Source organism: Streptomyces sp. YGL11-2, from assembly GCF_050054615.1.
GTDB lineage: Bacteria > Actinomycetota > Actinomycetes > Streptomycetales > Streptomycetaceae > Streptomyces.
This window is the reverse complement of the sequence record NZ_JBNHIN010000021.1, coordinates 1-45,839: the sequence shown is the minus strand read 5'-3', so window position 1 is coordinate 45,839 and position 45,839 is coordinate 1. Positions and strand designations below refer to the sequence as shown.

General features: G+C 72.3%; 39 protein-coding genes and 1 tRNA gene. 21 read left to right on the top strand and 19 right to left on the bottom strand.

The features are described from left to right. Positions 1-33 precede the first annotated feature (33 nt). A complete protein-coding gene (locus tag ACO1BR_RS23465) occupies positions 34-3,030 on the bottom strand; it encodes an SUKH-4 family immunity protein (protein WP_426797055.1) in 2,997 nt (998 codons plus the stop codon). A 5-nt stretch (positions 3,031-3,035) separates the two neighbouring features. Further along, on the bottom strand, positions 3,036-4,043 hold the full coding sequence (locus tag ACO1BR_RS23460) for an HNH endonuclease (RefSeq protein WP_426797054.1): 1,008 nt from the start codon (positions 4,041-4,043) through the stop codon (positions 3,036-3,038). A gap of 343 nt (positions 4,044-4,386) precedes the next feature. Between ACO1BR_RS23460 and ACO1BR_RS23455 the strand changes: the two genes are divergently transcribed. Next, complete coding sequence (locus ACO1BR_RS23455; protein ID WP_426797053.1) at positions 4,387-4,920, top strand: YwqJ-related putative deaminase; 534 nt, start codon at positions 4,387-4,389, stop codon at positions 4,918-4,920. 8 nt (positions 4,921-4,928) lie between these two features. Continuing rightward, positions 4,929-5,489: an SUKH-3 domain-containing protein gene (locus ACO1BR_RS23450; protein ID WP_426797052.1), complete on the top strand. Its 561-nt coding sequence runs from the start codon at positions 4,929-4,931 to the stop codon at positions 5,487-5,489. Between the two features lie 113 nt (positions 5,490-5,602). Here the strand turns inward: ACO1BR_RS23450 and ACO1BR_RS23445 are convergent, their stop codons facing one another. Continuing rightward, positions 5,603-7,042, bottom strand: coding sequence for a sensor histidine kinase (locus ACO1BR_RS23445; protein WP_426797051.1), 1,440 nt, complete (start codon positions 7,040-7,042; stop codon positions 5,603-5,605). A 374-nt stretch (positions 7,043-7,416) separates the two neighbouring features. Between ACO1BR_RS23445 and ACO1BR_RS23440 the strand changes: the two genes are divergently transcribed. From ACO1BR_RS23440 to ACO1BR_RS23415, 6 genes are all read left to right on the top strand, one after another. After that, positions 7,417-7,488 (top strand) — tRNA-Gln (locus ACO1BR_RS23440). Between the two features lie 132 nt (positions 7,489-7,620). Then, on the top strand, positions 7,621-9,102 hold the full coding sequence (glmU, locus tag ACO1BR_RS23435) for a bifunctional UDP-N-acetylglucosamine diphosphorylase/glucosamine-1-phosphate N-acetyltransferase GlmU (RefSeq protein WP_426797050.1): 1,482 nt from the start codon (positions 7,621-7,623) through the stop codon (positions 9,100-9,102). Between the two features lie 73 nt (positions 9,103-9,175). Continuing rightward, positions 9,176-10,150, top strand: coding sequence for a ribose-phosphate diphosphokinase (locus ACO1BR_RS23430; protein ID WP_159503381.1), 975 nt, complete (start codon positions 9,176-9,178; stop codon positions 10,148-10,150). Positions 10,151-10,369: 219 nt separating this feature from the next. Further along, positions 10,370-10,951, top strand: coding sequence for a 50S ribosomal protein L25/general stress protein Ctc (locus ACO1BR_RS23425; RefSeq protein ID WP_426797049.1), 582 nt, complete (start codon positions 10,370-10,372; stop codon positions 10,949-10,951). A gap of 102 nt (positions 10,952-11,053) precedes the next feature. Continuing rightward, on the top strand, positions 11,054-11,644 hold the full coding sequence (gene pth, locus ACO1BR_RS23420) for an aminoacyl-tRNA hydrolase (RefSeq protein ID WP_426797122.1): 591 nt from the start codon (positions 11,054-11,056) through the stop codon (positions 11,642-11,644). Between the two features lie 81 nt (positions 11,645-11,725). After that, entirely contained in the window at positions 11,726-12,244 is a 519-nt protein-coding gene (locus tag ACO1BR_RS23415; protein WP_426797048.1) for a hypothetical protein, read from the top strand. An 83-nt stretch (positions 12,245-12,327) separates the two neighbouring features. Here the strand turns inward: ACO1BR_RS23415 and ppc are convergent, their stop codons facing one another. Continuing rightward, complete coding sequence (gene ppc, locus ACO1BR_RS23410; protein ID WP_426797047.1) at positions 12,328-15,087, bottom strand: phosphoenolpyruvate carboxylase; 2,760 nt, start codon at positions 15,085-15,087, stop codon at positions 12,328-12,330. Positions 15,088-15,347: 260 nt separating this feature from the next. Here ppc and ACO1BR_RS23405 point away from each other — a divergent pair, with 260 nt between their 5' ends. Next, positions 15,348-16,370, top strand: coding sequence for an acyl-CoA desaturase (locus tag ACO1BR_RS23405; RefSeq protein ID WP_426797046.1), 1,023 nt, complete (start codon positions 15,348-15,350; stop codon positions 16,368-16,370). 13 nt (positions 16,371-16,383) lie between these two features. Further along, the gene (locus ACO1BR_RS23400) at positions 16,384-17,070 is read left to right on the top strand and encodes a TetR family transcriptional regulator (protein ID WP_426797121.1); all 687 of its coding nucleotides are present in this window, start codon (positions 16,384-16,386) and stop codon (positions 17,068-17,070) included. Positions 17,071-17,240: 170 nt separating this feature from the next. Here the strand turns inward: ACO1BR_RS23400 and ACO1BR_RS23395 are convergent, their stop codons facing one another. Continuing rightward, positions 17,241-18,071, bottom strand: coding sequence for a trans-aconitate 2-methyltransferase (locus ACO1BR_RS23395; protein WP_426797045.1), 831 nt, complete (start codon positions 18,069-18,071; stop codon positions 17,241-17,243). Positions 18,072-18,263: 192 nt separating this feature from the next. On the opposite strand from ACO1BR_RS23395, the gene ACO1BR_RS23390 reads away from it, so the two are divergent. From ACO1BR_RS23390 to ACO1BR_RS23380, 3 genes are all read left to right on the top strand, one after another. Next, positions 18,264-18,761, top strand: coding sequence for a MarR family winged helix-turn-helix transcriptional regulator (locus ACO1BR_RS23390; RefSeq protein WP_426797044.1), 498 nt, complete (start codon positions 18,264-18,266; stop codon positions 18,759-18,761). A gap of 69 nt (positions 18,762-18,830) precedes the next feature. Continuing rightward, the gene (locus ACO1BR_RS23385; RefSeq protein ID WP_426797043.1) at positions 18,831-19,625 is read left to right on the top strand and encodes an SDR family NAD(P)-dependent oxidoreductase; all 795 of its coding nucleotides are present in this window, start codon (positions 18,831-18,833) and stop codon (positions 19,623-19,625) included. A gap of 34 nt (positions 19,626-19,659) precedes the next feature. Beyond that, positions 19,660-21,696, top strand: a complete 2,037-nt coding sequence (locus tag ACO1BR_RS23380) for a beta-galactosidase (RefSeq protein ID WP_426797042.1) — start codon at positions 19,660-19,662, stop codon at positions 21,694-21,696. A gap of 25 nt (positions 21,697-21,721) precedes the next feature. On the opposite strand, the gene ACO1BR_RS23375 is transcribed toward ACO1BR_RS23380, so the two are convergent. The 4 genes from ACO1BR_RS23375 to galT form a co-directional block, all read right to left on the bottom strand. After that, a complete protein-coding gene (locus tag ACO1BR_RS23375) occupies positions 21,722-22,534 on the bottom strand; it encodes a LuxR C-terminal-related transcriptional regulator (RefSeq protein WP_426797041.1) in 813 nt (270 codons plus the stop codon). Between the two features lie 246 nt (positions 22,535-22,780). Further along, the gene (gene galK, locus ACO1BR_RS23370) at positions 22,781-23,986 is read right to left on the bottom strand and encodes a galactokinase (RefSeq protein ID WP_426797040.1); all 1,206 of its coding nucleotides are present in this window, start codon (positions 23,984-23,986) and stop codon (positions 22,781-22,783) included. After that, positions 23,983-24,987 (bottom strand): UDP-glucose 4-epimerase GalE, encoded by a 1,005-nt coding sequence (galE, locus tag ACO1BR_RS23365; protein WP_426797039.1) that lies wholly within the window; start codon positions 24,985-24,987, stop codon positions 23,983-23,985. The genes galK and galE overlap by 4 nt, the downstream gene beginning before the upstream one ends. Further along, on the bottom strand, positions 24,984-26,027 hold the full coding sequence (gene galT, locus ACO1BR_RS23360) for a galactose-1-phosphate uridylyltransferase (RefSeq protein ID WP_426797038.1): 1,044 nt from the start codon (positions 26,025-26,027) through the stop codon (positions 24,984-24,986). Before galT ends, galE begins: the two co-directional genes overlap by 4 nt. Positions 26,028-26,285: 258 nt before the next feature. Between galT and ACO1BR_RS23355 the strand changes: the two genes are divergently transcribed. Both ACO1BR_RS23355 and ACO1BR_RS23350 read left to right on the top strand, forming a co-directional pair. Further along, a complete protein-coding gene (locus tag ACO1BR_RS23355; RefSeq protein WP_426797037.1) occupies positions 26,286-27,953 on the top strand; it encodes a sodium:solute symporter family protein in 1,668 nt (555 codons plus the stop codon). 25 nt (positions 27,954-27,978) lie between these two features. Beyond that, positions 27,979-28,287 (top strand): hypothetical protein, encoded by a 309-nt coding sequence (locus tag ACO1BR_RS23350; protein WP_426797036.1) that lies wholly within the window; start codon positions 27,979-27,981, stop codon positions 28,285-28,287. Here the strand turns inward: ACO1BR_RS23350 and ACO1BR_RS23345 are convergent. Both ACO1BR_RS23345 and ACO1BR_RS23340 read right to left on the bottom strand, forming a co-directional pair. After that, positions 28,251-28,943 carry a response regulator transcription factor gene (locus ACO1BR_RS23345; protein WP_426797035.1) on the bottom strand — a complete coding sequence of 231 codons (693 nt, stop codon included), beginning with the start codon at positions 28,941-28,943 and terminating at the stop codon, positions 28,251-28,253. The genes ACO1BR_RS23350 and ACO1BR_RS23345 overlap by 37 nt on opposite strands. Positions 28,944-29,136: 193 nt before the next feature. Beyond that, entirely contained in the window at positions 29,137-30,939 is a 1,803-nt protein-coding gene (locus ACO1BR_RS23340) for an ABC-F family ATP-binding cassette domain-containing protein (protein ID WP_426797034.1), read from the bottom strand. A 188-nt stretch (positions 30,940-31,127) separates the two neighbouring features. On the opposite strand from ACO1BR_RS23340, the gene ACO1BR_RS23335 reads away from it, so the two are divergent. After that, positions 31,128-31,727 carry a Uma2 family endonuclease gene (locus ACO1BR_RS23335; protein ID WP_426797033.1) on the top strand — a complete coding sequence of 200 codons (600 nt, stop codon included), beginning with the start codon at positions 31,128-31,130 and terminating at the stop codon, positions 31,725-31,727. Here ACO1BR_RS23335 and ACO1BR_RS23330 read toward each other — a convergent pair. After that, positions 31,724-31,825, bottom strand: a complete 102-nt coding sequence (locus tag ACO1BR_RS23330; protein WP_426797120.1) for a DUF397 domain-containing protein — start codon at positions 31,823-31,825, stop codon at positions 31,724-31,726. The genes ACO1BR_RS23335 and ACO1BR_RS23330 overlap by 4 nt on opposite strands. A 504-nt stretch (positions 31,826-32,329) precedes the next feature. Between ACO1BR_RS23330 and ACO1BR_RS23325 the strand changes: the two genes are divergently transcribed. Beyond that, a complete protein-coding gene (locus tag ACO1BR_RS23325; protein WP_426797032.1) occupies positions 32,330-33,244 on the top strand; it encodes a helix-turn-helix domain-containing protein in 915 nt (304 codons plus the stop codon). Then, positions 33,241-33,816, top strand: a complete 576-nt coding sequence (locus ACO1BR_RS23320) for a Uma2 family endonuclease (protein ID WP_426797031.1) — start codon at positions 33,241-33,243, stop codon at positions 33,814-33,816. The genes ACO1BR_RS23325 and ACO1BR_RS23320 overlap by 4 nt, the downstream gene beginning before the upstream one ends. Positions 33,817-33,837: 21 nt before the next feature. On the opposite strand, the gene ACO1BR_RS23315 is transcribed toward ACO1BR_RS23320, so the two are convergent. The 7 genes from ACO1BR_RS23315 to rsmI form a co-directional block, all read right to left on the bottom strand. Beyond that, positions 33,838-35,232: a hypothetical protein gene (locus ACO1BR_RS23315; protein ID WP_426797030.1), complete on the bottom strand. Its 1,395-nt coding sequence runs from the start codon at positions 35,230-35,232 to the stop codon at positions 33,838-33,840. A gap of 148 nt (positions 35,233-35,380) precedes the next feature. Then, positions 35,381-36,334: a 4-(cytidine 5'-diphospho)-2-C-methyl-D-erythritol kinase gene (locus tag ACO1BR_RS23310; protein WP_426797029.1), complete on the bottom strand. Its 954-nt coding sequence runs from the start codon at positions 36,332-36,334 to the stop codon at positions 35,381-35,383. Then, entirely contained in the window at positions 36,331-37,239 is a 909-nt protein-coding gene (gene rsmA, locus ACO1BR_RS23305; protein WP_426797028.1) for a 16S rRNA (adenine(1518)-N(6)/adenine(1519)-N(6))-dimethyltransferase RsmA, read from the bottom strand. The genes ACO1BR_RS23310 and rsmA overlap by 4 nt, the downstream gene beginning before the upstream one ends. Further along, positions 37,236-38,399, bottom strand: a complete 1,164-nt coding sequence (locus ACO1BR_RS23300; RefSeq protein WP_426797027.1) for a ubiquitin-like domain-containing protein — start codon at positions 38,397-38,399, stop codon at positions 37,236-37,238. Before ACO1BR_RS23300 ends, rsmA begins: the two co-directional genes overlap by 4 nt. Positions 38,400-38,510: 111 nt before the next feature. Then, positions 38,511-39,413 (bottom strand): TatD family hydrolase, encoded by a 903-nt coding sequence (locus tag ACO1BR_RS23295; protein ID WP_426797026.1) that lies wholly within the window; start codon positions 39,411-39,413, stop codon positions 38,511-38,513. A 33-nt stretch (positions 39,414-39,446) separates the two neighbouring features. Next, a complete protein-coding gene (locus tag ACO1BR_RS23290; protein WP_426797025.1) occupies positions 39,447-39,932 on the bottom strand; it encodes a hypothetical protein in 486 nt (161 codons plus the stop codon). Between the two features lie 241 nt (positions 39,933-40,173). After that, positions 40,174-41,082, bottom strand: a complete 909-nt coding sequence (gene rsmI, locus ACO1BR_RS23285; protein WP_426797024.1) for a 16S rRNA (cytidine(1402)-2'-O)-methyltransferase — start codon at positions 41,080-41,082, stop codon at positions 40,174-40,176. Between the two features lie 89 nt (positions 41,083-41,171). On the opposite strand from rsmI, the gene ACO1BR_RS23280 reads away from it, so the two are divergent. From ACO1BR_RS23280 to ACO1BR_RS23270, 3 genes are all read left to right on the top strand, one after another. After that, entirely contained in the window at positions 41,172-42,914 is a 1,743-nt protein-coding gene (locus tag ACO1BR_RS23280) for a dolichyl-phosphate-mannose--protein mannosyltransferase (RefSeq protein ID WP_426797023.1), read from the top strand. A gap of 157 nt (positions 42,915-43,071) precedes the next feature. Then, a complete protein-coding gene (locus ACO1BR_RS23275) occupies positions 43,072-44,727 on the top strand; it encodes a penicillin-binding transpeptidase domain-containing protein (RefSeq protein ID WP_426797022.1) in 1,656 nt (551 codons plus the stop codon). Between the two features lie 181 nt (positions 44,728-44,908). Continuing rightward, positions 44,909-45,757, top strand: a complete 849-nt coding sequence (locus tag ACO1BR_RS23270) for an EamA family transporter (protein WP_426797021.1) — start codon at positions 44,909-44,911, stop codon at positions 45,755-45,757. The last annotated feature ends 82 nt before the right edge of the window (positions 45,758-45,839 follow it).

Genomic DNA, 45,839 nt, shown 5'->3' with positions numbered 1-45,839 from the left:
GTCAGCCGACCCGGCGCGGCCCCAGGTCCTGTCCTACAACAGGCCGTCCCACATCTGCTCCAGCAGCACCGACCACCAGGTCTCCGGCGACCCCAGTGCCGGCGGGTCCAGCGCCACCAGCTGCGCCTGGAAGTCGACCGTCCAGCGGCCCGCCTGCTCCGGCGTCAGCCCGTAGCGCAGCCGCCACATCCGCCCCAGCATCGCCAGGCAGCGCACGAACTCCGGCAGCCCGGTGTTCACGAACTGCGGCGCCATCGGCTGCCCGCCGGGCCCGGCCTCCAGTGGGACCGCGACGATGTTCGCGGTCCCGTACTGGACGCACAGCTGACGGCCGAAGTCGTTGCCCATGACCAGGTACGAGCCCGCGTCCGGCGCTGGCTGCACACCGCGTTCCGCCGCCAGCTCCGCCAGCGTCGGCACCGGGCGGCCCGGCTGCGCCTGCGCCCAGAAGAACGGCCCGAAGTCGACCGGCAGCCCGGCCCACACCAGCATCTGCGCCACGACGTCCGGTACGCCCTGCCGGGAGACCGCCCGCTGGTCGAAGCGGAATATCCCCTGCGGGCCGAACGCCTGCTCCAGCTCCTGCCCGATCGCCGGCGGCGGCACCGGCATCGCCGGCTGCACCTGCGACGGGTGCGGCAGCGGCGCCCGGACCGGCGCCGGCCGCGCCGGGCCGTCCGCGACCTGGTGCAACTCGCCCTGGTGCTCCACGAGATGGCGCACGCCCTGCTGCCGCGAGGCGTGGTCCCGGCCGTACGCGGCGGTGTGGCTGATCCGCACCTGCGGCCAGGTCTCCCGGATCATCCGGGCGCAGTAGCCACCGGGCAGGTCGCAGCACTCCAGCTCGGTGTGCAGCTCCACCACCTGCTGCGGCGGGACGTTCATCGCGCGCAGCTCGTGCAGCAGCTGCCACTCCGGGTGCGGCGTCCCGGGAGCCGAGCGGCGCACGATCTTCTGCTCGGAGCCGTCCGGCGCGCGGTAGCTCAGCACGGCCATGTATCCGGGGCCGACGGTCGGCTGACCGCCGGGGGCCTGCGGATAGCCGTACGCGCCGGGCGCACCGGGGCCGGGACCACCGGGACCGGGCGCGCCGGGGCCGGGCACACCGGGCGGGCCCGGCTGGGGGTACGGCCCAGCGGCGGCCGGGGCGGGACCGGGCAGGTCCGGAGGGGCCACCGGAGCGCCCGGCGGGGGCACGCCGGGACCGGCGGACGGCGGCATACCGGGAGCACCGGGGCCACCCGGACCGCCCCGACCACCGGGACCCGGCAGTGCGGCGCCGCTCGCGAGCATCGTCGCCGCGGCGTGCACGCCACCGCCGACGGCGCCCGGCGGAGCCGGCGGCGGAGGCGGACCGCCCTGGCCGCCGGCGCCCCGGCCGCCCGCGGACGCACCGGGCTTGCCGGGCGCCCCCGGGGGCTTGGGCGCGCCGAGCGCACCGGGAGGCGCGGGCGGCGGCGGCGCGCCGGGACCGCCGGCGCCCGGACCGTTCGCCGGACCGGCGCCGGGCATGCCGGCCTGCAGCGCCGCACCGTCGGCCAGCATCGTCGCGGCGGCATGCACCCCGCCGCCGGGACCGCCCGCACCGGGACCGGCCGTACCGGAGGCGCCCGGCCCACCGGCCGCACCGCCGTGCGAAGGCCCGTCCACCGCACTCAAGTCCAGGTCCGCGGCGTCCAGTTGGGACACCAGCTGCGTGGGTACGTACCCGCCGGCCGGCGCACCGGGCGCACCGGGGCCGGAGGGTGCCGGGCCGTCACCGGGGCGCGCGTCCGACTTCTGCGTCGCCTCGGCCGCGACCGCCTCCGGGTCCGGTCCACCGGTCCGGCCCGCCCCGGGAAGACCGGGTGCGCCGGGAGGCGGCGGCGGGCCCCCGGCGTTACCGGGCGGTGACGCGCCGTCGGCCGGCATCGTCGCCACGGCATGCACCCCGCCCGAGTACGGAGGCACCGGGGGCGGCAGGGGCCCCGACGGCGGCGGCACCACACCGGGCGGCGGCGGCACATCGGCGACCGGCGACCCGGACGGCGGCGGCAGGTCCGGCAGCCCCGGCGGGGGCAGGGACGGGCCGGTCGGCGGGGGCGGGGGCATCATCCCGGGCGGCGCGGGCGGCATCGGCGGCGGTGCCGACGGCATCGGCGGAGCCGCGGGCAGCCCACCGGGGCCGCCCGGACCCGGCTGCCCGCCGTCCGGGGAACCCAGCACGGGAGCCACCTGCGTACGCGGCAACTGGCTGCCGCCGTGCAGCAGTTCGGTCTTCGCGTCGGGCCGCGCCCGCGGCGCCGAAGGGGTGTCGTCCGCCGCGTCGAAACCGGCGAGCGGCGGCGCGAACACGGTCTGCGGCAGCCCCACCGACCGGTCCTCGCCGTCGTCGTCGGAGGTGGTGTCCGCTGCGGCCCACGGCGTCTCCCCGCCGGAGGCCGCACTCGGCACCGCGGGGGAAGGAGGTGGAGTGGAAGTCGGAGTTGGGGAAGGGGGCGCCGCGGCGTCGTTCACGTTCACCTCGGCCCAGGCGTCCGCGGCGGCCGGGCCGGCAGGGGGGCCGGAAGCGGAATCCGGCCCCGAACCGGGACCCGCGTCGGGGCCGGACGCCTGCCCGGCCGGCGAACCCGCGCCGTCGCCCGTGCCCGTGCCGCCGGTGCCCTTGCGACCGCCGATCCCGATCGCGTCCGCCGCCTCCTGCAGCCACTCGGGCGGCGTCAGCAGGAACGACGTGGCCTCCAGATCGATCCGCTGCGGCGGTGCCTCCGGCGCGTGCCCGCCGTCGACCGGCGTGCCGTACTGCTCCTCGTACCGGCGGATCACCTCGCCCACCGTCAGCCCCGGCCACAGCGTCGTCTCCCCGCTGTCCCGGGCGATCACCAGCCGGCTGCGGCCACCGTCGGCCCCCGGACCGGCCTCGCGGTCCTCCGCCCAGGCGACAAAGCCCAGGTCGAACTCCCGTACCCGCACCTCGCGCTGGAGCGGCGCCGGCACATCGCCGTTCACCCACTCCTCCGCGCGCTCCTGCGCCTGCGCGAACGTCACCACCGCGATCAGCCCCCCACCGGCACGGCGTACGCGAAGCCGCCGTCCACCATCAGGTTCGCCACCGTCTCCAGCTCCGGCGGATTGCCCGCCAGCCGTTCCAGGAACTCGTCGAAATCCGCACCGCACGGCAGCAGCAGCCGCGCCACCCGCTCCTGCACCGCCAGACCGTCCTGGTCGCGGGCGTCGTCGTACGGGCAGAACCACACCGAGCCCAGTCCCTCGCCGCGCACCTTCACCGCGACCACACCGCCCTGCGCGAACGCCACTCCCAGATAGTCCTTGGTGAAGTGGTCCCGCAGGCACTTGTTGACATAGATCAGGTCGTTCAGGGCCGCGTCGTCCCGCACCGTGAAGAACGGCTGGTCGACCAGCAGCCCCAGCTCCGCGTCCAGCGCCGCGCCCACCGGCGCGCACCCGCCCGCCGCCTTCAGGAACGACCGGTAGGCGCCCGGCAGGCGGTAGCCCAGCGCCTCCTCGGCCTGTGCCAGCTGCTCCTCGGTCACCGACAGCTCGCGCCGCGGCAGGCCGAAGTGCACCGGCCGGGTCTCCTGCAACGGCCGGGTGCCCCGCTTGTCGTGCGCCACCGCGGCCGTCGCCAGCCCCGCGTGGTGCCGCAGCAGCGCCTTCACCTCAACCGGGATCAGCTCCATGCGCCGGGTGCCCGCCACGTGATGCCAGGTCCAGCCGTGCGGCGTCGCCACCGCGGGCACGTCTATCCACAGCTCGTGGCCCTGCGCGTGCAGCGCCGCGTTCGCCGACACGTAGTCCGTCAGCCGCAGCTCGTCGACGCCGAAGCCCTCCGGCGGCTCGGCGATCTCCGCCGCAGCGCGGGCGTACGGCGAGAAGTCCGGGAAACCGTTCCCGTCCATCCGCACCCCGGCCGGATGGCGCGCGGCACGCACCGGATCCGGGAAATGCACGACCTGCCCGGCGTAGGCCGAGTTCGGTGGCGCGGGACGTCCTCCGGCCTGGAGGCCGGGATGCGCCCCCAGCCCTTGCCGACCTGTCGTCATCGCGGTTGCCCCCTGGCTGAAGCTGGCTTTGGGGCACAGCCTATGCGGTGCCGCAACGCCCGCCCGTCGCCCGTCCCCACCCCTCAACGGCGCCGCCGCGCGGCGACTCCCCCAACCGCCCCCGCCCACCCACGTCAGCCCCGTGACACACCGCCGTCACCCAGGCCCCCACGGCCCCCGGCACCACCCCGCGGAACCCCGCCCACCAGCCCCGTTACCGAGCATCCGACGAACCGTCACAGCCCAGTGACATCCCTGACAGCGCGCCCGACTACCGCAACGCCCAGCACATTTGGCAGTCTGACTCCGCAACCGGGGGGATTGCAGGGAGGGAAGCACCACCATGAGCACCACGGCACACCAGACATCGACCACCGGCGACCCCCGTGCCACCGGCGACCCCCGCATCGGCTGGAGCGGCACCGCCGACACCGACCGCGCCCCGGTCCTCCGCCACCGCCGCGACGGCATCCTCCCCACCATCGGCGCCGCCCTGTCCGTACGCGGACAAACTCTCACCTGTACGGCCAGCAAGGCGGAACAGCCCCCCACCCTGCACCCCCTCGTACAGGACTTCCTCGACACCCTCGCCACCGACCGGCGCGACCGCTTCACCGGGCGCTGTCCCGAGGCCGTCCTGCTCTCCCGCCACCTCACCGCCGTCGAGGCCAACCGCGGCAAACGCGCCTCCCGCAAGCCCCTCACCAACGGCGAGGCTCGCCGCGCCCTGAAACACTCCAAGATCACCGCACGTCACATCCGCGAGGACGGCGACCCCGAGCACGGCAGCTACGCACCGCCCTGCCGCTCCTGCGACGCCCTCCTCGCCCACTTCGGCGTCATGCCCATCGGGGCGACGACGCCCCAAGGGAGCTGACCGCCACCATGCCGCCCACCCCCGCGCCGCGCACCCCCGCCCACGAGCGCACCGGCTCCACGCGCTTCCCCGCCGCCGTGGACGTCGCGCTCCAGGACGCCGGCTGGCAGCCCGGCCGCTGGGACATAAAGCAGGCCGAGCACTGGGCCGACACGCTCCGCGCCCACACCTCGCCCGCCGGCCACCGCCACACCGTCTTCGCCGCCGCCGTCGAAGCCTGGGCCGAGTTCGGCGGCCTGCACATCACCGGCCCGGGCCCCGGCCGCCACATCGCGCCCACCCCGTTCGCCATCGACCCGCTGCACGGGCTCCACCTCGCCCGCACCCTCGGCGACCTCGGCCGCGCCCTCGGCACCGGCGTGGCCCCCCTCGGCCGGGAAGAACTCCCCGACACCAAGACCACCCGCGGCACCACCCACCCCCAGGCCACCCTCGCCATCGACACCGAGGGCCGCGTCTACAGCCTCGACCACACCGGCGACTGGTACCTGGGCCCGGACCTCGACCAGGCCCTGAGCACCCTCGTCCTGGGCACCCGCCCGAGCCGGCTGACGGTCGCGGCGGACTGAGCGAACCGAGCCGACGAGCCGCCGCAGCGCAGTGACGCGGCGGCCGGCACCGGGACACCGGGCCGGGAGCGAAGGCGCCCCGCTCAGCCGGTCACGTCGCCGTCCGCCTCACCTCAACCGGCCGGGGCCGCGGCCCCGGCGCCCGCACCGGCCACCGGCACCACCGCCGACACCCGGAAGCCCCCCGCGTCCGTGGGACCCGAGACGAAGACGCCGCCCAGCGCCGTCACCCGCTCCCGCATCCCCACCAGGCCGTTGCCCCCGCTCGGCAGCCCGGCGTCCGTCGCCCCGCGCTCCGACGGACCGTTCTCCACCTGCACCGCCACCTCGCCGGCCCGGTGCGCCAGCCGCACCCGAGCCCGCGCGCCCGGCGCGTGCTTGTGCACATTCGTCAGCGCTTCCTGCACCACCCGGTAGACGGTCTGCTCGACCCGCGCCGCATACCGGCGCCCGGCACCGCCGCCCGCGGCACCGGCACCGTGCTCCGCGGCCCCGGCCGCGCTCTCCACCGACAGCTCCACCGCCATCCCGGCCGCCCGGGACTGCCCCACCAGATCCCCCAGCTCGGCCAGGCAGGGCCCGTCCCCCTCCGGCTCGCCCGGCGCCGCGGCGGCCGCACCGGCGCCGGCCACCGGCGCCGGCCGCACTGCCTGCGACGCCACCGCCACCAGCCGCTCCGGCTCGTCCGACCCCGCGGCGCCCCGCACCGCCGCCCCCTCGGCCGTCCGCAGCACGCCCAGCATCTCCCGCAGCTCGGTCAGCGCCTGCCGCCCCATGTCCCCGACCAGCGCCGCGTTCTTCGCCGCCTTCTGAGGGTCCTTGAGTGCCACCGCCTGCAGCGCCGCCGCGTGCACCACCATCAGGCTCACCCGGTGCGCGACCACGTCGTGCATCTCCCGCGCGATCCGGGTGCGCTCCTCGTTACGGGCCCACTCGGCCCGCTCCTCGGCGCGGTCCGCCAGCAGCGACAGCTCGCGCTCCAGACCGTCCGCCCGCTCCCGCAGACTCTCCACCAGCCGCCGCCGGGCGCCGACGTACAGCCCCCACAGCACCGGCGGCGCCGTCAGGACCAGCCCCACCGCCAGCGCCATCGCCGGCACGACCCACGCCGGCGAATGGAAGTCGTGCTGCGGCGTCAGGTCCTGCCGCATGCCGAGGAACGTCGTCACCACGGTCCCCACCACCGTCATCCCGGCCAGCAGCCCGGTGATCCGGCGCGGCACGTCCGAGGCGGCGAGGGTGTAGAGCCCCACCGTGCTCAGCAGCCCGCCCATCTGGGCGGGCATCACGGCTATCGAGACCAGCACCACCACGACCGGCCACCGCCGGCGCAGCAGCAGCACCGGCCCGGCCGCCAGGCCGAGGAGTATCCCGAGGGCCTCGGGCACCCCCACCGTGTGCGCGAACGGAATCCCCTCCGCCATGCACTCCGCCGTGGACGCCACCGCCAGCAGCACGTCCAGCACGGCGCTGCGCCGCCGCGCCCACCACCAGGGACCGCCCCCCGGCCCCCCTCGCGCAGCCACGCTCTCCCTTGCCCCCGTTGCGGTCATACCGACCAGCGTACGGGCGCCGCTCGCCGTTCCCCGGTTCCGTGCACGGGCACGGGTCTGGCCCATTACCGACCGTTACGACCAGATATCCCGTGAACTGCTGAATCGTTGGCATTTCCACGGCCCGCCGCCTTCACGGGAGCACCGGGAGAGGAGAACGCCGGGAAACGCCGGGATGGTCGAGAAAGGGAGGAATGGCCGGGGAGGATCGAGAGGAGCCGGGAAGATCCAGAAATGGGGCGCAACGGGCGCCTCGCCAGGCGCGTTCCGCACGGCGGCGGCGCATACCGTCGCGTCGGAGGCTGGTGGTACGGCATAGTGGTGGGTGCCAAGTGACCGACCTGACGCATCGTCCGGTTTGAATCGCTTTTCTATCCCCTGTGGTGTAATTGGCAGCACTGAGGCTTTTGGTGCCTTATGTCCGGGTTCGAGTCCTGGCGGGGGAGCACACGTCGACAACGGCACGGTTCGGGTCCTGACCGCTCGGTCAGGACCCGCCCTCGTTTCCTCTGCAAAACGCCCCGGTATCCTTCGGGTGACCACCACCCGAAGTAGCCAAGAAGCCGAAGGGCATCCCCGTGAGCGCCAACCGCCCGGCCGCCGTCGTCGTTCTCGCAGCGGGTGAGGGAACCCGCATGAAGTCGACGACCCCCAAGGTCCTGCACGCGATCTGCGGACGCTCCCTCGTCGGACACGTCGTCGCCGCATCCCGTGAACTGGACCCCGAGCATCTCGTCGTGGTCGTCGGCCACGCCCGCGAGCAGGTGCGCCAGCACCTCGCCGAGGTAGACCCCGCCGTCCGCACCGCCGTCCAGCACGAGCAGAACGGCACCGGGCACGCCGTGCGCACGGCGCTGGACGAGCTGCGCGGCAGCGGTGCCGCCCTCGACGGCACGGTCGTCGTCGTGTGCGGCGACACCCCGCTGCTGACCGGCGAGACGCTGAAGAAGCTGAGCGACACACACACGGCGGACGGCAACGCCGTCACCGTGCTGACCGCCGAGGTCCCGGATTCCACGGGCTACGGGCGGATCGTGCGGGACGAGGTCTCCGGTGCGGTGACCGCGATCGTCGAGCACAAGGACGCGAGCGCCGCGCAGCGGGCGATCCGGGAGATCAACTCCGGGGTGTTCGCCTTCGACGCGCGACTGCTGGTCGACGCGCTGGGCAAGGTGCGTACGGACAACAGTCAGGGCGAGGAGTACCTCACCGACGTGCTGGGGATCCTGCGCGAGGCCGGGCACCGGGTCGGCGCCGCGGTGGCGGCCGACCACCGGGAGATCCTGGGGATCAACAACCGGGTGCAGCTGGCGGAGGCCCGCCGGCTGCTGAACGCGCGGCTGCTGGAGCGGGCGATGCTGGCCGGCGTGACGGTGGTCGATCCGGCCACGACGTGGGTGGATGTGACGGTGTCGTTCGAGCAGGACGCGACGGTTCAGCCCGGGACGCAGCTCCTGGGTGCCACGCACGTCGGCACGGGTGCCGAGGTCGGTCCGCAGTCGCGGCTGACGGACACCCGGGTCGGCGCGGGCGCGTCGGTCGCGTTCACGGTGGCGGACGGCGCGGAGGTCGGGCCCGGGGCGTCGGTGGGTCCGTACGCGTATCTGCGGCCGGGGACGGTGCTGGCCTCGAAGGCGAAGGCCGGGACGTTCGTCGAGATGAAGAACTCGCGGATCGGTGAGGGCACGAAGGTGCCACACCTGTCGTACGTGGGGGATGCGACGATCGGCGAGTACACCAACATCGGTGCGGCGAGCGTGTTCGTGAACTACGACGGTGAGGCGAAGCACCACACGACCGTCGGTTCGCACTGCAAGACGGGCTCGGACAACATGTTCGTGGCGCCCGTCACGATCGGGGACGGCGCGTACACCGCCGCCGGTTCGGTCATTACCAAGGATGTGCCCCCGGGTTCGCTGGCGGTCGCGCGCGGCCAGCAGCGCAACATCGAGGGCTGGGTCGCCCGCAAGCGACCCGGGAGCGCCGCCGCGCAGGCCGCTTCGGCCGCTCGCCCCGAGTCCGGCCAGGACTCGGATTCCCAGCCCGAGGGCGAGCGGTGACTGTGCCGACGGGTACGCCGTGCGGGGCGTACCGTGATGAGCGCATGCAAACTGTGATGCAAGGAGATTTGCTGTGACCGGGATCAAGACGACCGGCGAGAAGAAGCTGATGCTCTTCTCCGGCCGCGCCCACCCCGAGCTTGCCGAGGAGGTCGCGCACCAGCTGGGTGTGGGCCTGGTCCCGACGAAGGCTTTCGACTTCGCGAACGGCGAGATCTACGTCCGCTATCAGGAGTCGGCGCGCGGTGCGGACTGCTTTCTGATCCAGAGCCACACGGCTCCGATCAACAAGTGGATCATGGAACAGCTGATCATGATCGATGCGCTGAAGCGGGCCTCGGCCCGGAGCATCACCGTGGTCTGTCCGTTCTACGGGTACGCGCGCCAGGACAAGAAGCACCGCGGCCGCGAGCCGATCTCGGCGCGGCTGATCGCGGATCTGATGAAGACCGCGGGTGCCGACCGCGTGGTGACGGTCGATCTGCACACGGACCAGATCATGGGCTTCTTCGACGGCCCGGTGGACCACCTCTTCGCGCTGCCGGTCCTGGCGGACTACGTCGGCGCGAAGGTGGACCGCTCGAAGCTGACGGTGGTGTCGCCGGACGCGGGCCGGGTGCGGGTCGCGGACCGCTGGTGCGACCGGCTGGGCGCGCCGCTGGCGATCGTGCACAAGCGGCGCGACAAGGACGTGGCGAACCAGGTCACCGTCCACGAGGTCGTCGGCGATGTGCAGGACCGGGTGTGTGTGCTGGTCGACGACATGATCGACACCGGCGGCACGATCTGCGCGGCGGCCGACGCGCTGTTCGCGAACGGTGCGGCGGATGTGATCGTGACGGCGACGCACGGTGTGCTGTCGGGTCCGGCGGCGGACCGGCTGAAGAACTCGAAGGTGAGCGAGTTCGTGTTCACGAACACGCTGCCGACGCCTTCGGAGCTGGAGCTGGACAAGATCACGGTGCTGTCGATGGCGCCGACGATCGCGCGGGCACTCCGCGAGGTGTTCGAGGACGGCTCGGTGACGAGCCTCTTCGAGGAGCAGTGAGCCGGATCCGGTAGTCCGGTGCGGGCGGTGGCCCGCACCAGGGGCGACGGAGATCCATTTTGGGGCGGCCTGCCCGCCGGGTAGACTCATCGAGTTGCTCGGCGAGGGAGGCCGCCCTTTTGTGCGGTGGCTGTCCGTTATCGACGCGCTCTTCGTAGCAGGTCTGTCGTGGGCCGGGTGACGCCCCGCAGATGTTTCTGAGATACGAGGAGTGCTGTCATGGCTGAGATCAAGCTCACCGCTGAGGCCCGTAACGACTTCGGCAAGGGCGCCGCCCGCCGCCTGCGTCGCGAGGCCAAGGTTCCGGCGGTCATCTACGGTCACGGTGCCGAGCCCAAGCACATCGCGATCGACAGCCACGCGCTGATGATGGCCCTGAAGACCCCGAACGCGCTGATCCGCCTGGAGGGCGAGGGCGGTGGCGAGCTGGTCATCCCCAAGGCCGTGCAGCGCGAGGCGATCCGCCGCTTCCTGGTCCACGTGGACTTCCTGGCCGTCAAGAAGGGCGAGAAGGTCGCCGTCGAGCTCCCGATCCAGACCGAGGGCGAGCTGGCGCCGGGCGGCAACCTGGTGGAGCACCTGCTGAACACCCTGCCGGTCGAGGCCGAGGCGACCCACATCCCCGAGGCCGTGACCGTGTCGATCGCGGGCCTGGACGCCGGTCACACCGTCCTCGCCAAGGACATCGCGCTGCCCGCCGGTGCGTCGCTGACGGTCGAGGGTGACACCCCGGTGCTGCAGGTCGTCGCCGCGCAGGCCGAGGCCCCGGCCGAGGCCGAGGCGGAGGGCGAGGAAGCCTGATCGCCCGTTCCGGAATATCCGGAATACTCTTTCAACCGCCGTCCCGTGCTCTGGCGCGGGGCGGCGGTTGACTGCTTTCAAGGAGACGCGGAAATGGCGGAGATGGCGGGCGCAGACAGCCCTTGGCTCGTTGTGGGGCTGGGAAATCCGGGGCCGGAGTACGCGGCCAATCGCCACAATGTGGGTTTCATGGTGGCGGATCTGCTCGCGGAGCGGATGGGCGGGCGTTTCAAGGCGCACAAGGCGCGGGCGCAGGTCGTCGAGGGGCGTATCGGTCCGCCGGGGCCGTCGAGCCGCCGGGTGGTGGTCGCCAAGCCGATGTCGTTCATGAACCTCTCGGGCGGGCCGACCACGGCGCTGCGGGACTTCTACAAGGTCCCGGTGGCCAACATCATTGCGGTGCATGACGAGTTGGACATCGATCACGGCACCCTGCGGCTGAAGCTGGGCGGCGGGGACAACGGGCACAACGGCCTGAAGTCGATCACGAAGTCGCTGGGTTCGGATTACCACCGGGTGCGGTTCGGGATCGGCCGTCCGCCGGGCCGGATGCCGGTGGCGGATTTCGTGCTGAAGGATTTCTCGTCGGCGGAGCGCAAGGAACTGGACTACTTCGTGGACCGGGCGGCCGACGCGGTGGAGGCGCTGATCCTGGAGGGTCTGGAACGGGCGCAGAGCACGTACAACTCGTGAATGGGGCAGTGCGGGGCAGGGCCTGACGAAAGGCCGGGCGGAGGTTGACCGGGCGCGGCGGGATGGCCAAGGATCGCCGCCATGCCCCCACGCAGTAGGCGGACCGGTTCGGTCAGACGCAGTCGTTCCCGGCGGTTCGGCGAGGGTGCCTTCGGGGTGCTCCTCGTCGCCCGGACCGCGGTGATGGCGCTGCTTGCGCTGCTCCTGCTGGTCGCGGGGGTGTGGACGTCGTGGGGGACGGCGCGGTACGCGATGCTCGCCAAGGGGCGGGAGCGCGGCACGATGACGGTGGCGGCGTGTGCCGCGGACCGCTGCACGGGGCCGTTCGTCCCGGCCGACGCGGGCGGGCGGCGGCAGCAGGTGTCGGTCGCGCAGACGGCGGTGAAGAAGGGCGAGCGGGTCGCGGTGGCGCTGCGGCCGGACTCCACCCGTGCGGTGCGGACCGGGCTGGGCGGTGTGCTGCATGCCTGGGTGCCGTTCGGCGGGGCGCTGCTGCTGGCGGCGCTCATCGTGGCCGGCGGACTCCGGCTGCGCCGTACGGCGTGGGTGATGGGGCTGCTGGGGGCGGCGCTGCTGGGGGCGACCTTCGCGACGATGTAGACGCGGCGGATCCGGACGTACGACGGCGGCCCGCCCCTCTGGTGCGAGGGGCGGGCCGCCGTCGTGTGCGGAGCGGTGCCGGGTCAGCCGGTGTTGCGGAGGCCGGCGGCGACGCCGTTGACGGTCAGCAGCAGCGCGCGGGCGAGAACCGGGTCGGCCTCCTCGCCGTTGGCGGCGGCCCGGCGCTGGCGGTCCAGGAGGGAGACCTGGAGGTAGGAGATCGGGTCCAGGTAGGCGTCGCGGATGTGGAAGGTCTGCTTCAGGGCCGGGTTGGAGTCGAGGAGTTCGCGTTCCCCGGTGACCCGCAGGACTTCCTGGACGGTCAGTTCGTGCTCGGCCCTGATGTCGTCGAAGACGTGCTTGAGCGCGTCGGGGACGAGGGTGTCGACGTAGTGCTGCGCGATCCGCAGGTCGGTCTTGGCGAGCGTCATCTCCACGTTGGAGAGGAAGTTGCGGAAGAAGTGCCAGTGCTCGTGCATCTCGTCCAGGACGCTGCCGAGCCCGGCCTCGCGGGCGGCCTTGAGGCCGGTGCCGACGCCGAACCAGCCCGGGACGATCTGGCGGGACTGGGTCCAGCCGAAGACCCAGGGGATGGCGCGGAGTCCGTCGAGGCCGGCGCCGGAGTCCGGGCGGCGCGACGGGCGCGATCCCAGGTGCAGCTCGGCGAGCTGGTCCACCGGGGTGGAGGCGAAGAAGTACGCGGGCAGGTCGGGGTCCTCGACGAGGCGGCGGTAGGACCCGTGGGCGGCCTCGGAGACGGTCTCCATGGCGGCGTCCCAGCGGGCCAGCGCCTCGTCGGACTGGCGGGGGGCGGTGTGCAGGGCGGATGCCTGGAGCGTGGCCGCGACGGTCAGTTCGAGGTTCTCCCGGGCCAGTGAGGGGACCAGGTACTTGTCGGAGATGACCTCGCCCTGCTCGGTGACCTTGATCTCGCCTTCGAGGGTGCCGTAGGGCTGGGCGAGGATGGCGTCGTGCGAGGGGCCGCCGCCGCGGCCGACGGTGCCGCCGCGGCCGTGGAAGAGGCGCAGCCGTACGCCGTGCCGGTGGGCGACGTCGCGCAGCAGGCGCTGGGCGCGGTGGATCTCCCACTGGGAGGTGGTGATACCGCCGAACTTGGAGGAGTCCGAATAGCCGAGCATGACCTCCTGGACGTCGCCGCGCAGGGCGACCAGCCGCCGGTAGGAGGGGTCGGCGAGCATCTCGTCCAGCAGCTGGTCGGCGATCCTGAGCTCGTCGGTGGTCTCCAGCAGCGGCACGATGCCGATCTTGGCCCAGCCGGCGTGCAGGTCGATCAGGCCGGCCTCGCGGGCCAGTACGGCGGCGGCGAAGACGTCGTCGGAGCCCTGGCACATGGAGATGATGTACGACTCGATGACCTCGGGGCCGAAGGTGTCCTTGGCCTTGAGGATGGTGCGGAAGACGCCGAGGGTCTTGGCGCCGGCCTCGTCGAGCGGAGCGGGCGTGGGGGCCAGCGGGCGGCGGGAGCGCAGTTCCTTGGCGAGGAGCTTGCGGCGGTAGTCGCGCGGCATGTCCACGTAACGCCAGGACTCCTCGCCGAGGCGGTCGAAGAGCTGGCCGAGGGTGTGGTGGTGGGCGTCGGCGTGCTCGCGGATGTCCATGGTGGCGAGCTGGAGGCCGAAGGCGGCGATGGTGCGCAGGGTGCGCTCCAGGCGGCCGTCGGCGATCAGGCCGCCGCGGTGCTCGCGCAGCGAGGTCTGGATGATCGCCAGGTCGTCGAGGAGTTCGGCGGTGCCCAGGTAGTCGCGGCCGGGCACGTGCGGGGTGTCGCCGGCGAGCCGGTCGCGGGTGTTGATCAGCTTCTGCCGGACGCAGGTGGCCTTGAGGCGGTAGGGCTCCTCGCTGTTGAGCCGCTTGTAGCGGGGGCTGATCTCCGGGAGGAGGTCGAGGTCCCGCCGGAGGGATTCCAGCAGCTCGTCGGTGGCGCCGCAGTTGCGGATGGAGTTGGAGAGCGCGCCGCGCAGCTCGTCGACGTGCTCCAGTGCGTCGGTGATGCCGTGCTCGTGCTGGAGGATCAGGACGTCCCAGGTCACCTGGGGGGTGACGTTGGGGTTGCCGTCGCGGTCGCCGCCGATCCAGGTGCCGAAGGTGAGCGGGCGGGTGCCGGCCGGCAGCTGGGCGCCGGCCCGCTCCAGCTCGGCGGCGAGGTCTTCGAGGACGTCGCCGACCGCGCCGCGGCCCAGCTCGTCGAGGTAGTAGATGGCGTTGCGGGCCTCGTCGGTGGGCTCCGGGCGGGCCACCCGCAGCTCGTCGGTCTGCCAGATGAGGTCGATGCTCTCGGCGAGGCGGAGGTCGGCGCGGCGGCGCTCGGTGGGGTCCGTGCGGTCCAGCAGCTCGGCGACCCTGCGGAGCTTGGTGAGGACGGAGCGGCGGGCGGCCTCGGTGGGGTGGGCGGTGAAGACCGGGCGGACGCCGAGGTGGCGGGCGGTGGCCCGCAGGTGCTCGGGGTCGGCGTCCTTGAGCATGTCGGCGGTGCGGGCGAGGATGCCGCCCTCGGCGGCCCGCTTGGCGCGCAGCTCGCGACCGCGGTGCACCTGCTCGGTGACGTTGGCCAGGTGGAAGTACGTGGAGAAGGCGCGCACGAGCTTGGCGGCGGTGGCCAGGTCGGTGTCGCCGAGGAGCCGGGCGGCGGCTTCGCCGTCGGAGCGGGTCAGCGCGCGGACCCGCTCGACGAGGTCCAGCAGCTCCTGTCCCTCCTGCCGTACGAGGGTCTCGCCGAGGAGGTCGCCGAGGCGGCGGATGTCGGCGCGCAGCGCGACGTTGTCGCTGGTGGCGTCGGGGTTTTCGGACACGTTCTCGGCGGTGGTGTTGTCGGCACTGCTCACAGGTGCGGCTCCTTGCAGTGATGGTGCAGTCATTGAGCACGTCTGGGCTTGTGGCGGACCGCGCTGTCCGACGCCCCCAGGATAGGTCTCCCCACCAGCGGCGAATCACACCGTCCGCAGGGTGGGCACCCGCCGTGGCGGGCGGGGGTCGGGGCCTGTCACAGTCTTGCCCGCGGCGGTGTCGCTGCCATACTTACGAAACCGTAGGTTACGGTCCCGTAGGCCGTATCCGAGCCCCCGAGCCCCCGACGAGGGACACCATGACCGCTGGTACTGAAGCCGTCGAAGAGTCACCGCTACCGCTCGACGCGCCCGCCGGTTCTTCCGCTCCGTCCACCCTGCCGTCCGCGACGCTGGGCGGCGAGCAGCGCCGCTCGCTGGAACAGATCAGCCTGCTGTTGTTCATCACCGTGCCGTTCGTGGCGCTGGTCGTCGCGGTGCCGCTGGCCTGGGGCTGGGGGGTGAGCTGGCTCGATCTCGGGCTGATGACGGCGATGTACTACATCGGCTGCCACGGCATCACGATCGGCTTCCACCGCTATTTCACGCACGGCGCCTTCAAGGCCCGGCGTCCGCTGCGGATCGCGCTGGCGGTCATGGGGTCGATGGCGGTGGAGGGCCCGCTGGTCCGCTGGGTGGCGGACCACCGCAAGCACCACAAGTTCTCCGACGCGGAGGGCGACCCGCACTCCCCCTGGCGCTTCGGCGAGAGCGTGCCCGCGCTGATGAAGGGCCTGTGGTGGGCGCACATCGGCTGGATGTTCGACGAGGAGCAGACCCCGCAGCACAAGTACGCCCCCGACCTGATCAAGGACCCGGCGATCCGGACCGTCTCCCGCCAGTTCATCCTGTGGACGACGGTGTCGCTGCTGGTCCCGCCGCTGGTCGGCGGGCTGGCCACCTGGTCCTGGCAGGGCGCGCTGACCGCGTTCTTCTGGGGCTCCCTGGTGCGGGTGGCGCTGCTGCACCACGTCACCTGGTCGATCAACTCGATCTGCCACGCGGTCGGCAAGCGCCCGTTCAAGTCCCGCGACCGCTCCGGCAACGTGTGGTGGCTGGCGGTGCTGTCCTGCGGCGAGTCCTGGCACAACCTCCACCACGCGGACCCGACCTGCGCCCGGCACGGGGTCATGAAGGGCCAGCTGGACTCCAGCGCCCGGCTGATCCGCTGGTTCGAGCGGGCCGGCTGGGCGTACGACGTCCGCTGGCCGAACGCGGCGCGGATCGACGCCCGACGCCAGGAGAACGCCCGAGGCGGGGAGAAGGCCGCGCAGGCGGCATGATTGACGAGTGGCGATCGACAGCAGCAGCGCGAACAACGGCAAGGGAAAGTCCTCCGCGTCCTCGACGCCCGGGGGCCGGCGCGCGCGCCGGGTACGGATGACCGGTGCGGAACGCCGGGAGCAGTTGCTGGACATCGGCCGCACGCTGTTCGCCGAGCGTGGCTACGAGGGCACGTCCGTCGAGGAGATCGCCGCCAAGGCCGGCGTGTCCAAGCCCGTGGTCTACGAGCACTTCGGCGGCAAGGAGGGGCTGTACGCGGTGGTCGTGGACCGCGAGATGCGGCAGCTGCTGGACATGGTGACCGGTGCGCTGACCGCCGGCCATCCGCGCGAGCTGCTGGAACAGGCCGCGTTCGCGCTCCTCGACTACATCGAGACGTTCACGGACGGCTTCCGCATCCTCGTCCGCGACTCGCCGGTCGCCCAGTCGACCGGCACCTTCGCGTCCCTGATCAGCGATATCGCCACCCAGGTCGAGGACATCCTCGGGCTGGAGTTCAAGGCACGCGGCTTCGATCCGAAGCTGGCCCCGCTGTACGCGCAGGCCCTGGTCGGCATGGTGGCGCTGACCGGTCAGTGGTGGGTCGACACCCGCAAGCCGAAGAAGGCGGAGGTGGCGGCGCACCTGGTGAACCTGGCGTGGCACGGGCTGGGCAATCTGGAGGCCAAGCCGCGGCTGATAGGGCACCGCAAGAACTAGGGCCGCTCCGCTGGGTCGGGCTCGGAAAGACCCCGGCACCGACGACCGGTGCCCGGCGCCGGCGCGGGCGGTGCCGCGCCGGCCTCGAACCAGCAGCCTTCTCCATGCCTCCCCAGGCAGGCGGCGAGCTGGATGTGGCCGAGGCCGGTGCTCATGGCGGTCGGGCGGAGTCAGGCGATGGGGGTCGGGGGCTTCTGGGCCACGACGAAGATGCGTCGGAAGGGGAACACCGTGCCGTGCCGGCCGGTGGGGTACGCCTCGCGCAGCGCGTCGCGGTATTCGATGAGGAAGGCTTCGCGCGCCTCCGGGTCGTTTTCGAGGACGGTGAGGACGGGGCGCAGGGCGGTGCCCTTGACCCAGTCGAGGACCGGGTCGTCGCCTTGGAGGAGCTGGACGTAGGTGGTTTCCCAGACGTCGGTGGCGCAGCCGAGGTCGGTGAGGCGCTCCAGGTAGTCGGCGGGTTCGAGGATATGGACGAAGCGGCGACCGTGGGTGTCCAGGCGGTCGCGCCATTGCGGGGAGTCGCACAGTTCGCCGAGGAGGGCGTGGCTGGGCGAGGTGAAATTCCCGGGTACCTGGAACGCGAAGGTGCCGCCCGGGGTGAGGGCGTCGACCCAGCGGGCGAAGGAGTCCGGGTGGTTGGGGACCCATTGCAACGCGGCGTTGGAAACGATCAGGTCGTAAGGCTCTTCGGGAATCCAGTCGGCGGCGTCGGCAGGCGCGAAGTCCAGGTGGCCGCCGCCGGGGGTCGGCCCGGCGTGGTTCTCGGCTTCCTTCAGCATCTCGGGGGAGTTGTCGAAGCCGGTGATGTGCGCGTCGAGCCAGCGGTCGGCGAGCTGGACCGTCACGTTGCCCGGACCGCAGCCCAGGTCGGCGATGCGGGCGGGACGGCCCGGCCGCGGCAGTTGTGGTATCCGGGCGAGAAGGTCGCGGAAAGGCCGGGTGCGGTGCCCGGAGTGATGCAGGTACTGCTGCGGATCCCAGGTTGGTGCGTCGTGCATGTTCGAAAACCCCTCTGCTGATACAGGGTCGGCACGGTTCGACTCCGGAAGTCGTCGCGCCGCGTTCTAGCCATCTCGGATGGAATCCGAGCCCGCGGCGACGATTCCCAGTAGTCCGGGAAAATATATCTAGACGTCGAGATACTTTACGTCAAGAGACTTCACGTCGACAGACCCTTTACACTGATCGTCATGGAGGACGAGGTCGACCGACTGGTGGCAGCATGGCGCCGCGAGCGCCCGGACCTCGACGTGGAACCGCTTGAGGTCCTCAGCCGCGTCTCCCGGCTGGCCAGACATCTGGACCGGGCCCGCCGCCTCGCGTTCTCCGAGGTGGGACTGGAGCCCTGGGAGTTCGACGTGCTCACCGCGCTGCGGCGGGCCGGCGCCCCCTACCAACTCTCCCCCGGCGCCCTGCTGACGCAGACGCTGGTCACCTCCGGCACGATGACCAACCGCATCGACCGGCTGGCCAAGAAAGAGCTTGTCGAGCGGCTGCCCGACCCCAGCGACCGGCGCGGCGTGCTGGTCCGGCTGACCGCCCAGGGCCGCGACAAGGCCGACCAGTCCCTGGCCGGACTGCTCGCCCAGGAGCGCGCGATTCTCGCCGAGCTCTCGCGAGCGCAGCGGCAGGAACTGGCCGGTCTGCTGCGGCGGTTGACCGGCCCCTTCGACAACATCCCCGGCTAGGGCCACACCCCTCCCGCACGCCCCCGTGTCCTCTTGCCCGGCCGCCCCCGGGTGGGCTTGGATCGCGGCATGAGCCAGCACGAAACGCGCCCGGTGCCCGGTGGCCCGTACGGCAGGCGGTTCGCGGGCCGGACGGTCGTGGTGACCGGGGCGGCCGGCGGGATCGGGGCGGCGACGGCGGACCGGCTGGCGGCCGAGGGCGCCGGGGTGCTGCTGCTGGACATCGACGACGCGCGCGGCGAGCACACCGCGCGGCGGATCCGGGCGGCCGGCGGGCGGGCCTCGTACGAGCACTGCGACGTGGCCGACGAGAGCGACTGGCGGCGGGCCGTGGAGGCGGCGCGGCGGCGGTACGGCCCGGTGGACGGGCTGGTCAGCAACGCGTATCTGCGGTACGTCGCGGCGGCCGACGAGACGCCGGCGGCGGACTGGGAGCGGCAGCTGGCGGTGAACCTGACCGGCTCCTTCCTCGGCGTGCGGGCCGCGCTGGCGGATCTGCGGGCGCGCGGCGGGTCGGTGGTGCTGACGTCGTCGGTGCACGCGCTGGTCGGGCTGCCGGGGCGGCCCGCGTACGCCGCGTCCAAGGCCGGGCTGACCGGGCTGGGGCGGCAGCTGGCGGTGGAGTACGGGCCCGAGGTGCGGGTCAACAGCGTGCTGCCGGGCCCGGTGCTGACCGCGGCCTGGGACGGCATCGGGGAGGCGGACCGGCAGGCCAGCGCGGCGCAGACGGCGGCGCGGCGGCTGGGGCGGCCCGAGGAGGTCGCGGCGGCGATCGCGTTCCTGCTGTCCGACGAGGCGTCGTTCGTGACGGGGGCGAGCCTGGTCGTCGACGGCGGGTGGAGCGTGTACAAGAACTCTTCGTGAGGGCGGGAACCTCGACTGCGACCCTGGGGGTCCGATGGGCATCCGATTCGGCGGCGACTACAACCCCGAGCAGTGGCCCGAGGAGGTGTGGGCCGAGGACCTGGCGCTGATGAAGGCGGCCCACGTCACCACGGTCACGGCCGGGATCTTCTCCTGGGCGAAGGTCGAACCCCGGCCCGGGGAATGGGACTTCGGCTGGTTCGACCGGGTGCTGGACGGGCTGGCGGGAGCCGGGATCGAGGTGTGCCTGGCGACGATGACGGCCTCGCCGCCGCCCTGGCTGACCCGCGCGCACCCGGAGATCCTGCCGGAGGGGCCGGACGGGCAGCGCCGCTGGCCCGGGGCCCGGCAGCACTTCTGCCCGTCCAGCCCGGTCTACCGGTCGTACGCGGTACGGCTGGTGGAGCAGCTCGCCGCCCGGTACGCGGAGCATCCGGCGCTCGCCATGTGGCATGTGGGCAACGAGTACGGGTGCCACACCCGGCAGTGCTTCTGCGAGGTGTCGGCGGAGGACTTCCGGGTCTGGCTGCGGACCCGCTACGGGAGCGTGGACGCGCTCAACGACGCCTGGTCGACGGCCTTCTGGTCGCAGGCGTACGGGGACTTCGACGAGGTGCTACCGCCGCGGGCCGCGCCCACCTTCCCCAACCCGGCGCAGCAGCTGGACTATCTGCGCTTCGGCGACCACGCGCTGCGGGCCTGCTATCTGGCCGAGAAGGCGGTGCTGGCGCGGCTGGCGCCGGAGGTGCCGGTCACCACCAACCTGATGCCGCAGCACAAGCCGGTCGACGCGTTCGGCTGGGCGCCGCACCTGGACGCGATGGCGCTGGACTTCTACCAGGACCCGTACGCGGCGGACGATCACGTACGGGCCGGGTACGTCTTCGACCTGATGCGCTCCGCGCGCGGCGGGCAGCCCTGGCTGCTGCTGGAGCAGGCGCCCGGCGCGGTCAACTGGCGGCCGAGGAACGGGCCCAAGCCGCCCGGCGCGATGCGGCTGTGGAGCTGGCAGGCGGTGGCGCAGGGGGCGGACGCGGTGCTGTTCTTCCAGTGGCGGCAGTCGCTGGGCGGGGCGGAGAAGTTCCACTCGGCGATGCTGCCGCACGGCGGGACGGACACCCGTACGTGGCGTGAAGTCACCGATCTCGGGCGGGAGTTCGCGTCGGTTCCGGGCATCGCGGGGACCCGGTCGCGGGCGTCGGTCGCGCTGCTGGCGGACTGGCACAGCTGGTGGGCGCTGGAGCTGGACTCCCGGCCGTCGACCGCGCTGGACCACTCCCGGATCGCGCTGGAGCACTACCGGCCGCTCTTCGAGGCGGGGGTGGCCTGCGACGTGGTGCCGCCGCAGCGGGAGCTGTCCGGCTACCGGCTGGTCGTGGTGCCGAACCTGTATCTGGTGACGGCCCGGGACGCGGAGCGGCTGGCGGCCTATGTACGGGACGGCGGGCGGCTGGTGGTGTCGTTCTTCTCGGGGATCGTCGACACGCACGACCGGGTGCACCCGGGGGGCTATCCGGCGCCGCTGCGCGAGCTGCTGGGGCTGCGGGTCGCGGAGTTCTGGCCGCTGGCCGAGGGCCGTTCGGTGACCGTCGGGGCCGTCGGGGCCGTCGGGGCCGTCGGGGCCGTCGGGGAACGGGCGTACGCGGGGCGGGCGGACCTGTGGTCGGAGGAGATCGACCTGGAGGGGGCAAAGGCTCTCGTCCGCTTCACGGACGGCGAGTTGGCGGGGCGGCCCGCGGTGACCTGGCACGACTACGGGCGGGGCACCGTCTGGTACCTCGGCACCCGCCTCGAACCGGCGCTGCTGCGGACCCTGTTGGACGACGTCCGCGAGGCCGCGGGGGTGACGCCCGTACTGCCGGGGCTCCCGGCGGGGGTGCAGGCGGCCGTACGGGAGGGTGCCGGCGGGCGGTACCTGTTCCTGCTCAACCACGGGGCGAGGGCGGTGGAGGTGAGGCTGCCGGGGCCCATGCGGGACGCGCTGGCGCCCCGGGCGGCGGCCGTGGAGCAGGTGGCGCTGGCCGCCCGGGGCGTGGCCGTACTGACCGATCCGGCGGCGGAGCCGGACTGACCCGTACTGGAGCGCCGGCCGCCCGTCAGGGCACCGTGACCGGGCCCGCCCCGGCCGGCTCCAGCTCGACCGGGCCGACGCCGGCCCGGCGGGCCAGCGCCACCGCCGCGAGGGTGGAGTGCACCCCGAGCTTGCCGAGCACGTTCTGCATGTGCGTACGGACCGTGTGCGGGGAGAGGAACAGCCGCTCGGCGACCGCCTTGCGGCCCAGCCCCGCCACCATGCAGCGCAGCACCTCGCGCTCGCGCGGGGTCAGCGACTCCACCAGCCGCTCGCTCTCCGTACGGTGCCGGCGGGCGGCCGTCAACTCCCGCAGGACGCCGGTCAGCAGGGCGGGCGGCAGATGCGTCTCGTCGCGCAGCACGCCGCGGATGACGGCGAGCAGCCGGGAGAGCGAGCAGTCCTTGGCGACCCAGCCGGAGGCGCCGGCCAGGAGGGCCGAGGCGGCCCGGCGCGGGTCGTCCCGGTCGGCGAGCACCACCGTCCGCAGGTACGGGTGGCTGGAGCGCAGCCCGGAGACCAGCGCGATGCCGTCCATCGGGCAGCCGCGGGGCGCGGCCTCGCGGACCGCCCCGTCCCGCGCCGCGGCGTCGCGGGACGCGCCGTCGCGGGCGGACGGCTGCGGCGGCACCGCGAGCAGCGGCGCGGCCAGATCGGCGTCCGCCAGCAGCACGTCGAAGCGGCGGCCGTCGGCGGCCGCCCGGTCCAGATTGCGCAGCGCCGCCGGGGCGCTGCCCGCCGCCGCGACGTCCACGTCCACTTCCGCGGCCAGCGCGGCGGCCAGGGATTCGGCGAAGATGCGGTGGTCGTCGACCACCAGAACCCGGATTCGTTGCACAGAGACCCCCTGTCTCGGTGAACGGACCATAGCGGGCACGGCGCCCGGATTGAAGATCGCCTCAACGGCACGGCCGCCGCCGCGCCGACCTGGCCACCCCACCCCGGACGCCGTGCCCGAAACGGTCTCGCCCCCTGAAACGGCACCGGCCCCCACCGGCACCGGATCAAGCCTACGGTCGGGGCGCGGCCCGGGAAGGCGAATGGCCGAAGTGGCCCGGCGATTGGCCGGAGCGCCGGGGGCGTCTCAGGCGCGCGCGGCGGTCCCGGTGGACTGGTCCGCCAGACGGCGTGCACCGGCGCTCGGAACGGCCGGGAAGATCCGCGGAGCGGCGAACCCGGCCGCCGCGAACGCCGCGGTGACCGCGTCGGCGACCGGCTCCGCGGCGCGCTCCTCGACGAGCACCACCGCCGAGCCGCCGAAGCCGCCGCCGGTTATCCGGGCACCCAGCGCACCCGCCGCGTCGGCGGCGCCGACGGCGAGGTCGAGTTCGGCGCAGGAGACCGCGAAGTCGTCGCGGAGCGAGGCGTGTCCGGCGGTGAGCAGCGGGCCGATGCCGCGGATGTCACCGGCGTCGAGGCGGGCGACGACCTGTTCCACACGGTGGTTCTCGGTGACGACATGGCGGACGAGGGAGCGGACCGCGGGATCGTCAAGTCGGTCGAGGGCCACGGGCAGATGCGCGTACGGAACATCGCGCAGGGCGCGCACACCGAGCGCCCGCGCACCGCGTTCACAGCCGGCGCGCCGCTGGGCGTACGCGCCGTCTCCGAGCTCGTGCCGGACGCGGGTGTCGACCACCAGGAGCCGCAGCCCCTCCCCCGCCAAATCGAACGGTACGTGACGGTAGTTGAGGTCCCTGGTGTCCAGGAAGAGGGCGTGCCCGGCGGTGCAGCAGGCGGCGGCGGTCTGGTCCATGATCCCGCAGGGCACGCCGACGAACGCGTTCTCCGCCCGCTGGGCGATCCGGGCCAACTCCTGTGGGGCCAGGCCGAGTCCGTAGAGATCGTTGAGGGCGAGGGCGGTGGCGACCTCCAGGGCCGCCGAGGAGGACAGCCCGGCGCCGGTGGGCACCGCGCTCTCGTAGTGCAGGTCCGCGCCGCCCACCGGCAGCCCGGCCTCCCGCAGCGCCCAGACGACGCCCGCCGGGTAGGCGGCCCATCCCGCGGTGGGGGTCGGCGCCTCGCCGCGCAGCGCGTCGGGGTGCAGCTCGGTGATGCCGCCGCCGGCGCCGGCCGAGTGCAGGCGCAGCACGCCGTCGGGGCGGGGCGCGGCGGCGGCGAGGGTGGTGTGCGGGAGGGCCAGCGGCATCACGAAGCCGTCGTTGAAGTCGGTGTACTCACCGATCAGGTTGACCCGGCCGGGCGCCGCCCAGACGCCCTGGGGCTCCGCCCCGTACACCTCGCGGAAGGCCGCCGCCGTCCGGGGAGCGCCGTGCTCCGTGTCGGTCACGCGGACTCCTTCGGCTGGTGTGGCAGGTCCGCGGACTCCTCGCGGGCGATGCGCCGGGCGAACCGCCAGGCGTCGGCGATGATTCCGGCGAGGTCGGCGCGGCTGGGGCGCCAGCCGAGCCGGTCGATGGCGGTCCGTGCGGAGGCCACCAGGACGGCCGGGTCGCCGGCGCGGCGCGGGGCGGTGATCTCGGGGACGGGGTGCCCGGTGACCTTGCGGACGGTCTCGATGACCTCGCGTACGGAGAAGCCGTTGCCGTTGCCGAGGTTGCAGACGAGGTGTTCGCCGGGCCGCGCCGCCGCCACGGCGAGCAGGTGGGCCTCCGCGAGGTCGGCGACGTGGATGTAGTCGCGGACGCAGGTGCCGTCGGGGGTCGGGTAGTCGTCGCCGTAGACGGAGATCGCCTCGCGGCGGCCCTGGGCGACCTGGAGGACGAGCGGGATCAGGTGCGACTCGGGGTCGTGGCGCTCGCCGCAGTCGCCGTAGGCGCCGGCGACGTTGAAGTAGCGCAGCGAGACGGCGGCCAGGCCGTGCGCGGCGGCCTCACCGCTGATCATGTGGTCGACGGCGAGCTTGCTGGCGCCATACGGGGAGGTGGGGGCGGTGGGGTCGGTCTCGGTGATCGGGGTGCCGACCGGCTCGCCGTAGGTCGCGGCGGTGGAGGAGAAGACCAGCCGGCGCACTCCGGCGTCGCGCATCGCGGTGAGCAGGTCCATGGTGCCGCCGACGTTGTTGCGCCAGTACTTCTCCGGGTCGGCCACGGACTCGCCGACCTGCGAGAACGCGGCGAAGTGCAGCACCGCGTCGTACGAGGCGTCCAGCCACCGGCCGGCGTCGCGGATGTCGCCCTCGATGAACCCGGCGCCCGCCGGGACCCCCTCCCGGAAGCCGGTGGAGAGGTTGTCGAGGACCGTCACGGTGTGGCCGGCCTCCAGCAGATGCTGGGCCACCACGCTGCCCACGTAGCCGGCACCGCCTGTGACCAGGTACTTCTTGCTCACTCGCTCGCTACCTCTCGCAGTCGATCGGCCGCGGCCTCCGGCGGCACGTCGTTGATGAACACGTTCATGCCGGACTCCGAACCCGCGAGGAACTTCAGCTTGCCGGAAGTCCTGCGGATGGTGAAAAGCTCCAGATGGAGCGCGAACTGGGAGCGGTCCGCGGCGTGTACGGGCGCCTGGTGCCAGGCGGAGATGTACGGCGTCGGGGCCGCCCCCGGCCCGAATATCCGGTCGAACCGCCGCAAGACTTCCAGGTAGAGCTGTGGGAACTCTGTGCGCGCCGCCCCGTCGAGGGCGAGCAGGTCGGGGACCCGCCGCTTGGGGTAGAGGTGCACCTCGTACGGCCAGTGGGCGGCGTACGGGACGAAGGCCGCCCAGTGCTCGCCTTCGAGGACGATCCGGCGGCCGTCGGCGAGTTCGTCGGCGAGGACGTCGTCGAAGAGGTTGCGGCCGGTGGCCCGGCGGTGCGCGGCGAGGGAGGCGAGCATCCGCTCGGTGCGCGGGGTGGTGAAGGGGTAGGCGTAGATCTGGCCGTGCGGGTGGCCGAGCGTGACACCGATCTCGGCGCCGCGGTTCTCGAAGCAGAACACTTGCTGGACGCCGGGGAGTTGGGAGAGTTCCGCGGTGCGGTCGGTCCACGCTTCGAGGACCAGGGCGGCCCGCTCCTCGGTGAGGTCGGCGAACGAGGCGTCGTGGTCGGAGGTGAAGCAGACCACCTCGCAGCGGCCGTGGTCGCCGGCGAGGGACGGGAAGCGGTTCTCGAAGACGGCGACGTCGTAGTCGGCGGCGGGGATCTCGCTGTGCCGGCCATCGCGGGAGGGGCACAGCGGGCACTCGTCGGCCGGCGGGTGGTAAGTGCGGGCCTGGCGGTGCGAGGCGACGGCCACGGAGTCGCCGAGGAGGCGGTCGTGGCGGATCTCAGCGGCGGTGGCGACCGGGTCGAGGGGGCGGTGGTCGGGGGCGTCGCGGACCACGTCGTCGGCTGTGTCGTAGTAGATCAACTCCCGGCCGTCCGCGAGCCGGGTCGCCGTCTTCTTCACCGGTAGCTCCTCACCGCACCCAAACAGAAACAAACACAATGAAGCACAAGCGAACAGGTGCGTCAATGTGCGGCCGATACACGGTCAGCGAAGCGGGAACAAAGCGGCCATTCCCTGTCGAACAACCCGCGATTCTCTCAGATCAATCACGATCCAACATGGGAACCGAACAAAACTATTCAGTTTTCGGTCGACCGCGCGTACGTTTCTGTGCGTTCGAATCGCGCACACCGCTGTGCCCCCCGAAAAGAGTCCCCCATGATCACTCTGGCCGAAGGACTACGACTCCCGACCAACGGGCTCGACTACACGATCCTGGCCATCTACTTCGTCGTCGTCCTCGGCATCGGCTTCGCCGCCCGGCGCAGCGTGAAGACGAGCCTGGACTTCTTCCTCTCCGGGCGGTCGCTGCCCGCCTGGGTCACCGGACTCGCCTTCGTCGCCGCCAACCTGGGCGCCACCGAGATCCTCGGAATGGCGGCGACCGGCGCGCAGTACGGCGTCGCGGTCGTCCACTGGTACTGGATCGGCGCCATCCCGGCCATGGTCTTCCTCGGCCTGGTCATGATGCCCTTCTACTACCGCTCGAAGGTCCGCTCCGTACCGGAGTTCCTGCTCCAGCGCTTCGACAGGTCGGCGCACCTGCTCAGCTCGATACTCTTCGCCTTCGCCGCGGTCCTGATCGCGGGCGTGAACCTCTACGCGCTGTCGATCGTCGTCGAGGCGCTGCTCGGCTGGCCGCAGTGGGTGGCCATCGTCGTCGCCGGGCTGTTCGTCCTCGCGTACATCACCATCGGCGGGCTCTCCTCGGCGATCTACAACGAGGTGCTCCAGTTCTTCGTGATCCTCGCCGCGCTCATCCCGCTGGTCGTCCTCGGCCTCAAGCGGGTCGGCGGCTGGGGCGGTCTGACCCACTCGCTCACCTCCGCGCACGGCCACAACTTCCTGACGGCGTGGGGCGGTACGGGCATCGGCCAGGCCAACCCGCTGGGCGCCAACTGGCTGACGATCATCCTCGGCCTGGGCTTCGTGCTCTCCTTCGGCTACTGGACCACCAACTTCGCCGAGGTGCAGCGCGCACTGTCCGCGAAGAACCTCTCCGCCGCCCGGCGCACCCCCCTCATCGCCGCCTTCCCGAAGATGTTCATCGTCTTCCTGGTGATGATCCCGGGCCTGGTCGCCGCCGTGCTCGTACCGAAGATCGGCGCCCCGGGCGGCCTGCAGTACAACGACGCGATCCCCTACCTCATGCAGGAGCTGCTGCCCAACGGCGTGCTGGGCATCGCCGTCACCGGTCTGCTCGCCGCGTTCATGGCCGGCATGGCGGCCAACGTCTCGTCCTTCAACACCGTCTTCACGTACGACATCTGGTCCAAGTACATGAAGCCGGGCCGGCCCGACGGCTACTACCTGCGGTTCGGCCGGCTGATCACCGCGATCGGCGTGCTGGCCTCGATCGGCACCGCGTTCATCGCCTCGTCGTTCTCCAACATCATGGGCTACCTCCAGACCCTGTTCTCCTTCTTCAACGTGCCGATGTTCGTGGTCTTCATCATCGGCATGTTCTGGAAGCGGGCCTCGATGAAGTCCGGTGTCTGGGGCCTGCTCGCCGGCACCACCGCCGCGATGGTCAACTACTTCTGGATCTACAAGCAGCACGTGATCTCCATACCGACCGACCAGGGCGCCAACTTCGTCTCCGCGATCGTCGGCTTCGTCGCGGGCGCGGCGGTCATGGTCGTCGTCACGCTCTTCACCGAGCCCAAGCCGCAGGCCGAACTCGCCGGGCTGGTGTACGGAACGACGGCACCGGGTCTGGAAGAGCCGGCTGCCGAGGGCGACGACGCCTGGTACCGCAAGCCCGCGCTGCTGGGCTGGGGCGCCATCGCCCTCGCCGCGCTGTGCTACCTGCCCTACTCGCTCTGAACCCGCCCCGACCGGAGACCCTGTCATGTCTGAACTGCAGCACGAAGTGACCGAGTTGGAGCGCAGGTCGGCCACCGCCGCCCGGCTCTTCGACATCCGCCGGATCATCGGCGGCCTGTTCGTCGTCTACGGCGTGATCGTCACCATCGCCGGGCTCATGGCCTCCGACGCGGACCTCCACAAGGCCCAGGGCATCAACATCAACCTCTGGACCGGCGGGGGCATGCTCGCGCTCGGCGTGTTCTTCCTGGTGTGGCTGAAGCTGCGGCCGATAGCGCCACCGCCGGCGGCGGAGCTTCAGGACGAGCGGGGCGAGCGCGGCGAAGGGGACTGAGCCCGCTCCAGCAGACCGGTGCGGGCGGCCAGCGCGGCCGCCTCCAGCCGGGAGCCCACCTCCAGCTTCATCAGCACCCGCTGGACATGCGTCCGCGCGGTGCTGGGCGCGATGTCCATCCCCGCGGCGATCACCCGGGTGTCCTCGCCGTCCGCGACCCGCATCAGCACCTCGACCTCCCGCGGGGTGAGCAGCTGGAGCAGCCGCGCGCCCTCGTCGTCGGGCTGGGCGGAGGGGTGCAGCAGCTCCTCGAAGGCGTGCTGGAGCAGCTGCGGCGCGATGGCCGCCTCGCCCGCCCGCGCCTTGATCATGGCCCGTTCGACGCCCTCGATCCGCTCGTCGTTGCGGACGTAGCCGGAGGCCCCGGCGGCGAACGCGGCGGCGATCCCGCGCGGGCTGGGCACCGGCCCGAGCACCACCACCGCGACCTGCGGGCGCTCCTTCTTGATCCGCACGACCGGGTCGAACGCCCCCGGCTCGGCGGGCGTCGCGGTGCCCAGCAGGCACACCTCGGGCGCCCGGCTCACCACCAGGTCCGCGGCCCCGGCGCTGGGCGCCGCCGCCGCCAGCACCCGGTGCCCGCGCAGCTTGAGGGCCGAGGCGAGCGCCTCGGCGAGCAGCCGGTGATCGTCGACCACCATGAGCCGTACGCCCATCGGGCAAACCCCCTCAACTCCCCGGCCCGGCCATATGTCCCCGGGAAGCTACACGGTCGGCAGGCGAAGCGCGCCCCCCGGAAGGAGGATGACCACCGGAACGCGGGATTCCCGGCCACTCGGGGTCGGCCACCGCCCGCCTCCTACGGGCGGGCACCGGCCCCGGCGGCCGGGAAAGGCGGCCCGGAGGGCCTCAGGCGTCCTCCGCCAGCTCCAGCCAGCGCATCTCCAACTCCTCGCGCTGGCCTGCGAGTTCACGCAGTTCGGCGTCGAGTCCGGCGACCTTCTCGAAGTCGGTGGCGTGCTCGGCGAGCTGTGCGTGGACCGCGGATTCCTTGTCCCCGATCTTGTCCAGTTGCCGCTCGATCCGCTGGAGTTCCTTCTGCGCCGCGCGGTTGACGGCGGCCGGCTTCTTCGAGGCCGCGGCGGCCGGCTGGGCGGGCGCCGGCACCGCCGCCTCGATCACCTTCTGCCGCCGCTCCAGGTACTCGTCCAGACCGCGCGGCAGCATCCGCAGCGCCGCGTCGCCCAGCAGCGCGAACACCCGGTCCGTCGTCCGCTCCACGAAGTACCGGTCGTGGCTGATCACGATCAGCGAGCCGGGCCAGCCGTCGAGCAGGTCCTCCAGCTGCGTCAGCGTCTCGATGTCCAGGTCGTTGGTCGGCTCGTCCAGGAACAGCACGTTCGGCTCGTCCATCAGCAGCCGCAGGATCTGGAGCCGCCGCCGCTCACCACCGGACAGATCACCGACCGGCGTCCACTGCTTCTCCTTGGTGAACCCGAACTTCTCGCACAGCTGCCCCGCGGTCATCTCCCGGCCCTTGCCGAGGTCGACCCGGTCGCGCACCTGCTGGACGGCCTCCAAGACCCGTAGGGCCGGGTCCAGTTCGGCGACCTCCTGCGAGAGGTACGCCAGCTTCACGGTCTTGCCGACGACGACCCTGCCCGCCGCGGGCTGCGCCTCGCCCTCCGTACGGGCCGCCACGGCGAGCGTGCGCAGCAGCGAGGTCTTACCGGCACCGTTGACACCCACCAGGCCGATCCGGTCCCCCGGCCCCAGCTGCCACGTCAGGTGCTTGAGCAGCACCTTCGGCCCGGCCTGAACGGTCACACCCTCCAGCTCGAAGACCGTCTTGCCGAGCCTGGAGCTGGCGAACTTCATCAACTCGGCGCTGTCCCGCGGCGGCGGCACGTCCGCGATCAGCTCGTTGGCCGCCTCGATACGGAACCGCGGCTTACTGGTCCGCGCCGGGGCACCGCGCCGCAGCCAGGCCAGTTCCTTCCGCATCAGGTTCTGCCGCTTGGCCTCCTCGGAGGCGGCGATCCGCTCCCGCTCGGCCCGCGCGAAGACGTAGTCGGAGTAGCCGCCCTCGTACTCGTGGACGGTGCCGCGCTGCACGTCCCACATCCGCGTCGCGACCTGGTCCAGGAACCACCGGTCGTGGGTGACGACCACCAGCGCGGAGCGCCGGCCGCTCAGGTGTCGCGCCAGCCAGGAGATCCCTTCCACGTCGAGGTGGTTGGTCGGCTCGTCGAGCACGATCAGGTCCTGCTCGGCGATCAGCAGCTTGGCGAGCGCGATCCGCCGCCGCTCACCACCGGACAGCGGGCCGATGACGGTGTCCAGGCCCTGATCGAACCCCGGCAGGTGCAGATCCCCGAACAGCCCGGTCAGCACGTCCCGGATCTTGGCGTTGCCCGCCCACTCGTGATCGGCGAGATCACCGATCACCTCGTGCCGGATGGTGGCTTCCGGGTCCAGCGAATCGTGCTGGGTCAGCACACCGAGCCGCAGACCGCCGGCGTGCGTGACCCGGCCCACGTCGGCGGACTCCAGCTTGGCGAGGATCCGGATCAGGGTGGTCTTGCCGTCGCCGTTACGGCCGACGACGCCGATCCGGTCGCCCTCATTGACGCCGAGGGAGACACCGTCGAGCAGCGCACGGGTCCCGTACACCTTGTCGACGGCTTCCAGATTGACGAGGTTGACGGCCATCTCACTCCTGGTCTGTGCATCCCCGGTCGGGGACGGGTCGGCTTCAAGAGTAGTCGGCGTTGGGCGGGTGCCTTCGGGGGAGGACGGGGGCGGCTCACAGGGGACACGCGCGAGGGGCGGTCACCCTTTGTGATGACGTCATGGGGATATCGCCGCTACCGTGAAGGGCAGGCAGCAGGATCTCGTCCATGGGAGGAACCATGATCGCCGAGTCCGTCGAGCACCGCTGGCCGGTGCCGCCCCCGGCTGGCTACACCGTGGACGACCTGTTCACACTGCCTGATCTCCCGCCGCACACAGAGCTGATCGACGGGAGCCTGGTTTTCGTGAGTCCGCAGCGCATCTTCCACACCGATGTGATGCATGTGTTGGTCAACGGGCTGCTGAGTACCGCACCACCCGAGGTGAAGGTCAAGCGGGAGATGACCGTCGTCATCGACAAGCGCAACGGTCCCGAGCCAGACATCTCCGTCGTGCGTGCCGAAGCCGTCACGGGTCGACGCCAGACCCACTTCAAGGCAGCCGACGTCCTGCTCGCCATCGAGGTCGTCTCACCGGACTCCGAAGCCCGCGATCGCGACGCCAAGCCGCGCAAATACGCCGCGGCGGGCATCACTCACTTCTGGCTGGTCGACATGGCGGGCCTGGACGACCACCCGGTCGTCCAGGTCCATGAGCTCGGCGAGGCCACCGGCACGTATGCACTGACCGGCATTTACCACGACCGCGTCAAGCTCAGCGTGCCCTACCCCATCGACATCGACCTGACCGCCATCGACGAGCTTTAAGCACCGCTCTTGACGGCCGCGACGAACGACGACCACCCGGCGGCGGGGAAGACCAGCGCAGGCCCCTGCGGATCCTTGCTGTCCCGGACGGGGACGATGCCGGGGAGGCCGTCGGCGACCTCGATGCAGTTGCCTCCGGAGCCGTTTGAGCAGCGGGATGCCTCGGTAGCTGCCTTCCACTAACTGTTCGAGCGTGAGCCCGGCCTGCTCCCGGAGGTAGCGCACCTCGGCGCCGTAGAAGCACGGGACGCTGGCCGAGGGATCGGCGTCCTTGCGAGGGGGCATAACTCACCACCGCTACTTGCTGGTTGCCCGGTACAACGCGATTCCTCGGCACGCTACGCGCGTGCGCTGCCGCCGCGTGAGCGATTCGCCGCAATGCGCACGGAAGGGTGCTCACCGGGTCGTAGGTTTCCGCGACCCGGTGGGCCGGGTCGCGGTCCGGCACGACGTAAAGGCAAAACCCCGGGGAAAGTACCCCTCCCAACCCCTCCGGCCTCCCCGTCACCCCACCACCCATACGGGTGACATATGCCAACTCGGTTGGGATTGAGGCGGGTTGAGCGGCATATGCTCGCCGCGTCACGTGCACCACCGCACACATGCTTCGGCCCCCGGCCGGGACTGGCATCCCGAACGAGGGCCTGACCACCCAGGAAGAAATCACCTTCCCGATGGCTCTCAAGAACCCTAGCGCGCCCTCGCGCCCCGTGTCCCGCGTTCCCGCGCCGACTCCCTCGTCCGGCGTCATCCACGTCAACTCCCGTCACACCAACCGCTACACGGTGGTCGGCAACCACCTCGCCCAGCACCGCGGGCTGACGCTCGTCGCGATCGGGCTCGCCGTCCACATCCAGTCACTGCCCGCCGGGGCGCGCATCGGCATCAAGTGCCTGACCGCCCGCTTCCCGGAGAGCGAGGCCCGTATCGCCTCCGCACTGCGGGAGTTGGAGCAGGCCGGGTATCTGAAGCGGACGCGGGAGCGGCTGCCGAGCGGGCGGGTCGTGACGCGTACGGTCTCGTACAACCAGCCGGGCGCGACCCCGTGCCCCGCGACCCGCCCCGCCCAACGGGCCCCGAGGCCGAAACGGGAACCGAAGCCGAGGCCGGAGCGCGCGCCGCTGCCCGCCCCACGCCGTCCCGATCCGGCAGGTACGCGGACGGCCCACCGCATCCTCGTCGAGCTGCGGCGCGATGATCCGAGCCTGCTGCTCTCCGAGGCGGACGTGGCGCGCCTCACCCCGGCCGTGGCCGCCTGGCTCGAACGTGAGGCGCCGCCCGAAGCCGTACGCCGTACCCTCGCCGCCGACCTGCCGCCCGGCCTCCGTCACCCGGCGGCCTTCCTCGCCCACCGCCTCACGGCGTCACTGCCCCCGCCCCTCCCGGCCGCCGGCCCCGCCCCCGCACGCCCGGACCCCCTCCAGACCTGCGACGGCTGCGAGCGCGCCTTCCGCGCGCCGAGACCGGGGCTGTGCGGCGACTGCCGATCCGATCCCGTGGAGGTTTCCAGGCCATGAACACCCCGGCAGGAGCCCGGCTCCGTTACCGAGCGATGCGCGACGCTGTCGAGCAGATCCACGACTCCGTTCCCGGCAAGTTGGAAATCACCGGCGCAGGCATCGTGCACGACCTGCTATCGCCCGTAGGGCGACACGAGTTGACGACGGCCCGGGTCAGCCGTCGCCTGGAGAAGGTGATGCCGGACGGTCTCGTAGCCCATACCGGGGCTCCGGACGTGGAGGCCGAGTCCCACGGCATCATGCGGCGCCCCGACCTGATGGTGATCGCCGAGGCGGACATAGAGGGTCAGGGGTCTTTCGACCCCCGTACCCTCATCGCCGCCATCGAGGTCGTCTCCCGGTCCAATCCAGACAACGACTGGGTCGGCAAGACCCGGGACTACCCCCTCCTCGGTATCCCCCACTACGTGATCTTCGATCCCCGCACGGGCTCCGGCGCGGTCTTCTCCGACATCCACCCGACGCCCGAGGGCCCCCGCTACGCCACCCGCAAGGACTTCGTCTACGGCGAGGACGTCACCATCGCCGACTGGACGATCTCGACGGACGGCCTGCCGCGCTACCCGTGACGCCGCGCCCGCACCGGCCCCTCAGTCGACGTACGCCATCGTGATCGGGGCGATGTTGTTCGTCAGGTCCGGGTCCGGGTGCTCCGGATCGGGTTCCACGGAGATCGTGCCCTGCGCGCCCTCGACCCGTTTGTCGATGCGGAACCGCAGGCTGGGGTGGACGTTCAGAGGTGCCGGGCACAGCACCGTCCGGTGCTTCTCGTCGTCGTACTCGCAGAAGGGGTCGTCGCCACTCTCGTTCTTTCGGTGCCCGATCAAGGTGAGGCCCTCGGGCAGGGTCAGGTGCGTGTCACCCTCGAAGTAGCCGTCCTCGTTCATCACGTCCATCGAGATCTCGTCGCCCACCTTGCCCTTGATGGTGAACCCGTTGACCTGCTGGTCGTACCTCCGGGTGGTGAGGAACCCCAGTTCAGCGTGGGCGAGGTCCCTGTCGAACGAAGTGAAACCGCTGCCGTCGGTCGGGCGGAGCCCGATCGGCGCGCCGGTTCCCCGCGGGGCCGAGTCGGGCAGCAGATCGCGGGTCGGCGTGTTGGGGGCGGGATACAGCGTGGAATTGATCCGGCCGTGGTTCCCGGTCTTGTCGACCGTGGCCGTGAACGGCCGGTCGGTCTCGTACGCGGCTCCGACCGGCAGTGGGCCGGGGATCGTGCACAGCGCCTTCTTCGGTGCGTCGGCCTTGTCGTAACGGCAGTTGCTGTACTGCCTGCGCAGCGTCGCCTGTCCCTTCACGTCCACCACGACGTTGAGGTCGCCTTCGACGCCGACGTCTCCCTCGTTGCCGAAGGCGGGCCGCACCTTCAGCTCGGAGCCGGGCTCTATCGGACCGGGCGACGATTCCCGTTCGGCCCGTGCCGTCAAGCGCGGTGCCCCGATGACCAGTTGGGTGGTCTGGTGGATGGTAGGGGCGTTGCTGCTGGTCACGGTGATCTTCAAGGACCCGGCCGGCCCGTTCGCCACATGCTCCCTCGGAATCATGTGGAGGCGAGCCACGTCGGCGTACGCACCCGATGCGATGTCCTTGACCTTCCCCGATTCGCTGTCCTTCGGAGTACAGGTGACGAGGGCGCCGGACCACTTGCATCCGTCGCGCCTGTCCCAGGGGTCGAGCGACGCCCGTACCGCCTTGGCGTCGGACAGATCGACGGTGACCTTGATGTTCTCGGCCTTCGCCGGCTCCCGGCCCGGGGAACGCCTGCTCGCCTCCAGATAGACGTCGTACGGCTCGGGTTGCTGGCCCCAGGGCAGCTGCTCATCCGACTCGTCGAACACCCGAAGGTAGAAGGTGCGCGGCGTGTCCCTGAACGCCAACTTCACCCCCTGGGAAGGCTTGTCGGCCCGCCCGGGCCTCTCCGCGCCGCTGGAGGTCACCACCCCGCCGAGCACCACCAGTAGGGCAGCCGCCCAGACCGTGGTCACGCGTCGTCGCCGGAAGCCCGCTCGTAAACCCGTCATGCAAGATCAGACTCGAACGGCGTGTCGAACGGTTGCCGAGGGGCGGACACGGTACGGCAACGGCACGGACACGGTCCGGATGGTCTGGCGGCGCCGAACGGCCTTTGCGGAGCTAGCCGTTGGTGACGACCGTCGCGCCCGGTGCCGGGCCGGCGGTGGCGCGGGCCGTGCGGCAGGTGCCCGAGGCGCGTAGCGCTGCCGCGACCCGTTCGGCAGCTTCCGCGTCGGAGACCAGGAACGCCGTGGTCGGCCCCGAGCCCGAGACCAGCGCCGCCAGCGCCCCGGCCTCCGTACCGGCCGCAAGGGTGGCCGCCAGCGACGGGCGTAGCGAGAGCGCCGCCGCCTGGAGGTCGTTCTCCAGGGCCGCGGCCAGGGCGGTGGCGTCGCCGGTGCGCAAGGCGTCCAGGAGGGCCGGGGACGGCTCCGGGTCGGGGATGTCGGCGGTGGTCGCGCCGCGGCCCGAGGCGTCGCGGAGGCGGTCGCACTCCTTGTAGACGGCGGGGGTGGACAGGCCGCCGTCGGCGACGGCGAAGACCCAGTGGAAGGTGCCGCCGACGGGCAGCGGCTCCAGCAGTTCGCCGCGACCCCGGCCGAGGGCCGCGCCGCCGACCAGGCTGAAGGGTACGTCGCTGCCCAACTCGGCGCAGAGGGCGAGGAGTTCGCCACGGGACGTCCCCGTGCCCCAGAGGGTGTCGCAGGCCAGGAGGGCGGCGGCGGCGTCCGCGCTGCCACCGGCCATGCCGCCGGCGACCGGGATGTCCTTGGCGATGTGGAGGTGGACGGCGGGGTCCAGGCCGTGGCGGGCCGCCAGCGCGCGGGCGGCGCGGGCCGCGAGGTTGGACTCGTCCAGCGGGACCTGGTCGGCGTCCGGGCCGGTGCAGGTGAGCGTCAGGGTGTCGGCGGGGGTGACGGTGACCTCGTCGTGGAGGCCGACGGCCAGGAAGACGTTGGCCAGGTCGTGGAAGCCGTCGGGGCGGCGTCCGCCGACGGCCAGCTGGACGTTGACCTTGGCGGGGACGCGGACGGTGACGCTCTCGGGAGCGTTATCGGGTGCGTTGCCGGTCATCGGGTGGGCTCCTGGTCGGTGGCGTCCGCGGCCGGAAGCTTGTTCTCGGCGATGGCGATGAACTCCTCGACCGTGAGGGATTCGCCGCGCGCCTGGGGGGAGATGCCGGCGGCCACGAGGGCGGCCTCGGCCGCGGGGGCGGAGCCCGCCCAGCCGGCGAGCGCGGCCCGCAGCGTCTTGCGGCGCTGGGCAAACGCGGCGTCGACGACGGCGAAGACCTCCCGGCGGGAGGCCGTTGTCTTGATCGGTTCGGCGCGGCGGACCAGCGAGACCAGGCCGGAGTCGACGTTGGGGGCGGGCCAGAAGACGTTGCGGCCGATGGAGCCGGCGCGCTTGACCTCGGCGTACCAGTTGGCCTTGACGGACGGGACGCCGTAGACCTTGTTGCCGGGGCGGGCGGCGAGCCGGTCGGCGACCTCGGCCTGGACCATGACCAGGGTGCGTTCGATGGTCGGGAACTGCTCCAGCATGTGCAGCAGTACGGGGACGGCGACGTTGTACGGGAGGTTGGCGACCAGGGCGGTGGGGGCCGGGCCGGGCAGTTCGGTGACCCGCATCGCGTCGCTGTGGACGAGGGCGAAGCGGTCGGCGCGCTCCGGCATCCGGGCCGCGACGGTGGCCGGCAGGGCCGCCGCCAGTACGTCGTCGATCTCCACGGCGGTGACCCGGTCGGCGGCCTCCAGCAGGGCCAGGGTCAGCGAGCCCAGTCCGGGGCCGACCTCGACGACGACGTCGTCGGGCCGGACTTCGGCGGTCCGGACGATCCGGCGGACGGTATTGGCGTCGATGACGAAGTTCTGGCCGCGCTGCTTGGTGGGGCGTACGCCCAGCGCCTCGGCCAGTTCCCGGACATCGGCGGGGCCCAGCAGCGGGCCGGGCTCGTCGGTGGTCTTGCTGTCGCTCACCCGTGCAGCTTACGGCCGCACACCGGCCACGGGCTCGCACCCCGGGTGACGTAGAGCTTCTTGGCCCGGTAGGTCTGCTCGTCGGCGGGGGCGTCCTGGGGGCGGCCGTTGCCGCCGAGCCCGCGCCAGGTGGAGACGTCGAACTGGTAGAGCCCGCCGTAGGTGCCGGACGCGTCGACGGCGTCCGGCCGGCCGCCCGCCTCGCACTGGGCCAGCGCGTGCCAGGAGAGCTGGTCGGCGCCCCGGACGGAGGTGGGCAGCGCCTTGGTGCCGATGTGCACGATCTGCGGGCGGGGGGCGCGCACGACGTCCATGTCCACCGGCTTGGGCTTGAGCTTGACGCCGTTGACGGTGTCGAGCCGGTAGGTGACGCGCCGTACGCCGGGCACGCCCTGCTGGACGACCACCTCGGTGCCGCGCGGCAGGTCGGGGTCCGGCTTCTTGACCGTACGGAAGGTGATGGGCTCCTCGCGGACCTCCTTGGTGCCGGTGATCCGCAGCACGGAGACGGTCTGGCCCTCGCGCGGGAAGCTGTCCGGCGGCACCGAGGTGGTGTCGTGGTCGCGCAGTGCCAGACCGGCCTGTGCCAGGGCCTCGCGGACGGTGGCCGCGTTGGTGCGGACGCGGAACTCGCGGCCGTCGGCGACGAAGACCACCGAGCGTTCGGTGCGCACCGCCAGCTCCAGGCCGTGCCGGCCGATGCGCTGGGAGCGGGCGGCGGAGAGGTAGGCCCCCTCGGCGCGGACGCCGAGCTGGCGCAGCGCCTCGTCGACCGTGTCGGCGGTGGTCCACACCTGGCGGCGCCGGCCGTCGAGGGTGAGCATGAGCGGGCGGCCGTGCCGGACGGCGACCTTGTCGCCGCTGCCCAGGCCGGTGCCGGGGGCGGGCGCGACGATGTCGTGGCCGCCGACGTCCAGGTCCTGGTCGGCGAGCAGTTCGTCGACGTCGTCGGCGAAGGTGTGCAGGGTGCGCGGGGTGCCGTCGACGCTGAGCTTGATCACTTTGTCGTGGGCGACGAAGGCCGTGGTGCCGCCGGCGAGGAAGGCGACGACCAGGGCTCGGGGCACCAGGCGGCGCAGCGTATCGGGCGATTCGCCGGTGCGCCGGCGCCGGCGGCTGCCGCCGCGCGCGGCGCGATGGCTGCTCTGCGAAGGACTCACGACGCTCCACCTGCCACGGGTGTCGTCCGGTAACCGGTCAACGGCGGAATGTAGCGGAGCGGTGGCTACTCTCCCAAGTCGCCCGGTGACGGAACGTGGCCGCTCCGGGGCTCAGTACCCGAAGGCGCGGGCGGAGTTGGCGGCGATCGCCGAGGCCAGGGCGTCCTCGTGCATCGCCTTGACGCCGGCCATCGCACGGACGGTGAGCGGGATCAGATACGGCGCGTTGGCCCGTCCGCGGTACGGCGCGGGGGTGAGGAAGGGTGCGTCGGTCTCGACGAGCAGCAGCTCGGGCGGGGCGACGGCGAGCGCGTCGCGCAGCGGCTGGGCGTTCTTGAACGTGATGTTGCCCGCGAAGGACAGGAAGTAGCCGGCGTCGGCGCAGGTCTTGGCCATCGCGGCGTCGCCGGAGAAGCAGTGGAAGACGACCCGGTCGGGGGCGCCCTCCTCGCGCAGGATGCGCAGCACGTCGTCGTGGGCCTCGCGGTCGTGGATGACCAGGGCCTTGCCGTGCCGCTTGGCGATCTCGATGTGGGCGCGGAAGGACCGCTGCTGCGCGGCGATGCCCTCGGGGCCGGTGCGGAAGTAGTCCAGGCCGGTCTCGCCGACGCCGCGTACCTCGGGGCGGGCGGCCAGCGCGTCGATCTCGGCGAGCGCGGCGTCCAGTGCGGCGTCACCGCCGGCCTCGCGCGCCCCCTGGCGCGACCATCCATCGGGGTCCCCGAGCACGATCCGCGGTGCCTCGTTGGGGTGCAGGGCGACGGCGGCGTGCACGTCCGGGTGCGCGGCGGCGGTGTCCGCGGCCCAGCGCGAGCCGTTCAGATCGCAGCCGACCTGGACGAGCGTGGTCACCCCGACCGCGGCGGCCTTGGCCAGCGCCGCCTCGACGGTGGGGATGGGGGCACCTCCCAGCGTTAGCTGGGGGAGCATGTCCAGGTGCGTGTGCGAGTCCGCGACCGGTACCCGCAGCGGTTCGGGCGGCGGGGGCGGGGTGTCTTTGTCCTGCGGGGCCATGGCCGCGATCCTACGAGGACCGCGGCCCGGTCCTCACTTGCGGTGGTGCTGGAAGGGGTGCAGCAGGTCGGAGAGGTGCCAGTGGTGGTGCTTGCGCGGCTCGGCGGCGGCGCCGGACTCCGCGGGATGGGCGGCCTCGTCGGCCTTGCCGCCCTTCGCGGTCCTGGCGCCCTTGGCGGCGCCGTGCGGGCGCTGGTGCATGCTGGCCATCGCCTCGGAGACCATCGATACCTGTCCGGAGCGCATGATGCGGACGACATGGCCGCCGCAGTTCAGGCACAAGGGCCGGGTCAACGGGGACGGGACGCGTTGCCCGTCCGCGAAGTAGACGACGTGCATCTGGCCCTTGCCGTCCACCTGATGCTCGATCTCGTACGCCTGCTCCCAGCCGTGGCCGCAGCTCATGCACGCGAAGGAGTACGCCTCGCGGGCCGCTGGCTCGGGCCGGGGGTGGGGAGGAAATCCGCTGGTGGACGCACCGGTGGTGCCCGTTGCGGTGGTCTTCGTGATGTCGCTCATGTGCGCTCCTCTTGCCCGCTGGACAAGCCTTCCGGGACCGAACGTCCCGGTTCCCAGTGGACGCCTTTCACGGCGGGAACGCAGCCGACCTGCTACCTATTGGCCCAGATTTGGCAGGTCGTAGGAAAAACGGACCACAGCGGGCCTGATCGCTTTACCTTCGAGGCCAGCCGTTTACCTTCCGTCGAGTCGGATCATGCCTGTGGGCTGCGGTTTTACGCTCTCCCGAGCAGGTCGGCGCTCAGCCGGGCGTGCCCGGCCCCGCTTTCCCGGCCCCGCCCTGCCCCGCTTTCCCGGCCCCGCCCTGCCCGGCGTTCTTCGCCGCCACCACCGCATCGAAGACCTCCCGCTTGGGGATGCCGGCCGCCGCCGCGACCGCCGCGATGGCCTCCTTGCGCCGCTCCCCCGCCTCCTCGCGGATCCGCACCCGGCGCACCAGCTCCGCGGCGTCCAGCTCCTGCGGCCCGCTCTCCGGCGCGCCCTCCACGACGACGGTGATCTCCCCGCGGACGCCCTCGGCCGCCCACAGCGCCAGCTCGCCCAGCGGCCCGCGCTTGACCTCCTCGTACGTCTTGGTCAGCTCCCGGCAGACGGCGGCCCGGCGGTCCGCGCCGAAGACCTCGGCCATCGCCGCGAGGGTGTCGTCCAGGCGGTGCGGCGCCTCGAAGTAGACCAGGGTGCGGCGCTCGCCGGCGACCTCGCGCAGCCGGGACAGCCGCTCGCCCGCCTTGCGGGGCAGGAAGCCCTCGAAGCAGAACCGGTCCACCGGCAGCCCGGACACCGCGAGCGCGGTCAGCACGGCGCTGGGCCCGGGGACGGCGGTGACCTTGATGCCGCGCTCGACGGCGGCGGCGACGAGGCGGTAGCCGGGGTCGGAGACGGACGGCATCCCGGCGTCGGTGACCAGCAGCACCCGCGCGCCGCCGGCCAGCGCGTCGGCCAGCTCGGGGGTGCGGGCGGCCTCGTTGCCCTCGAAGTACGAGACGATCCGGCCCGCGGGCTGGACGTCCAGCGCCTGGGTCAGCCGGCGCAGCCGCCGGGTGTCCTCGGCGGCGATCACATCGGCGGCGGCCAGCTCGGTGGCGAGCCGCGGCGGGGCGTCCGCGATCTCACCGATGGGCGTCCCTGCAAGTACCAGCGTTCCAGTCACCCGCCCATCCTCCCAGGGCCGGGCGGCGCGGCGACGCGGTGGCACCGCCCGGCGGCGCTCCCCGCCGCTCCACAGGCCGCTTCCCTACGATGGGCCGGGTGACGAGTGACACCAGCGCGACGCACACAGCCGCCCTGAGCGCCCCGGAACCGGCCGGCCGGCCCCCCGCGTGGCAGCGGCGGCTGCGCCGCTTCGGGTACGCCGGCCGCCCGCAGGCCGATGCCCGGACGCGGCTGGTGGCCCCGTTCCCGGAGCCGGACCTGCGGCCGTGGGCCTGGCTCGGCGCGGGCCCGGACCTCGCGGCCCGGCTGGCGCGCTGGTCGGGGTGGCTCGGCCCGCTGCTGGTGACGCTGTGCGCGGGCGTGCTGACGTTCTGGAACCTCGGCAGCCCGCGGAAGGTCATATTCGACGAGACGTACTACCCCAAGGACGCCTGGTCGCTGCTCCAGTACGGCTATGAGGGCACCTGGGCCAAGGACGCCAACGACGCGCTGCTGGCCCACCCCCCGCACATCCTGCTCTCTCCCGAGCACTCGTACGTCGTCCACCCGCCGATGGGCAAGTGGCTGATCGCGCTGGGCGAGTGGGCGTTCGGGATGAACCCCTTCGGCTGGCGGTTCATGACCGCGCTGCTCGGCACCCTGTCGGTGCTGCTGGTGTGCCGGATCGGGCGGCGGCTGATGCGGTCGACGGCACTGGGGTGCCTGGCGGGCGCGCTGTTGGCGGTGGACGGGCTGCACTTCGTGATGAGCCGCACCGCGCTGCTGGACCTGATCGTGATGTTCTGGGTGCTGGCCGGCTTCGGCTGCCTGCTGGTGGACCGGGACCGCACCCGGGCCCGGCTGGCGGCGGCGCTGCCGGCCGGCCTCGGAGCCGGGCAGGTGCGGCCGGACGACGCGGTCGGCGACCGGCTGCGGCTGGGGTGGCGGCCCTGGCGGATCGCCGCCGGGCTGTGCCTGGGCCTGTCGGCCGCGACGAAGTGGAACGGCCTCTACTTCCTCGCCGCGTTCGCGCTGATGTCGGTGCTGTGGGACATGGGGGCACGGCGCACGGCGGGGGCCCGGCACCCGTTCCGGGCGATCGTGCGGCGCGACGCGCTGCCCGCCTTCGTCTCCACCGTCGTCGTCGCGCTCGCCACCTACCTCGCGTCCTGGACGGGCTGGATCGTCACCAAGGGCGGCTACTACCGCGACTGGGCCACCACCCCCGAGGGCCGGGGCGGCTCCTGGTCCTGGCTGCCGGACTGGCTGCGCAGCCTGTGGCACTACCAGAGCGAGGTCTACGCCTTCCACACCGGACTGACCACCCCGCACACCTATATGTCCAACCCGTGGAGCTGGCTGGTACTGGGCCGCCCGGTCTCGTACTTCTACGAGGACCCGAAGACCGGCCACGACGGCTGCACCGCCGCCGAGGGCTGCGCCCGCGAGGTGCTGGCGCTGGGCACGCCGCTGCTGTGGTGGGCGGCCTGCTTCGCGCTGCTGTACGTGCTGTGGCGGTGGCTGTTCCGGCGGGACTGGCGGGCCGGGGCGATCGCCTGCGGGGTCGCGGCCGGCTATCTGCCGTGGTTCCTCTACCAGGAGCGGACAATCTTCCTCTTCTATGCGGTGGTCTTCGTCCCGTTCCTGTGCCTGGCGCTGGCGATGATGATCGGCGCGATCATCGGGCCGCCCGGCGCAACCGAACGCCGCCGCACGATCGGCGCAGTCGGCGCGGGTGTCCTGGTTCTGCTGATCGTGTGGAATTTCATCTACTTCTATCCGCTCTATACCGGTCTGCCGATCCCCAAGAGCGCCTGGCACAACCGGATGTGGTTCGACAGCTGGGTGTGAAACGGGCGAGTGTGACGGACGCGTAACGGCCGCGCGACGCCGCGTCACAGGACCGTGCCCTGTTCGAGACTCACCACTTGCCCGTGTCCCTTAGAGTGCGATGGACGTTCTTGTGTGCGTATTCAAGGACTGAAGCTCCTGGGAGGGGATCGGTGGCATGCGCCGCGAGGTGAAGTACGGGCTGATCGGCGGATCGGTGGCTCTGGTGATGGGTGTCGTGGGCGGCTTCACGCTGTTCGGCGGCTCGGACGGGTCGTCGCCGCAGGCGGTCAGGTCGGCGGATGCCAAGTCCGGCGACGGCGGCACCGACGTACCGACCGGCCCGCTGACGGCCAAGGAAGTGAACACGACCGCACAGGCGTTCCTGACCGCCTGGCAGTCCGGTGACGTGGCCAAGGCCGCGGCGCTGACGGACGACCCGGACTCCGCCAAGAGCGCGCTGCAGAACTTCGCCGCACAGGCGAAGTTCACGAAGGTGACGCTGAAGCCGGGCACACCGACCGGCGACAAGGTGCCCTACACGGTCGGCACCCAGATCGACTACAAGTCCGTCAAGACACCGTTCTCCTACGGCTCCGCGATGACCCTCCAGCGCGACAAGAAGACCGGGAAGCCGCAGGTCGCCTGGCAGCCGTCGACGCTCTACCCGGGCCTGGGCAAGGGCGACGAACTGCGCACCGGCGAGGCCGAGGCGCCGCCGATCAAGGCCGTGGACCGCAACGGCACCGAGCTGACCGCCCAGGACCACCCGACGCTGGCCGGGGTGCTGGACAGCCTGCGCACCAAGTACGGCAGCAAGACCGACGGCAAGCCCGGCGTGGAGCTGTACGTCCACCGCGCCCAGGCCGCCGACAGCAACAAGCAGCAGCCCGACAAGACCCTGAAGGTGCTCTCCAAGGGCACCCCGGGCACCCTCAAGACCACCCTGGACGCCAAGCTCCAGACGGCGGCCGAGAACGCGGTCAAGGGCAAGAAGCAGGCGTCCGCGGCGGCCGTCAAGCCCAGCACCGGCGAGATCCTGGCGATCGCCAACTCCCCGGCGGACGGCTTCAACGTCGCCACCCAGGGGTCGTACGCGCCCGGCTCGACGATGAAGATCGTCACCTCCGCGCTGCTGATGGACAAGGGCCTGACGGCGCCGGACAAGAAGAACCCGTGCCCCCAGTACGTCACGGTCGGCGGCTGGAAGTTCCAGAACCTCAACAAGTCCCAGATCCCGGACGGCACCTTCGCCGACAGCTTCGCCGCGTCCTGCAACAACGCCTTCATCTCGCACTACAACGAACTCGCCAACGACGACCTGACGAAGGAGGCCCGGGACGTCTTCGGCATCGGGCTGAACTGGAACACCGGCATCCCCACCTTCGACGGCACCGTGCCGGTCCAGAGCGACGCGCAGATGGCGGCCTCGCTGATCGGCCAGGGCGGGGTGCGGATGAACCCGCTGAACGTGGCCTCGATCGCCGCCACCGCCCAGTCCGGCTCCTTCCACCAGCCGTTCATCGTGGCCCAGTCGCTGGACAACCGGACGTTCGCCAAGGCGGCCGGCGCGATGAAGTCGGACACCGCGTCCAACCTGAAGGCGCTGATGAAGCTCACCGCGACGTCCGGTACGGGCGCCGAGGCGATGCAGGGGATCAGCGGCGACATCGGCGCCAAGACCGGTTCCGCCGAGGTCGACAACCAGGACAAGCCCAACGCCTGGTTCGCCGCCTACCGTGACGACCTGGCCGCCGCGGCCGTCGTCCCGGCCAGCGGCCACGGCGGCACCAACGCGGGCCCGCTGGTCCGCGCCATCCTCACCGCCAACTGAGCCCGGTGGACGCCCGGTTACGACCGGGTGTCCATCCACCGGATTTCGTTCGCATGGCCCGTACAGCTTTCGCTAGCGTGCGGGCCATGAGCGATTCCCCGCACACCCTCCTCCCTCTCGCCCCCGAATCCCCGACCGCGTACGCGCAGGGCCGCGTGGTGGACGTGCGCGAGCACACCTCGTGACGCCGCTGGTCGTGGCCGCGGTCCTGCTGGCCGCCGTCACCCACGCCAGCTGGAACGCCATCGCCCACGGCATACGCGACCAGCTACTGGCCTTCACCCTGGTCGGCGGCGGCGGAGCACTCTGCGGCGCGCTGCTGGCCGCCTGCACGCCGCTGCCGGCCGACGGGGCCTGGCCGTATCTCGTCGCGTCCGCGGCGCTGCACATCGTCTACCAGGCCCTGCTGATGCAGTCCTTCCGGCTGGGTGATTTCGGCCAGATGTACCCGATCGCCCGGGGCACCGCGCCGCTGGTCGTCACGGTCCTGGCCGCGGTCTTCGTGCACGAGGTCCCGGACGGCTGGGCACTGGCCGGCGTCGCGCTGGCGTCGGTCGGACTGGTCGGGCTGGCCCTGTGGGGCATCCGCGGCTCGGGGACCCGGCCGCACTGGCCGGCGATCGCCGCCGCGCTCGCCACCGGGCTGTCCATCGCCTCGTACACCACCGTCGACGGCCTGGGCGTCCGCGCCTCCGGGACCCCGCTCGGCTACATCGGCTGGCTGATGCTCCTCCAGGGGCTGATCATCCCCGGCTACGCACTCGCCGTCCGGCGCGGCCAACTCCTCCCGCAACTAAGGCCGTTCGTGCTGCGCGGACTGTTCGGGTCGGTGCTCTCGGTCTTCGCGTACGGGCTGGTGCTGTGGGCCCAGACCCGCGCACCGCTGGCACCCATCGCGGCACTGCGCGAGTCGTCGATCATCGTCGGCGCCGCGATCGGAACGCTGTTCTTCAAGGAGCGCTTCGGCCTGCCGCGCATCGCGGCGGCGGGGCTGATGGTGGCGGGGATCGGGCTGATGCTTGCGGGCTAGTCCGCCGGTTCGCTGCGCTTTGCCGGCTTCCCACGTTGTCGGGTTTTCCGCCGTACGGGGTGCGGTGTTTCCCGCCTTCGGC

Coding starts and splice junctions, on each gene's coding strand:
- ACO1BR_RS23380 (WP_426797042.1), top strand. CDS start 19,660: ATGGGCATCCGATTCGGCGGCGACTACAACCCCGAGCAGTGGCCCGAG.
- ACO1BR_RS23310 (WP_426797029.1), bottom strand. CDS start 36,334: ATGACCGGCAACGCACCCGATAACGCTCCCGAGAGCGTCACCGTCCGC.
- ACO1BR_RS23295 (WP_426797026.1), bottom strand. CDS start 39,413: ATGGCCCCGCAGGACAAAGACACCCCGCCCCCGCCGCCCGAACCGCTG.
- ACO1BR_RS23405 (WP_426797046.1), top strand. CDS start 15,348: ATGACCGCTGGTACTGAAGCCGTCGAAGAGTCACCGCTACCGCTCGAC.
- ACO1BR_RS23355 (WP_426797037.1), top strand. CDS start 26,286: ATGATCACTCTGGCCGAAGGACTACGACTCCCGACCAACGGGCTCGAC.
- pth (WP_426797122.1), top strand. CDS start 11,054: ATGGCGGGCGCAGACAGCCCTTGGCTCGTTGTGGGGCTGGGAAATCCG.
- ACO1BR_RS23290 (WP_426797025.1), bottom strand. CDS start 39,932: ATGAGCGACATCACGAAGACCACCGCAACGGGCACCACCGGTGCGTCC.
- ACO1BR_RS23325 (WP_426797032.1), top strand. CDS start 32,330: ATGCTTCGGCCCCCGGCCGGGACTGGCATCCCGAACGAGGGCCTGACC.
- ACO1BR_RS23450 (WP_426797052.1), top strand. CDS start 4,929: ATGCCGCCCACCCCCGCGCCGCGCACCCCCGCCCACGAGCGCACCGGC.
- ACO1BR_RS23415 (WP_426797048.1), top strand. CDS start 11,726: ATGCCCCCACGCAGTAGGCGGACCGGTTCGGTCAGACGCAGTCGTTCC.
- ACO1BR_RS23385 (WP_426797043.1), top strand. CDS start 18,831: ATGAGCCAGCACGAAACGCGCCCGGTGCCCGGTGGCCCGTACGGCAGG.
- ACO1BR_RS23275 (WP_426797022.1), top strand. CDS start 43,072: ATGCGCCGCGAGGTGAAGTACGGGCTGATCGGCGGATCGGTGGCTCTG.
- ACO1BR_RS23445 (WP_426797051.1), bottom strand. CDS start 7,042: ATGACCGCAACGGGGGCAAGGGAGAGCGTGGCTGCGCGAGGGGGGCCG.
- ACO1BR_RS23460 (WP_426797054.1), bottom strand. CDS start 4,043: ATGACGACAGGTCGGCAAGGGCTGGGGGCGCATCCCGGCCTCCAGGCC.
- ACO1BR_RS23335 (WP_426797033.1), top strand. CDS start 31,128: ATGGGAGGAACCATGATCGCCGAGTCCGTCGAGCACCGCTGGCCGGTG.
- ACO1BR_RS23340 (WP_426797034.1), bottom strand. CDS start 30,939: ATGGCCGTCAACCTCGTCAATCTGGAAGCCGTCGACAAGGTGTACGGG.
- ACO1BR_RS23455 (WP_426797053.1), top strand. CDS start 4,387: ATGAGCACCACGGCACACCAGACATCGACCACCGGCGACCCCCGTGCC.
- ACO1BR_RS23425 (WP_426797049.1), top strand. CDS start 10,370: ATGGCTGAGATCAAGCTCACCGCTGAGGCCCGTAACGACTTCGGCAAG.
- ACO1BR_RS23350 (WP_426797036.1), top strand. CDS start 27,979: ATGTCTGAACTGCAGCACGAAGTGACCGAGTTGGAGCGCAGGTCGGCC.
- ACO1BR_RS23320 (WP_426797031.1), top strand. CDS start 33,241: ATGAACACCCCGGCAGGAGCCCGGCTCCGTTACCGAGCGATGCGCGAC.
- ACO1BR_RS23395 (WP_426797045.1), bottom strand. CDS start 18,071: ATGCACGACGCACCAACCTGGGATCCGCAGCAGTACCTGCATCACTCC.
- ACO1BR_RS23345 (WP_426797035.1), bottom strand. CDS start 28,943: ATGGGCGTACGGCTCATGGTGGTCGACGATCACCGGCTGCTCGCCGAG.
- ACO1BR_RS23390 (WP_426797044.1), top strand. CDS start 18,264: ATGGAGGACGAGGTCGACCGACTGGTGGCAGCATGGCGCCGCGAGCGC.
- ACO1BR_RS23280 (WP_426797023.1), top strand. CDS start 41,172: ATGGGCCGGGTGACGAGTGACACCAGCGCGACGCACACAGCCGCCCTG.